This window comes from Lichenibacterium minor (assembly GCF_004137685.1).
Classification (GTDB): Bacteria; Pseudomonadota; Alphaproteobacteria; order Rhizobiales; family Beijerinckiaceae; genus Lichenihabitans; species Lichenihabitans minor.
Genome location: NZ_QYBB01000016.1, coordinates 1 through 56,184 on the forward strand (window position 1 = coordinate 1; position 56,184 = coordinate 56,184).

At 71.3% G+C, this 56,184-nt stretch carries 52 protein-coding genes, 1 tRNA gene and 1 pseudogene (1 of these 54 only partly in view); 33 read left to right on the forward strand and 21 right to left on the reverse strand.

Annotation, left to right across the window (positions count from 1 at the left end; translation table 11 throughout):
* The coding region (locus D3273_RS14705) for an alpha/beta fold hydrolase (RefSeq protein WP_165359503.1) at positions 1-627 on the forward strand (627 nt) is incomplete at its 5' end.
* An 851-nt stretch (positions 628-1,478) separates the two neighbouring features.
* Here the strand turns inward: D3273_RS14705 and D3273_RS14710 are convergent.
* Together D3273_RS14710 and D3273_RS14715 are read right to left on the reverse strand one after the other, a co-directional pair.
* Positions 1,479-3,131: a DUF927 domain-containing protein gene (locus tag D3273_RS14710; RefSeq protein ID WP_129227647.1), complete on the reverse strand. Its 1,653-nt coding sequence runs from the start codon at positions 3,129-3,131 to the stop codon at positions 1,479-1,481.
* A 239-nt stretch (positions 3,132-3,370) separates the two neighbouring features.
* The gene (locus D3273_RS14715) at positions 3,371-4,204 is read right to left on the reverse strand and encodes a hypothetical protein (protein ID WP_129227648.1); all 834 of its coding nucleotides are present in this window, start codon (positions 4,202-4,204) and stop codon (positions 3,371-3,373) included.
* A gap of 494 nt (positions 4,205-4,698) precedes the next feature.
* Here D3273_RS14715 and D3273_RS14725 point away from each other — a divergent pair, with 494 nt between their 5' ends.
* Both D3273_RS14725 and D3273_RS14730 read left to right on the forward strand, forming a co-directional pair.
* Positions 4,699-5,271 carry a winged helix-turn-helix domain-containing protein gene (locus D3273_RS14725; protein ID WP_129227650.1) on the forward strand — a complete coding sequence of 191 codons (573 nt, stop codon included), beginning with the start codon at positions 4,699-4,701 and terminating at the stop codon, positions 5,269-5,271.
* Positions 5,238-5,762, forward strand: coding sequence for an IS630 family transposase (locus D3273_RS14730; protein WP_245501169.1), 525 nt, complete (start codon positions 5,238-5,240; stop codon positions 5,760-5,762). The genes D3273_RS14725 and D3273_RS14730 overlap by 34 nt, the downstream gene beginning before the upstream one ends.
* 37 nt (positions 5,763-5,799) lie before the next feature.
* Here D3273_RS14730 and D3273_RS14735 read toward each other — a convergent pair whose 3' ends face one another.
* The 3 genes and pseudogenes from D3273_RS14735 to D3273_RS14745 all read right to left on the reverse strand — a co-directional run bounded on the left by D3273_RS14735 (position 5,800) and on the right by D3273_RS14745 (position 7,950).
* Positions 5,800-6,384, reverse strand: a complete 585-nt coding sequence (locus tag D3273_RS14735) for a hypothetical protein (RefSeq protein WP_129227652.1) — start codon at positions 6,382-6,384, stop codon at positions 5,800-5,802.
* Between the two features lie 184 nt (positions 6,385-6,568).
* Positions 6,569-7,796 (reverse strand): annotated as a pseudogene (locus D3273_RS14740) (IS256 family transposase).
* 78 nt (positions 7,797-7,874) lie between these two features.
* Positions 7,875-7,950 (reverse strand) — tRNA-Glu (locus D3273_RS14745).
* A 223-nt stretch (positions 7,951-8,173) separates the two neighbouring features.
* On the opposite strand from D3273_RS14745, the gene D3273_RS14750 reads away from it, so the two are divergent.
* On the forward strand, positions 8,174-12,103 hold the full coding sequence (locus D3273_RS14750; RefSeq protein WP_129227653.1) for an AsmA family protein: 3,930 nt from the start codon (positions 8,174-8,176) through the stop codon (positions 12,101-12,103).
* Between the two features lie 228 nt (positions 12,104-12,331).
* The gene (locus D3273_RS14755) at positions 12,332-13,771 is read left to right on the forward strand and encodes a GGDEF domain-containing protein (RefSeq protein WP_129227654.1); all 1,440 of its coding nucleotides are present in this window, start codon (positions 12,332-12,334) and stop codon (positions 13,769-13,771) included.
* Here D3273_RS14755 and D3273_RS14760 read toward each other — a convergent pair.
* The 4 genes from D3273_RS14760 to D3273_RS14770 form a co-directional block, all read right to left on the reverse strand.
* The gene (locus D3273_RS14760; protein ID WP_245501170.1) at positions 13,741-15,516 is read right to left on the reverse strand and encodes an adenylate/guanylate cyclase domain-containing protein; all 1,776 of its coding nucleotides are present in this window, start codon (positions 15,514-15,516) and stop codon (positions 13,741-13,743) included. The two genes, D3273_RS14755 and D3273_RS14760, sit on opposite strands and share 31 nt — an antisense overlap.
* 109 nt (positions 15,517-15,625) lie before the next feature.
* Positions 15,626-16,711 carry an SMP-30/gluconolactonase/LRE family protein gene (locus tag D3273_RS14765; RefSeq protein WP_129227655.1) on the reverse strand — a complete coding sequence of 362 codons (1,086 nt, stop codon included), beginning with the start codon at positions 16,709-16,711 and terminating at the stop codon, positions 15,626-15,628.
* A gap of 137 nt (positions 16,712-16,848) precedes the next feature.
* Complete coding sequence (locus D3273_RS29655) at positions 16,849-16,974, reverse strand: hypothetical protein (RefSeq protein ID WP_281011295.1); 126 nt, start codon at positions 16,972-16,974, stop codon at positions 16,849-16,851.
* A gap of 100 nt (positions 16,975-17,074) precedes the next feature.
* Positions 17,075-17,692: a DsbA family oxidoreductase gene (locus D3273_RS14770; RefSeq protein WP_129227656.1), complete on the reverse strand. Its 618-nt coding sequence runs from the start codon at positions 17,690-17,692 to the stop codon at positions 17,075-17,077.
* 140 nt (positions 17,693-17,832) lie between these two features.
* Between D3273_RS14770 and D3273_RS14775 the strand changes: the two genes are divergently transcribed.
* The 5 genes from D3273_RS14775 (at position 17,833) to D3273_RS14795 (ending at position 20,397) form a co-directional block, all read left to right on the forward strand.
* Positions 17,833-18,189 carry a hypothetical protein gene (locus D3273_RS14775; RefSeq protein WP_129227657.1) on the forward strand — a complete coding sequence of 119 codons (357 nt, stop codon included), beginning with the start codon at positions 17,833-17,835 and terminating at the stop codon, positions 18,187-18,189.
* Positions 18,190-18,358: 169 nt separating this feature from the next.
* Positions 18,359-18,637 (forward strand): hypothetical protein, encoded by a 279-nt coding sequence (locus D3273_RS14780; protein WP_129227658.1) that lies wholly within the window; start codon positions 18,359-18,361, stop codon positions 18,635-18,637.
* A 103-nt stretch (positions 18,638-18,740) separates the two neighbouring features.
* Positions 18,741-19,004 carry a hypothetical protein gene (locus D3273_RS14785; protein ID WP_129227659.1) on the forward strand — a complete coding sequence of 88 codons (264 nt, stop codon included), beginning with the start codon at positions 18,741-18,743 and terminating at the stop codon, positions 19,002-19,004.
* A gap of 73 nt (positions 19,005-19,077) precedes the next feature.
* Positions 19,078-20,088 carry an alpha/beta fold hydrolase gene (locus D3273_RS14790; protein WP_129227660.1) on the forward strand — a complete coding sequence of 337 codons (1,011 nt, stop codon included), beginning with the start codon at positions 19,078-19,080 and terminating at the stop codon, positions 20,086-20,088.
* Between the two features lie 129 nt (positions 20,089-20,217).
* Positions 20,218-20,397 (forward strand): hypothetical protein, encoded by a 180-nt coding sequence (locus tag D3273_RS14795; RefSeq protein WP_129227661.1) that lies wholly within the window; start codon positions 20,218-20,220, stop codon positions 20,395-20,397.
* A 4-nt stretch (positions 20,398-20,401) separates the two neighbouring features.
* Here the strand turns inward: D3273_RS14795 and D3273_RS14800 are convergent, their stop codons facing one another.
* The 6 genes from D3273_RS14800 to D3273_RS14825 form a co-directional block, all read right to left on the reverse strand.
* Positions 20,402-20,599 (reverse strand): hypothetical protein, encoded by a 198-nt coding sequence (locus D3273_RS14800; protein ID WP_129227662.1) that lies wholly within the window; start codon positions 20,597-20,599, stop codon positions 20,402-20,404.
* A gap of 526 nt (positions 20,600-21,125) precedes the next feature.
* Positions 21,126-22,247, reverse strand: a complete 1,122-nt coding sequence (locus tag D3273_RS14805) for an ABC transporter ATP-binding protein (RefSeq protein ID WP_129227663.1) — start codon at positions 22,245-22,247, stop codon at positions 21,126-21,128.
* A 13-nt stretch (positions 22,248-22,260) separates the two neighbouring features.
* Entirely contained in the window at positions 22,261-23,076 is an 816-nt protein-coding gene (locus D3273_RS14810; protein ID WP_129227664.1) for a carbohydrate ABC transporter permease, read from the reverse strand.
* Positions 23,077-23,085: 9 nt separating this feature from the next.
* Positions 23,086-24,003 (reverse strand): carbohydrate ABC transporter permease, encoded by a 918-nt coding sequence (locus D3273_RS14815; RefSeq protein WP_129227665.1) that lies wholly within the window; start codon positions 24,001-24,003, stop codon positions 23,086-23,088.
* Between the two features lie 82 nt (positions 24,004-24,085).
* On the reverse strand, positions 24,086-25,408 hold the full coding sequence (locus D3273_RS14820; RefSeq protein WP_207210783.1) for an ABC transporter substrate-binding protein: 1,323 nt from the start codon (positions 25,406-25,408) through the stop codon (positions 24,086-24,088).
* 120 nt (positions 25,409-25,528) lie between these two features.
* Positions 25,529-26,488, reverse strand: coding sequence for a sugar-binding transcriptional regulator (locus tag D3273_RS14825; RefSeq protein ID WP_129227667.1), 960 nt, complete (start codon positions 26,486-26,488; stop codon positions 25,529-25,531).
* Between the two features lie 244 nt (positions 26,489-26,732).
* On the opposite strand from D3273_RS14825, the gene D3273_RS14830 reads away from it, so the two are divergent.
* The 3 genes from D3273_RS14830 (at position 26,733) to D3273_RS14840 (ending at position 29,271) form a co-directional block, all read left to right on the forward strand.
* Positions 26,733-27,572, forward strand: coding sequence for a PhzF family phenazine biosynthesis protein (locus D3273_RS14830; RefSeq protein ID WP_129227668.1), 840 nt, complete (start codon positions 26,733-26,735; stop codon positions 27,570-27,572).
* Between the two features lie 162 nt (positions 27,573-27,734).
* Positions 27,735-28,769 carry an L-glyceraldehyde 3-phosphate reductase gene (gene mgrA / locus D3273_RS14835; protein ID WP_129227669.1) on the forward strand — a complete coding sequence of 345 codons (1,035 nt, stop codon included), beginning with the start codon at positions 27,735-27,737 and terminating at the stop codon, positions 28,767-28,769.
* Positions 28,770-28,773: 4 nt separating this feature from the next.
* A complete protein-coding gene (locus D3273_RS14840) occupies positions 28,774-29,271 on the forward strand; it encodes a GFA family protein (RefSeq protein WP_129227670.1) in 498 nt (165 codons plus the stop codon).
* 116 nt (positions 29,272-29,387) lie between these two features.
* On the opposite strand, the gene D3273_RS14845 is transcribed toward D3273_RS14840, so the two are convergent.
* Complete coding sequence (locus tag D3273_RS14845) at positions 29,388-29,738, reverse strand: hypothetical protein (protein ID WP_129227671.1); 351 nt, start codon at positions 29,736-29,738, stop codon at positions 29,388-29,390.
* A gap of 236 nt (positions 29,739-29,974) precedes the next feature.
* On the opposite strand from D3273_RS14845, the gene D3273_RS14850 reads away from it, so the two are divergent.
* The 3 genes from D3273_RS14850 to D3273_RS14860 all read left to right on the forward strand — a co-directional run bounded on the left by D3273_RS14850 (position 29,975) and on the right by D3273_RS14860 (position 32,008).
* The gene (locus D3273_RS14850; RefSeq protein ID WP_129227672.1) at positions 29,975-30,256 is read left to right on the forward strand and encodes a helix-turn-helix domain-containing protein; all 282 of its coding nucleotides are present in this window, start codon (positions 29,975-29,977) and stop codon (positions 30,254-30,256) included.
* Between the two features lie 225 nt (positions 30,257-30,481).
* Positions 30,482-31,774: a hypothetical protein gene (locus D3273_RS14855; protein WP_129227673.1), complete on the forward strand. Its 1,293-nt coding sequence runs from the start codon at positions 30,482-30,484 to the stop codon at positions 31,772-31,774.
* A 24-nt stretch (positions 31,775-31,798) separates the two neighbouring features.
* Positions 31,799-32,008: a hypervirulence associated TUDOR domain-containing protein gene (locus D3273_RS14860; protein WP_129227674.1), complete on the forward strand. Its 210-nt coding sequence runs from the start codon at positions 31,799-31,801 to the stop codon at positions 32,006-32,008.
* A gap of 109 nt (positions 32,009-32,117) precedes the next feature.
* On the opposite strand, the gene D3273_RS14865 is transcribed toward D3273_RS14860, so the two are convergent.
* Positions 32,118-34,298, reverse strand: a complete 2,181-nt coding sequence (locus tag D3273_RS14865) for a catalase (protein WP_207210784.1) — start codon at positions 34,296-34,298, stop codon at positions 32,118-32,120.
* Between the two features lie 133 nt (positions 34,299-34,431).
* On the opposite strand from D3273_RS14865, the gene bchI reads away from it, so the two are divergent.
* From bchI to rsgA, 4 genes are all read left to right on the forward strand, one after another.
* Complete coding sequence (gene bchI / locus D3273_RS29165; RefSeq protein ID WP_129227675.1) at positions 34,432-35,475, forward strand: magnesium chelatase ATPase subunit I; 1,044 nt, start codon at positions 34,432-34,434, stop codon at positions 35,473-35,475.
* Positions 35,472-37,259 carry a magnesium chelatase subunit D gene (locus D3273_RS14875; protein WP_245501171.1) on the forward strand — a complete coding sequence of 596 codons (1,788 nt, stop codon included), beginning with the start codon at positions 35,472-35,474 and terminating at the stop codon, positions 37,257-37,259. Before bchI ends, D3273_RS14875 begins: the two co-directional genes overlap by 4 nt.
* Positions 37,256-38,152 carry an alpha/beta fold hydrolase BchO gene (gene bchO / locus D3273_RS14880; RefSeq protein WP_129227677.1) on the forward strand — a complete coding sequence of 299 codons (897 nt, stop codon included), beginning with the start codon at positions 37,256-37,258 and terminating at the stop codon, positions 38,150-38,152. Before D3273_RS14875 ends, bchO begins: the two co-directional genes overlap by 4 nt.
* 85 nt (positions 38,153-38,237) lie before the next feature.
* Positions 38,238-39,287, forward strand: coding sequence for a ribosome small subunit-dependent GTPase A (gene rsgA, locus D3273_RS14885; RefSeq protein WP_428977782.1), 1,050 nt, complete (start codon positions 38,238-38,240; stop codon positions 39,285-39,287).
* A gap of 13 nt (positions 39,288-39,300) precedes the next feature.
* On the opposite strand, the gene D3273_RS14890 is transcribed toward rsgA, so the two are convergent.
* From D3273_RS14890 to crtD, 3 genes are all read right to left on the reverse strand, one after another.
* The gene (locus tag D3273_RS14890) at positions 39,301-40,692 is read right to left on the reverse strand and encodes a phosphatase PAP2 family protein (RefSeq protein ID WP_129227679.1); all 1,392 of its coding nucleotides are present in this window, start codon (positions 40,690-40,692) and stop codon (positions 39,301-39,303) included.
* A 485-nt stretch (positions 40,693-41,177) separates the two neighbouring features.
* Complete coding sequence (locus D3273_RS14895) at positions 41,178-42,077, reverse strand: carotenoid 1,2-hydratase (protein WP_129227731.1); 900 nt, start codon at positions 42,075-42,077, stop codon at positions 41,178-41,180.
* Positions 42,029-43,573, reverse strand: a complete 1,545-nt coding sequence (gene crtD / locus D3273_RS14900) for a 1-hydroxycarotenoid 3,4-desaturase CrtD (RefSeq protein WP_129227680.1) — start codon at positions 43,571-43,573, stop codon at positions 42,029-42,031. The genes D3273_RS14895 and crtD overlap by 49 nt, the downstream gene beginning before the upstream one ends.
* Before the next feature lie 83 nt (positions 43,574-43,656).
* On the opposite strand from crtD, the gene D3273_RS14905 reads away from it, so the two are divergent.
* The 13 genes from D3273_RS14905 (at position 43,657) to D3273_RS14965 (ending at position 55,245) form a co-directional block, all read left to right on the forward strand.
* Positions 43,657-44,847 carry a methyltransferase gene (locus D3273_RS14905; protein WP_129227681.1) on the forward strand — a complete coding sequence of 397 codons (1,191 nt, stop codon included), beginning with the start codon at positions 43,657-43,659 and terminating at the stop codon, positions 44,845-44,847.
* A gap of 90 nt (positions 44,848-44,937) precedes the next feature.
* Entirely contained in the window at positions 44,938-45,870 is a 933-nt protein-coding gene (bchC, locus tag D3273_RS14910) for a chlorophyll synthesis pathway protein BchC (protein ID WP_129227682.1), read from the forward strand.
* Positions 45,867-46,868, forward strand: a complete 1,002-nt coding sequence (locus tag D3273_RS14915) for a chlorophyllide a reductase iron protein subunit X (protein WP_129227683.1) — start codon at positions 45,867-45,869, stop codon at positions 46,866-46,868. Before bchC ends, D3273_RS14915 begins: the two co-directional genes overlap by 4 nt.
* 109 nt (positions 46,869-46,977) lie before the next feature.
* The gene (gene bchY / locus D3273_RS14920; RefSeq protein WP_245501184.1) at positions 46,978-48,471 is read left to right on the forward strand and encodes a chlorophyllide a reductase subunit Y; all 1,494 of its coding nucleotides are present in this window, start codon (positions 46,978-46,980) and stop codon (positions 48,469-48,471) included.
* Positions 48,471-49,973: a chlorophyllide a reductase subunit Z gene (gene bchZ, locus D3273_RS14925; protein WP_129227685.1), complete on the forward strand. Its 1,503-nt coding sequence runs from the start codon at positions 48,471-48,473 to the stop codon at positions 49,971-49,973. The genes bchY and bchZ overlap by 1 nt, the downstream gene beginning before the upstream one ends.
* Positions 49,970-50,182: a hypothetical protein gene (locus D3273_RS14930; protein ID WP_129227686.1), complete on the forward strand. Its 213-nt coding sequence runs from the start codon at positions 49,970-49,972 to the stop codon at positions 50,180-50,182. Before bchZ ends, D3273_RS14930 begins: the two co-directional genes overlap by 4 nt.
* A gap of 73 nt (positions 50,183-50,255) precedes the next feature.
* Positions 50,256-50,492: a light-harvesting antenna LH1, beta subunit gene (pufB, locus tag D3273_RS14935; RefSeq protein WP_129227687.1), complete on the forward strand. Its 237-nt coding sequence runs from the start codon at positions 50,256-50,258 to the stop codon at positions 50,490-50,492.
* Positions 50,493-50,502: 10 nt separating this feature from the next.
* The gene (pufA, locus tag D3273_RS14940) at positions 50,503-50,724 is read left to right on the forward strand and encodes a light-harvesting antenna LH1, alpha subunit (protein ID WP_129227688.1); all 222 of its coding nucleotides are present in this window, start codon (positions 50,503-50,505) and stop codon (positions 50,722-50,724) included.
* Positions 50,725-50,866: 142 nt separating this feature from the next.
* Positions 50,867-51,706 (forward strand): photosynthetic reaction center subunit L, encoded by an 840-nt coding sequence (gene pufL, locus D3273_RS14945; protein WP_129227689.1) that lies wholly within the window; start codon positions 50,867-50,869, stop codon positions 51,704-51,706.
* 10 nt (positions 51,707-51,716) lie between these two features.
* Positions 51,717-52,700: a photosynthetic reaction center subunit M gene (gene pufM / locus D3273_RS14950; protein ID WP_129227690.1), complete on the forward strand. Its 984-nt coding sequence runs from the start codon at positions 51,717-51,719 to the stop codon at positions 52,698-52,700.
* Positions 52,697-54,085, forward strand: coding sequence for a photosynthetic reaction center cytochrome PufC (gene pufC, locus D3273_RS14955; protein WP_129227691.1), 1,389 nt, complete (start codon positions 52,697-52,699; stop codon positions 54,083-54,085). Before pufM ends, pufC begins: the two co-directional genes overlap by 4 nt.
* The gene (locus D3273_RS14960) at positions 54,082-54,489 is read left to right on the forward strand and encodes a hypothetical protein (protein WP_129227692.1); all 408 of its coding nucleotides are present in this window, start codon (positions 54,082-54,084) and stop codon (positions 54,487-54,489) included. Before pufC ends, D3273_RS14960 begins: the two co-directional genes overlap by 4 nt.
* 3 nt (positions 54,490-54,492) lie before the next feature.
* A complete protein-coding gene (locus tag D3273_RS14965; RefSeq protein ID WP_129227693.1) occupies positions 54,493-55,245 on the forward strand; it encodes a class I SAM-dependent methyltransferase in 753 nt (250 codons plus the stop codon).
* Between the two features lie 22 nt (positions 55,246-55,267).
* Here D3273_RS14965 and D3273_RS14970 read toward each other — a convergent pair whose 3' ends face one another.
* Positions 55,268-56,184: the 3' portion of an adenylate/guanylate cyclase domain-containing protein gene (locus D3273_RS14970; RefSeq protein WP_129227694.1), read on the reverse strand. Its footprint extends 292 nt past the window's final position; the window shows 917 of its 1,209 coding nt (coding positions 293-1,209); its start codon lies off the right edge, out of view — the gene reads right to left on this strand; its stop codon occupies positions 55,268-55,270.

Genomic DNA, 56,184 nt, shown 5'->3' on the forward strand with positions numbered 1-56,184 from the left:
ATCGACCTCATGGATGCACTCGGAATCGAACGCTTCGTCGTGGCGGGCCACGACTGGGGCTCCAACACCGCCGAGGCTCTCGCGGTCGGTTGGCCTGACCGTGTGACGCGCATCGCCATGCTGTCGACGCCGTCGCGCCTCGGCGGCGCACCGACGCCGCCGTTCGCGCAGGCGCAGCGGCAATGGTATCACTGGTTCCAGGCGACCCAAAGGGGAGCGGAGGCCGTGCGCCGCGACCCCAAGGGGTTCTCGCGCGTCATGTGGGACAACTGGAGCCCGCCCGGCTGGTACGACGCGGCGACGTTCGACGCCGTTGCGACGTCTTGGGACAACCCCGACTGGGCCGACGTCACGCTGCATTCTTATCGCGCACGATGGGACGAGGCCGCCCCAGACCCACGCTCGGCGGCGCTCGAAGGCCGGATCAAGGCGACGAAACAGCTTTCTCTACCGACTGTCTACGTCCAAGGCGCGGTGGACGGCGTCAACCCACCCGAGGCCAGCCAGGAGGTGCCGTCGAAGTTCAACGGCCCGTTCGCGTTCAAGCTCCTCGACGGCGTCGGCCATTTCCCGACCCGCGAGGTGCCGGCGACGATAGCGGCGATGCTGATCGAGCACTTCTCCTGACCGTTGGGTCATGACGGCGCGATTTGGCGTTCCGGATCAGCGCCGCGGCATCTCCGGCCATGACCCGAGCCTCTCCTTGAGAAGGACAGCCCGCGGGAGTGGGGGCAGAAAGCCGTCGTTCCAGTGCCGAGGTATCTTTTTCGAACCACAAATGGCAGCTTTGGACATGGATTCATCCGTAACCAGCCGTTCCGCTTCCCACCCGTTGTCGCCGTTGGCGGCGCGCCGCGACGCTCACGATGACGCGCGCGCAATCCAGAGGTCAGCAGCAAATTCGGGCACTGTGCCGGTCTCCCGGATGGGTGCAGCGCTCCCAGACATGTCGCATGGGCCGTCCGACGCCGTGTCGCGTGTGCTGTCGCCCGCCGTCAACGCTCGCTCGCTGGCGCTGGATGGCAATCGAAGCGGCCGACAGCAGGCGCGGCGGGACGGTGGCGGGCCTTTGAATGGCTGCGCTGGTCCAGACACGGCACGTCCACTCGGAACGGGAATGGACCACGCCGTGCTGGGTTCATGCAGTGCCCTTCAGGATTAAGGCGCTCGCAGGTGGCTACATCTCAATCGGCTCTCCGCTTCGCACGCGCCGATCCAAGCGACCCACTTGAAGCGAGATCTCAGCCGAAGATTGCTGATCCCATGCTCGAAAGCCCATGGCAGACTCGACGATAATCTCCAGTGCGTGCTCTCGTGACAGAGTGGGTGAGAGCTCGTCGAGCAAACCGCTAATGGCACGACGTACGACCAAACGAGCCTCATGGCGTCGATCGCTGTAGATCATTCCCTTGATGATGTTTTCCGTGGCGACTTATCCCATTTCGTGTTCCTCTTTGTAAGAAGGCCAACGCTGCTGTTTACTGATATAGATTGTTATTGACATCGATCCGAATGCGGTAGACCCGGTCCTTCGTATGAGATAACCGGACGCGCTCTTGCGTTTGCAGCCCCTCACGGGTCCACAGAAGCCCTGCACGCTTTAAGCGGTGCAGCAAACCTGCCGCCTCGGCTCCAAACTCCGTTGCCCAGCGAGCCTTGCGCACGAGCAGCCACGTCGCCCCGGCCTTTTCCGTGACGAACCCCGGGGCGGCGTCGAGTTGGGCGCTCGTCAGCGAGGGATAGCGAGCCCGCCGCAGATCGTGCAGCGCCGCACGGTGCCGCTGGACGTAGGCGGCGACCCGCTCGGAGGCGAATTGGGGGCCGGCGGCGGGCACGGGAAACTGACAACGTCGAGCATAGACGGCCAGCACCGCCTGTTCCACCCCGTTAACGGGCAAAGCGCCCCACCGCTGCGCGAGGCGGCCCGCGGCTGCCACCAGAGCGAATTTGGCGAGCACACGGGCCTCGACTCCAGCCAGCGGCTCACCCTTGTGAGCCTGACGGCGAAAGCGGGACATCCGCCGCTCCACCATCCGCAGCAGCGCTGCTCGCCCTCCGGGAGCGCCCAGGAGGTGCTCCAGCCGGCGCACAAACCGTCGCCCGGCCCAGCCGTGGTCACGGGCGGCGAGAGTGGCCAGGGCTGCCGCGGCGGCGGCCGCACTGTCCACACCCTCGGGGAGGTGGCTGAAGACCCCCAACCCCGCACCCGCGTCGGCCTGGACGGTGACAAGGCGGGCGGCAGTGGCAGCCGCCTCGTCGGGGGCGACTCCCACGAGCAGATCGGTAACGGCGGTGTTGGTGCTGCTGACGAAAACAAACCGATGCGGGAGCCCAGCGGCCTCACCCAGCCGCCGCTTGGGGCTGCCTTCAGCCAGGCGCATGATGGCGTTGCGGTAGTCGCGAGCCCCGTTGCGATCACCAGACGAGACGAAAAGCCCCACCTCATCGAGTAAGAGCGCGCCCCCGCAGCGGGCGGCGGCGTCTTCCAAGGCGTTGGCAGTGGTGAGCCAGGTACGCAAAGCCTCGGGCCCGCCATACACACTGGCCATCAAACGCAACAGGGTGGTCTTGCCGTTGCTGGACGGCCCGCAGATCTCGAACCCGGGGTTTTCGACTGTTCCAGGGACAAGGGGCAGCAGCAGGCCTGCAAAGGCGCAGCTCAGGGCGAAAATGGGCAGGCTCTGCCCCTCGATCAACCCGCGCACCCCCAGTTCCCAATCAGCGAAACAGCCTGACAGAGGGGGGGCGGCGTCCAGCCCCGCACGAGCGTCGACGGCAGGATCACCACCAAGGCGAGGGGGAACGGTATCACCGGGCCAGAAGTAGCGACCACCGACCCAGCCATAGCGATCGACAGCGAGTAGGGGACGGGTGAAAGACGCTCGCTCAGCCTCGCGAAGGATGCTGGCTCGCGTGGCGGAGGTGATGACCGTCACACCTTGGTGGGTGAGATCACCAGCCCAGGCATAGCGAGTGTCGCCTAGATCTTGGAGGCGGACGTAGCCACGACAACTCTGGCCGTGAACGCCTACCCACCGCTCATTAAACTGGTCTGTGTAGCCACGCACTCGTAGTGTTAAGGGTGCTCCTGGTTGAGAAGATACCGATGGCCCTGGAAGATGTTGCACCATGATGAGCCTCGAAAGACCTTGTGGGGAACCCGGGAAGGGGCGGGAATAAGCAGGTAACAAAAACGTACACGAGATCAGGGCACGATCCTAATCAGGAGCCGGGGTGATAAGCAGATATTCGCCCATCCTGCCCTAAACTGTCAGATGAAAATGAACAACACTCCATCTCTGCCACATGGTCTACCTACGAGAGGAGGAGGGAGAGCCGGGAAAACCGGGAATACCGGGATTCATTCAGATCACTCGCCCTGCGGGTATTCGCGTCTGGTCCTGACAATCGATTGTCCGCACCCCCTGCATCCGTAGAACAAGTTTAGAGTTTCCTGCGTTTGAGAGTCGAGCCAAACAAGGAACTCTGCCAATCGAACACTCGGCAACCGGCGACGCTCAGCTGCCCGTCGCAACACGCCATCCCGATAATAGGAAGGCTTCGAAGGCCAAAACGACATGCCAAGATGGTAGGAGAGCTGGCGCTTCAGGTCTCGCAGTGGCTGTCTGAATATCGGTTTCTTGACGAAAGCGCACCGCATATCCTTCGGTCGACGGTATACCGGTAGCCTCCTCAGTCTTTCCACGACTGCGACGGTATCTCCTGCTGCGAGCATATGCACGTGTAGCTGATAGACGTCTCGTGTAGGATCGTACTCGCCATGCAGCCGAGCTATAATAATGCCGGTGCAGCTTGAAAGGCCAACTCTGATGAGTTGTTGGCGAAGCCTCTCCAGGTAAGATGCTGCTTTTATCCCGCTTAGCTGCTGACCTGCAATTTCCCATCGCGCGTTTGGCACAATCGTGAAAAATGCTATTTGATCGTTCGGAAACACTGACAGAATTTCTCTCACGCTTTCGCCGAGCCTGATTTTCCAGCGTCTAGCGCATCGCGAAGAGGCGAGAGTCTCAAAGCCGATTTTTTTTCGCGTATTCTTTTCGATGCGTGAAGCCAACCTCGACATAGCCTTTGCTGCATCAGTCGAGGAGCTTTCGGGGAGGATCAGTTTTGCCTGCCTCCTGAGGATCGATACCCTGAGTTGATCCTCGAGTACGGCTGCAGAAATCGGCTCAAGCTTCCACATCGAGATGATCGCTCCCGTGCTCAACCGATTGGACATAGGTGGTGGTGCTCAGAGCCGAGAGAGGGCAGCAGACTTCGTCACGCCGCTTAGCAGTTGCTGCGTTTGCTCCCGTTTCAGGAGCTGACATTCTACCGCCATTGATGACGTCCTGGATGTCTTCAGAGCGCCAGCATGTGATCCGTGAGCCGATCTTGATTGGCTGAGGGAAGCGCCCTGCTTTGACGCCTGCCCACCATGTCGATTTGCTCACAGGAACAGGCCCACTCGGCCTAACAATCTGTGAGAGACGCATGAGCGCACCCTGCTTAAACCAGCTTTCAGCCATCTCTCACTCCTACAGAAGATGTCGGACTGACCTACAGCGCAAAATCTGAGAAGGACTGAAAATCAAGTTTGGAAATGTGATACGAGATCCGGGACACTGATTCGCAGGGAGCGGACTCCCGTTGCGTCAAGATGCGCCTAGGCTAGAGGCTCTGCTGGAGGGCTGTGGCATGGGGCGCGTCGCGGATCACCTAGACATCCCGGAACTGGAGCGACGTTTCAGGACCTGCCCCGATCCGGTCGAGGCCCGCCACGTGCAGGTGATCTGGCTGTTGGCGCAGGGCCATACGGTCGGAGCGACGTCGAAGGTGACGGCCTTCGGGGCGCGCTGGATCGAGCTGTTGCTGGCACGCTACAACGCGTCCGGGCCCGACGCCCTGGCCAACGGGCGGCGGCGCAACGGCCTCAAGCCGAGCCTTCTGACCGCGGAGGTGCTGGAGGCGGTGCGACTGCGGCTGGCCGAGCCGCCGCCCGACGGCGGGCTGTGGTCGAGCCGCAAGGTGGCCGACGTGATGGCGGCGCATCTCGGCCTCGAGCGCGTCCTGCCCCAGCGCGGCTGGGAGGCGCTGAAGGCGCTCGGCTACACGCTGCAGCGGCCGCGGCCGAAGAACCCGAAGTCCGCCACGGCCGAAGAGGCCGCGGCGTTTAAAAAAAGCTGGCGGACGTCGTCGCCGAGGAGGCGGCTGCCCACCCCGGCACGCCAGTCGAGGTGTTCTGCACCGACGAGCACCGCCTCGGCCTGAAGCCGGTGCTGCGCTCGGTGTGGGCCCCCAAGGGGCAGCGTCCGACAGCCCTCGGCCACCACCGCTTCCACTGCCTCTATGTCACCGCCTTCGTGGGCCCGTCCACGGGGGAGACGGTGTGGTACCTGACCGACACCGTGTCCAAACCGCTGTTCGCCGGCCTGCTCGCCGCTTTTGCCGAGGCGGTCGGAGCCGGTCCCAAGAAGCGCGTCGTGCTGCTGCTCGACAATGCCGGCTGGCACACCCTGCCCAACCTCGCCGTGCCCGATGGGCTCAGGCTCGTCCACCTGCCGCCCTATAGCCCCGAACTGCAGCCCGCCGAGACGCTCTGGACGCTGGTGGACGAGCCCATCGTCAACACGTTCGTCCCCAACCTGGACAAGCTCATCGACACCATCACCGAGCGGTGCAGCAACCTCACCACCCGCCAACCCGAGATCAGCTCCCGCACCAACTTCGCTTGGTGGCCCAAAAATCAGGCCCCGGTCTAATCTCGGGGATCTGGTATGACATAAAAATGTCATCGTTCTACTCAACCTCATCCGCGGCTAGTTTCAACCAGTTCGCTACGACCTGAGGTGTTGGAAAGTTCTCTAGGCCTCTTTTCGTAGCAGCGTGGCAGATGTTGGCTGCGGCTGGACTGTAATTCCGCTTGAAATTGTACTTTTCAACTGCCATTATATAAATAAGATTAGATAGGGAATTTCTCGATTTAGCATTTTCATTGAAGGCTTTTTCCAGTTTGGAGTTCTTTTGCTTTCTCGATCTGTATAGCTTTTTATACTTTTCCGCTTTGGTTTTCCAATCAATGATGGGGCTACCGGCATAGATTAACTCCTTGAGTGCTTCTGGAACTGGAAGACCGGCAGAGAGTGCCCATTCTACGCGTTCTTTGGGTGTATCCGGACTCTGGATTATTCCCATGCTACGAGCTCTAAACATCAGTCTTCGGAGCCTAAAAAAAGGCTCGCTTTTGTTGAGCTCTTCCTTAGCATCAGGATCGAGGCCCAAAAGAAGAGCCGCAGTCTCACTGATATTCCATCCCGGGATTTTAGCCCAATAGCTGAGCCAATTATCTGCTGCATTTCCTAAAAAATCGTAATTATCAGGCATGAATTTCTCCGATAGGCAAGTTTTTGAACTAGGAAGCGCAGTCAGTCCATTGTGTCTATCATTGCAAATCGCCAAGCGTTTTGTCATTCCTGAATATGGTGGGCCAAATATGCGGAGCTTGTTGCGCGCTTCATGTGTGATGGAGTGCCGATGAGCTATGATGGAAACTGGGTAACGGCTGTTATCAGGCGGCGCGGTCTGCAAGGACATCGATGACTTCAGTCCCATCCTTGAAGGTGACACCGGCGATGATCTTCGGCAACAGGGTTTCTCCTCTCAGCCTGCGCCAAGTCTTGTCGGCAGCCATGACGAGCTTGAATACTATCAGTCTGGCGGTGGTGGCGACAGGGCGCCCTTGGTGGGGACGGTCCGGTGTCGGACCGTGGCGGAGACGGACTCGATGGGGTTCGTGGTCCGCAGGTGATCCCAGTGCTCGGCGGAGAAGTCGAAGAAGGCCAGCAGGGCGTCACGGTTTCGGGTCAGGCACTCGGTCGCCTTGGGAGACTTCGCCCCGTATTTCTCGACGAACACCGCAATCGCCGCCTCGGCCGCCGCTCGCGTCGGCGCCGCTGAAATCTCGCGGATGTCGGCCTTCCTGGCGCCCTGAACGGACTTCGGCACCTTGTTGAGCAGGTTTGCGGCCTTGTGCAGCCAGCACCGTTGGTGGCGGGTGGTGGGCAGGGCTTCGTCGAGCGCCTTCCAGAAGCCGAGCGCGCCGTCGCCCACCGCGATCTCGGGTGCGATGGCGAGGCCGCGACGCTTCACGTCGACCAGCAGCTCCCGCCGGCTCTGGGCGCTTTCCCGCACGCCGATCTGAAACCCGACCAGTTCCTTTCGGCCTTCCGGTGTGGCTCCGATGAGGACCAGCATGCACTCGGACTGCTCCTCCATCCTGGCCTGGAGGTAGACCCCATCTGCCCAGACGTAGACGTAACGCCGGGCCGACAGGTCCCGCTCCTGCCAGCGATTATGCTCGGCCTGCCAATCAGCCGTGAGGCGCCCGATGACCGAGGGCGACAGGTTCGGAGCGTCCTTGCCCAGCAGCGCCGACAGAGCCTCCTGGAAGTCGCCCTCGAGATGCCGCGCAGGTACAGCGTCGGCAGCAGGGCGTCGAGGCTGAGCGTCCGCCGAGCCCACCGCGGCAGGATCGCCGAGGTGAACCGGATGCGCTTAGAGCCTTCGCCCGCCCCGCGATCCCGGACCTTCGGGCGAAACACCGGGACGGCGCCGATCCCGGTCTGGACCTCGCGCTCGGGACCATGCCCGTGCCGGACAAGACGCACCCGACCATCGAGGAGCTTCAGATCCGCTCGCTCGGTCAGGAAGGCCTCGGCTTCAAGTTCCACAGCCTGACCCTAAAGCTGGCGGGCACCGGTCCGCAGCACCTCCGTCAGGGGATCGTCCACACCCATCCTACTCGATCCAGCCTCGTCCACCGGACACAGACCGGACACCGAAAAAAGCAAGGCCAGCTAAGTCGCTGAAAACGCTGGCGCGCCCACGGGGAATCGAACCCCGGTTTTCGCCGTGAGAGGGCGACGTCCTGGACCGCTAGACGATGGGCGCGGATCGTGCGGGGCGCTGCACCGCCGATGTCGGGTCTATAGCCAGCCCGGCCCGGGACCGCAAGCGGGAAATGCCAGGGCCGGTTCATTCTCCGGGGGGCTTCGGCGGGGTGGCGGGGGTCTTGCCGCGGCGCCGTGTTCCCACGCTGCCCGTTTCGGGATAGGTTGAGCCCAGCGCCGCCCATGTCGGCCGGTCGCCTCGAACCGCGATCGTCCCGAGCCCCTTGCGCGACAGCCTGACCGTCCTGGCCATCCTGCTGATCGGCGTCCTCACCGCGGCCCTGGTCGGTCCCTACCTCGTCGACTGGGATGGGCACCGCGCCCTGATCGAGCGCAAGCTGTCCGAGGCCGCCGGCATCCCGGTGTCGGTGGCCGGTCCGATCGACCTGAAGCTGATCCCCAAGCCGCTGTTCCGCTTCGGCGATGTCACGGTGGGCGACGGCGCGGGCGGGCGGCCCCGCCTCAGCGCCCGGTCGCTCGACGCCGAGCTGTCGCTCGCGGCCCTGATGCGGGGACAGGTGCAGGTCGTCGACACCACGCTGGTCGGCCCGAAGCTCGACCTCGTGCAGGCGAAGGACGGGGGCCTCGGCCTCGACCTGCCCTCGGGGACCGCCGCCGACCGCGTCGCCGTCGACCATCTCGCGCTCCGCGACGGCACGCTCGGCCTGACCCTCGCCGACGGGCGACGCGCGACGCTGACGGGGCTCGACCTCGACGGCGAGGCCACGAGCCTGCGCGGGCCCTTCAAGGCGGCCGGCCGGATCGGCGGACTGCCGTTCCGGCTCGGCACCGGCGCGCTCGACGGCGGCCGGCTCCGGGTGAAGCTGCATCTCGGCGGCGCCGGCACCCGGCCCGACATCGACCTCGACGGCACCGCGGCGGTCCGCCCGGGCGGGCTCGGGCCCGGCTTCGACGGCACCGCGACCGTCGTCGGGCAGGTGACGCTCGACGGCACGCCCGCCACCGTGCCGTGGCGGGCCACCGGCAGGCTGTCCGTCGACCGCGACGGGGTGCAGGCCACGGCCGTCGAGGTCCGCGCCGGCGCCGACCTGCGCGCCCTCATCGCGTCCGGGGACGGCACCGCCGCCTATGGCGCCGGCCCGGCGCCGCCGCTGGCGAGCCTGCGGCTGCACGGGGCGGGGCTCGACGTGGACGGGCTCGCGGTGTCTCCCGCGGCGTCCGACGTCGCGCCCCCGAAGGGCCTGGACCTCGTTGCCCTGCTGATGCGCGGCGTCGGCGACGGTGCGGGCTTCACGGGCCTGCCCCTGCGCGTCGACCTCGACGCCGCGTTCGACACCGTCACCCTGGCCGGGCGGACCGCGCTCGGAGCGGCGGCGACGCTGGGCTTCGGCCCGGGGCCCGGCGCCGCCCTCGCCTTCACCGTGGACGGGCCTGACGGCGCGCACGTCGCGCTCGACGGGCGCGTCGAACCCGGACCGCCGCCGCCGGTCGCGGGGCCGTTCGGCGCCGTGCCGGTCCCGTCGTCCGCCGCCTTCCGGGGCCGGGCGGAGGTGCGCTCGAAGGATCTGCCGCGCACCGCCGCCTGGCTCCGCCCGGTGTCGCCGGGCGTCGCCGACTGGCTGGCCGCCGTGATCCCCGGACGGGGCCTCGCGGCGCGCGGCACGCTCGACGCGTCCGCCACGGGCGTCGCGGCGCGCGGCCTCGATCTCCGCCTCGACGGCTCGGCCGTCTCGGGCGCGGCCTCGTTCACGCCGGCGGCCGGGTCCGGGCGGGCGCGTGTCGTCGCCGACCTGTCCGCCGACGCCCTCGTCCTCGACGGGATGCCGGACCTGTCCGCCGCCACCGCGGCGTCGCGCGACATCGACCTCGACCTGTCGCTCGCGGCCCGTGCCGTGACGGTCGGCTCGCCTTCGGCGGGAACCGTGGCGGCCGGTCCCGTCTCGCTGCGCGCCACCCGCACGGGCGACCGGGCCCGCCTGGAACGCTTCTCCCTGGAGATCGCCGGTGGCCGGCTCGACGCCACGGCGTCGCGCGACGCCGAAGGAGGGCGCGCCGCGGTCCATGTGTCGGCGCCGCAGGCGGGCCCGGTGGCCGACGCGCTCGCGCCGTTCCTCCCCGCGCCCGCCGCCGCGACCGTGCGGGCGCGGGCCGCCCTGCTGGCGCCGCTGGACGCGACGCTGACCGTGGACGCCGCAGCGGCGGCGGACGGCGAGCTGGCGCCGACGGCCTTATCGCTGGCCGGCGCCGCGACCGGCGCCCATGTCGACGCGACCCTCCGACCCTCCGGGCCCGCCGCCGGCCGCGACGTCTTCCATCGCCCCCTCACGCTGACGCTGACCGCGGATGCCCCGGACGGCGCCGACCTGTTCCGCCGCTTCGGCTTCGCGATGCCGCATCCGGCGGCCGCGCGCGCCACGGGCACCGCGCAGGGTACCCTGGCCGACGGCTTCACCGGCGATCTCGACGCCTCGCTGGGCGACACGGCTTTGTCCTACGCGGGCCGGGCGGGGAGCCTGGGAGGGGCCGGGCGTTTGTCGATCCGCTCGCCCGACCTGCGGCCCGCGATGGCGGGCTTCGGCCTGATGCCGCCCGGGGCGGCCGTCCCGGGCGAGGGCGCCGGCGAGGTCGCGTGGGACGGCACGGCGGTCCGCTGGCGGGGCTTGTCGGCCCGGGTGGCCGAGGTCGCCGTCGCGGGCGACCTGGCGGTCGACCTCGTCCCGCGCCGCGCCGTCGGTGGCGAGCCGCTCCCCGTGCTGACCGGCCGGCTCGCGGTGGACCGCCTGCCGGCGGATGCCCTGCTCGGGCTGGCGCTCGGGCCCGCGGCCGAGGCGCCCGGCGACACGGGGTGGTCGACGCGGCCCTTCGCACCGGCCGCCGCCCTGCCGCGGGCCGAGCTGGCCTTGACGGTGGCCGACCTGCCGCTGCGGGGAACGCTGGACGCGCGGGACGTGTCGACGACGCTGCGCACCTCGCCCGGCGGCGTCGTGCTATCCGACCTCGCCGGCGGCCTCCGGGGCGGCGCGGTCGGCGGCGGGATGGCGATCCGCCGCGACGGGCCCGGGGCGACCCTGTCCGGGCACCTGTCCTGGCACGACGTGGCCTTCGACGAGGGTGGCTTGTCGGGGCGCTTCGGCGGGGACGAGGAGGTCGCGGCATCGGGGACCAGCCGCGCCGCGCTGGTGGCGTCCCTGTCCGGGACCGGCACCGTGTCGCTGTCCGGCGCGGCGCTCGCCCGCACGGATCCCGCCGCCCCGGCCCGCGTGCTCGCGGCCGTGACGGCGCGCGACGCCGCCGCGGAGCGGGGCGGTTCCGCGCTGCCGACGCCGCCCGACCCCGACGCCCTGCGCCGCGACGTCGCGGCGGCGCTCGACGCGGCACCGCTCGACCTCGGCGGCGCGGCAGCGCCGGCGACCCTGGCCGGGGGAGTGTTGCGCGTCGGGCCGGTGCGGCGGACGGGGACTTCGCCGCTTCCGGGCAATTCGGCCGCTGCAGGCTGGACCGCCGCGACGGAGGTCGCCTCCGACCTGCGCGCCCTGACGATGACGACGCGCGTCGCCCTCGGGGCGGTGCCGGCCGAGGGGGAGGTGGTGGTGACGCGCTCCGGCCCCTTCGGCGTCGACCCGCCGCGCGGGATCGACGTGGCCGGCCTGGTCGCGGCCGTTCAGGCCCGGTCGATCGCGCGGGCGCAGGACCGCATCGACGTCATGGAGCAGGACATCCGCGAGCGCGCGGCCTTCAACCGGCAGCTCAAGGCCGCCGCGCAGCGGCGGCAGGCCGAGCGGGAGCAGGCCGAAGCGGCACGGCAGGCGGAAGCGGCCCGCGCCGCCGCAGAGGCACAGGCCGCGGCCGACCTCCGGCGGGCGGCCGCAGAAGCGCAGAAGCAGGCCCTCGAGGCGCGCCGGGCCGAGGCGGCGCGGCAGAAGGCCGAGGACGCCCGCATGCAGGCGCAGGTGGAGTCGGCGGCCCGCGACCAGGCCATCCGCGACCGGGCCGCCCGCGACGAGGCGGACAAGCAGCGCTTCATCGATCGCGCCCTCCAGGCCACCGACCCGCCGCTCGACCTCGGCGCCGAGGGCGGCCCGCTCGGTCGTCTGCGCTCCCGGCCGGGTCGGGCCCCCACCCCCAAGGGCCGCAACCCGTTCGATCCCCCGCCGCCGCCCAGCATCGTCCGGGAACGCGGCACCGACCCGTGACGGCCGGGCATCGCCGGCACGGTCCGGTGCTTCCGGCGACAATTGCATGCTTCCATCCCGTCGATGGCGCGGACTTAACGCGATCGTAGGGGGGAGGTGGCTTCCTGGCGGCCGCAGGAACGCACCCCAGCCCCATGATCCTTCCGTTCACCGCTGCCATCCGCCTCCTGACGCTCGGCGCCGCGCCGGGGCCTGTTCCTCCTGATCAGTTCGGCGGTCGCCGCCATCGTGGTGGTGTTCGCAGTCGTGCTGGCCGACTCGCGGGCCGATGCCCGGCGCGCCGCCGAGGCTGCCGAAGGCAACCTCACGACCGCGCTGGCGCGCGACCTGGACCGCAACGTCGAGCTGCTGGACCTGTCGATCCAGGCGGCGCGCGATGCCTGGTCGGACCCGCGCATCCGGGCCCTGGACCCGGAGCTGCGCCAGCTGGTGGTCTTCGACCATTCCGCCACGGCCAGCTTCATAGACGCCATCCTGGTGGTGGACCGCACCGGCGCCGTGGTGGCCGATTCGCATTCCGCGACGCCGCCCACGCGTGAGTTCCGCGAGGCGGATTTCTTCAAGGCCCAGGCGTCCCGCGACGTCGGCCTCTACATCGGCCGGCCCATGCACGTCCCCGGCAAGCCGGATTGGCACGTCGCCTTCAGCCGCCGCATCACGGCCGACGACGGCAGCTTCGGCGGGGTGGCGGTCGGCTTCCTCAACCTCGGCTACCTCACCGAAACCTACCAGCACCTGCCGCTCGGGCCGGGCGGGGTCCTGCTGCTGCTCAATGCCGACGGCACGCTGCTGGTGCGCGAACCCGAGCTGCGCGGCGCCATCGGCCGGTCCCTCAAGGGGAACCCCGTCTTCGACCGGATGATCGGGCCCGACACCGGCGCCTTCGAGGGCGTGTCGAGCCTCGACGGGCAGTCCCGCCTCTTCGCCTTCCGCCGCGTCGGCATCCTGCCGTTGATCCAGGCCGTCGCGGCCACGACGGATGCCGTCTACGCCGGCTGGCGCATCAAGGCGACCGTGCTGGGCGCCGTGATGGCCGCGCTGTGCTCGGGCATCCTGGCGCTGCTGTTCGGCTTGAAGGGGGAACTGCAGCATCGCGTGGCGGCCGAGCGGGCGCTCGACGTGCTGGCGTCGACGGATCCGCTGACCGGGCTGGCCAACCGGAGGCGCTTCTTCGAGCGGGCCGCGGCGCGCTGCGACGCGGCGGCCCGGGACGGCGTCCCCCTGTCGGTGCTGATGATCGACGCCGACCACTTCAAGAGCTTCAACGACCTCTATGGCCATGTCGCCGGCGACCGCGTGCTCGTCGCCCTCGCGCGCGCCATCGAGGGCGAGATGCGGGTCGGGGTCGACGTCGCGGCGCGCTACGGCGGGGAAGAGTTCATCGTGCTGCTGCCGGGGCTGGGTCGCCGCGAGGCCTTCGCGGTGGCGGAAGCCATCCGCGGCGCGGTGGCCCGCATGGCCGAGCCGCACGAGCGCGCCACGGCCGGCATCGTCACCGTCAGCACCGGCCTCGCCTCGGCCGAGGCCGGCACCCCGCCCGACCTCCGGATCCTGGTGGAAGCGGCGGATGCCGAGCTGTACCGGTCCAAGCGCGACGGCCGCAACAGGTCGAGCGGCGGGGAGCGCGTCGCCGCCCGCTACCCGCGTCCCGAGCCGCAGCCGGCCTGAGGGCCGCTGCGCCCCGGCACTGCGGCCTCCGGCGGGACGCCGAGCTCCTCGGCCGCGGCGAACAGCAGGGCGTCGACGGCCGCCACGCGGCCCCGCACCGCGATGGCGCGGACCCTCCCGGGCGGCACGTCGCGGCCGGCGCGCACCAGCACGGCCGCCGACACCACGGCCTCGACGTCGCGCTCCTTGGCCTCGCTTTCGAGACGGCTCGCCACGTTGATGCCGTCCCCCACGGCCGTCAGCCCCACGGCGTTGCCGTAGCCCATGTCGCCGACGATGGCCGGGCCGAAGTGGAGGCCCATGGCGATGCGCAGCGGTTCGCCGAGTTCGGCCGCGTAGGCGTCGTTCATCGCCCGCAGGCCGCGCGCCACGCCGGCCGCGGCGGTGAGCGCCTGCCGGCAGGCGAGATCGGGGGCGGCATCGAGGCCGAACAGCGCCAGGGCCCCGTCTCCGATGAACTTGTCGAGGTAGCCGCCCGCCGCCTCGACGGCTTCGCCGACGATCTCGAAATAGCGGTTGAGCAGGAACACCGTGTCGAAGGGCAGCCAGTGCTCCGCGCGGCGGGTGAAGCCCCGCAGGTCGCAGAACAGCACCGCCAGCTCGCGTTCCCGGCTCGCCGAGGCGAGCCGTGGCGCGGGCAGGCCGGGGTTTCGCGGCCGCGGCGGCGCGAAGACGGGCATCACTGCGAGGTCGCCGGTCGGGCGGAGCTGGCAGGCGAGGCGGATCCCGGGCGGGGCGTTGGAGCGCAGCAGCGTGGCGCGCTCCTGGGCGCTCGGGGCTGGGAGGCCGTCCCGCCCGTCCGTCACCCGAACGCGGCAGGTGGAGCAGCGGCCCCGTCCCCCGCAGAGCGACACGTGCGGGACGCCGCCGATGCGGCTCGCCTCGAGCACGGTCGAGCCGCGGGGCGCCGACACGGTGCGGCCGTCCGGGTAGCTCACGCGGATGCGGCGGTGGCGGCCGCGCCAGACGCGCGCGCCCCGCGCCAGCAGCACGCCCGCGATCGGCGCCGCGAAGGCGAGGGTGAGCCAGTTCTTCAGCGCTTCCGGGCTCACCGCCGCGGCGCCCGCGTGCGGGCGCGGGTGCCAGGGCAGGGCGGCGAGCTCGCGCCCCGCTTCCGCGAAGCCGAGCAGCGCCAGCACGGGCACCAGCAGCGCCGCGGCCGACAGGGCGCCGGTCCAGCGGGCGAACCACGGCCGGGCGCGCAGGGCGAACCAGAAGCCGAGGCAGCCGTGCGCCCAGGCGACCACGAGGGCCAGCGCCTGCCGGGCACCCCCCCCCGGGCTGACGATCCAGAAGGTGCGGACCTGGTCGGCGTAGGTCGAGGGCACGCCGGTCAGCGCCGGCACGATCCTGGCGCCGACGACGTGGGACAGGATGAGAAAGGGCAGCAGGAGTCCCAGGCCGAGCTGCGACGCTTCGCGAAGAGTCATGCGCAGCGTGCGCCGGAGGTACAGCGCCCTCAGCGACAGGCCGAAATGGACGAGGAGGGCCGCCACCAGCAGCGCGGAGCCGGGTGGGGCGTGCCAGAACCCGCCGAGCCACGGCCCGGCCGCCTCCATGGCGCGCACCGATACGAGGCCCAGCGCCACGTTGATGAAATGGTCCAGGAGGTAGAGGCCCAGCACCCCGCCGGACCAGATCCGCAGGCTGCGCGACCGCAGCGCGTCGGGCCAAGCGGGCAGGGCGATGGGCGTGGACTCCGGCGGGAAGCGGCCGGCGGTGCGCCGGATGTCGATGGGGACCACGGTAACACATTCGTCCCGCCCTGCCGAAGGCGCGCCCGGGTCGGCACCCGGGCCTGCGCCCACGGGCCGCGCGGGCAGGCAGGCTCCGGCCGGCTTGTCCGCGCCGCGGTCAGCGCCGGACCGGCGTTGCCCCGATCGGCAGCTTGTACACCACCGTCGGCAGCTTCACGGCGTCGACGCCGTGGTTCTGCGCCGGCGTGCGGTTCAACTGGGCGGCGGGCATGAGCAGGTTGCCGGCGTCGTCGATCCACATGGCGTCGACCCAATCGAGCTCCGGGCTCGCCACCAGCGTCGAGATCGCCCCGTCCGGCGCGATCTTCAGGATGCGGAGGTGCTCGGTGTCGCTCGAATAGATGGTCCCGGCGGCGTCGATCGCCGTGCCGCCGGTCGAGGGCGTGTCGGCGAAGAAGGCGACGTGCTGGCGCCGCTCGGCGTCGGCGGTGTCGGGATCGTCGAGGAAGCGGGTCTCGATGCGGTACATCGGACCCGAACAGGGCTGGAAATACAGGGTCTTGCCGTCGGGCGAGACTTCCAGCTGGTCGGCGTGGATGACCACCGGCTTGCCCTGCGGGTCCACCAGCGGCTTGCCGTCGGCCATCAGGGTCCGCTCGGCCGTCACCGACCTGTCGCCGTCGAGCGCGCGCCACATCCGGTTCGTCTTGAGGTCGACCACGATCAGGCCCGGCTGGCCCGCGTCGGTCAGGTAGGCGCGATCGCCGTTGAAGCAGATGTCGTCGACGAAGCTTTTCCGGCCCGTCACGGCGTCGAGGGGAATGGTCCGGCTGACCTTGCCGGTGGACAGGTCCACCACCACCACCTTGGCGCCGCCGGGCAGCACGTCCTGGCCCGGGCCGGGCGCGCCCTTGTCGACGATCCAGAGCTGGCCGTCGGGGCCGATGCGCAGCGCGTTCACCCCCACGAAGGCGTGGGCTGCGTCGCCCCGCGCCGGGAAGTCGTTCCAAAGCGCGTCCGGGAAGGGCTTCGGTCCTCCGTCGACCCATTCGCCCACCTCGATGCCCTCGCCGGGCGTCTGCCGCTGGAACGGCAGAAAGGTGCGGCCGTCTTTCGTCGTCGCGATGCCGTTGAAGATCAGCCGCGATTGCAGCACGGGGGCGAGCCTGCCGGGATCGTCCGCGGCCCGGGCGACGGGCGACAGGGCGAGGAGGAGGGCCGTGGCGGCGAGCAGGGAACGCATGCGGAAGCTTTCGGACCGAGTGTGGCGGCCCAACGCTTCGTCGCCTTCGAAGGTGCCGGAGAAAGCGCGCGGGGAGGGCGTCCCCGCGGCAGGGGATCGATCCGGCCGGCCCCCTGGGCCCTGGCCGGATCCCGGCGTCAGCCCCGGTTCCGATCCAGGCCCTTGGGGGTCTTGAACAGCTCCCAGAGCGCGAAGAGCATGGGGATCACCACGATGGCGAAGAAGATCCAGTCGAACGTCATGGAACCGTCACCCTTGTTCATCGCCGATCTCCCTGTCCCTGACTCATGACCGTTCAACGATCGACACCGGCGGTTGGGTTCAATCAGCGGTCAAGATCGTCGTGGGTCGGCGGGTGCGCCGTCACGCGTCGGACTGTCCGGCCCGGGCCTGCTCGACGGCGTGCTGGAGCACGTCGAAGGGCTGGGCGCCGCTCAGCAGGTAGTGGCGGTCCGCCGAGCGGATCACCATGGCGGGGACGCCCGTGATGCCGACGCGCGCGGCGAGCTGCTCCTCGGCCACCACCCGGGCGGTCAGCGTCTCGTCGTCGAGGGCGCGGTGCAGGGCGGCGCTGTCGAGGCCGCACAGCGTCGCGATGTCGAGCAGCACCGAGCGGTCGCCGATGTCGAGCCCGTCCTCGAAGAAGCCGCGGAACAGCGCCTCGTGCACGGCGTCGAAGGCGCCCGCGTCGCGTGCGAAGGCCGCCGCGACGGCGGCGAGCCGCGAGCGCGGCTGCACGGGCGGAAGCCGCAGCGTCATGCCGCGCTGCGCCGCCATGGGATAGACGGCGGTTTCCCACACGTTGTGGAGGTACTCACCGTCCGGATCCAGCGTCGGCTGCGGCTCGGGCCTCAGCTCGAAGGCGCGCCACTGCACGGCGACGCCGAGCTCGGACCGCGCGCGGGCCAGCACCGGCAGGGCGAGGTAGCAGAAGGGGCACACGTAGTCGCTCCACACCAGGATGGTCGTTTCGCTGGCCATGCGGATCTCCCAGGGTTCGGTTCGGCGTCGTCGGGACGCAACGCCCGCCGCCGGGGTGGGTTGCGCGGCGCGCTTCGCGCCTTGCGCCGGGGGCAGGGCGGGCCATCTCGGTCGGGACGGCAGCGCGAAGGACGGATCGGGTGAGCAAGGACAAGGGGTGGAAGGAGGTCAGGGCCGAGTGGCGCGAGGTCGTGCTGGTGTGCCGCAAGTGCTCCAGGAAGCTCGACGGCGGCTTCGGCCCGGACGGCGACGACACGTTCGCCAAGGCCCTGCGCCGCTCCCTCGACGAGGGCGAACTGCGCAAGGTCAAGGCGCTCCGGCGCGAGGTCGCCGTGGTGGAGGTCGGCTGCCTCGACGTCTGCCCGAAGCGCGCCGTGGCGGTCGTGCTGGGTAGCACCCCGGGGCGCATGACGTTGGTCCCGGAAGGGGCGGCGATGGATGAGGTGGTGGGCCGGCTCGGCCTGGGCCGGCCCGCGCCGCCCGACGCGGCGCGATAGCGCTCCGGCGGCGGGCGGCGCTTCCATCCCGTGCGATCCCCGCTATGGTCGCGCCGAGCCGGCCCAGCCGGCTCGGATGGCCGCGGCCCTTTTCCCTCAGAGCGATCTGCGCCGCGGCCGTCTCGCCCCTATCGCGCTGGCGCGGGCGCCCCAACACGAGGGCTCAGAAGTGCAGGACAGGACCAAGCAGCGGGATCACTCCTTCATCGATCCCAACAACGAGCCCATCCGGGTCGTCGATGTAGCGTCGTTCCATCGACCGGTCGGCGGCAAGCTGGACGTCACGCTCTGCGCGGCCGTGCATCGCGAACTGAACGGCGACCGGACGTCGATGGCCAACGTCGTGACGGCGCGTCTCCGCCTCGATCTCGGCATGGCCCGCGCGATCATCGACGGGCTGACGAAGCAGATCGCCATGGCGGAGGCGGCCGAGGCGACCCAGAACTGACCTCCGCTCCGCGCCGCCGCGAACCCTTTCGCCCAGCCGGCGTTTCCGGCGACACCCGAGGCGCGACGGAGCGCGGCGGGACCGCAGCGGAGATCCACGCACCATGAACAAGCGCATCGCCCTCCTCGCCGGCCTCGCGGCCCTGCTGTGCGCCCCCGTGGCCGCCGAAGCCCAGGGCATCCTCGGCGGCGCCCGCTCGGGGTCCGCCACGGGCGAGCGGGCCGCGGGGCCCGTCGGGGGCGTCGTGGGCGGCGTGGTGGGGGGAGCGGTCGGCGGCGTCGTGGGCGGGGTCCGCGGCGTGCTGGGCCTGCCGCGCCGGCCCGCCCACCGCGTCGTCCTGCGCCACCGCCGCCATCGCCGCCCTTGATCGGCGGACGGGCTTCGGCCATCTGCATGCAATCCGCCGGGGCAGACGCCCCGGCTTCGCGATAGGAGCGACGATGGCCAGAGCCAAGGTGCTGGTGGCAGGCCTGGGCCTGCTCGCAGCCGCGATGGCGGGCACGCCGTCCCGCGCGGCGGAGGCCGCGCCGCCGCTCGGCATCGGCATCGAGGGGTGGCCCTACCCGTATCCCGTCCATTTCTTCGACGTCGTGAACGGCGGCCAGCCGCTGCGCATGGCCTACATGGACGTGGCCCCGACGGCGCCGCCCAACGGCCGCACGGCCGTGCTGCTGCACGGCAAGAACTTTTCCAGCGACTATTGGGCGAACGTCATCTCCGACCTGACCGGCCTCGGCACCCGCGTCGTGGTGCCGGATCAGGTCGGCTTCAACAAGTCGTCCAAGCCCGACCTGGATTACTCGTTCGACGAACTGTCGACCAATACGGCCGCGCTGCTCGACCGCCTCGGCGTGGCGGGCCCGGTCGACCTCGTCGGCCATTCCACGGGCGGAATGCTGGCGGTGCGCTTCGCGCTCCTGCACCCGGGGCGCGTCCGCCGGCTCGTGCTGGAAGATCCGATCGGCCTCGAGGACTACAGGGTGAACATCCCGCCGCAGACCACGGCGACGCTGACCGCCGCGGAGCTGAAGCAGACGCCGGAGTCCTACCGCGCCTTCATCGCCCGCTACTTCGTGGTCTACCCGAAGGAGGAGCAGGAGCCCTTCGTCGCGCAGCGCATGGGCATCGCCGCCTCGGCCGAATACGACCGCTGGGCCAAGTCCTCGGCGGAAGCCTACCAGATGATCTACCGCCAGCCGGTCCGCTCCGAATACCGGGATCTCGCCATGCCGGTGCTGATCGCCGTCGGCGCCGAGGACCGCACGGTGGTGATGAAGGCCTATGGCGACCCGGCGAGGACGGCCGCGATGGGGAACTTCCCCGTCCTGGCCCGGGCGGCCTGCGCCGAGGTGAAGGACTGCAGCGTTTCGGTGATCGAGAACAGCGGCCACGTCCCGCACCTCGAACAGCCGGGCGCTTTCCTTCCCGCCCTCAACGCCTTCTTAAAGTAAAGATCGCAAATGCCGCGCAACCCGGCCATGCCGGGCGGCCACGGGCGGGAGCCCGCCGCGCTCCCGCCCCAATCCGAAGGCGTTTGTACGCCGGACAGACACACTTCCTTTCGCCTTCCAGGACGCTCGATGACCCTCCCGATCCACGCCCTCCGCGTGAAGCTCACCGCCGTCGCCGTCGGCGCCATCGTGCTCACCGCCGGGCACGCCGTCGCCAAGAACCACGATTGCCAGAGCTTCAAGGTGCGCTCGACCGTCCTGGCGCTGCACGACCGCGCCCCCGGGCCGTCCTTCCGCATCCCGAACTGACCCGTCAGTGCAGGACCTTGCCGAGGTCCTGCAGGCTGTCGGGTTCGGCGAGGGCGAGCCGAGCCATGCGCACGAGTTCGGCACAGACAGGCTCGACGTCCCTCACGCGCTCCTCGATGTAGACGAGGAACTCCTCGATGGCCCCGCGTTCCTTGCCGCTCAGGCCTGTGGCGCGGTCGTTCTGGCCCTGTCGTTCTCGCATGGGTGCTATCCCTTCTCGGCATGCGAGGGGATACGGCTGAAATGCGATGGGGTTGCAGGGCTGCCGTCGCAAATTTTTCATATCCGGTCGTCGCGCCCCGCTTCGGGGCCGAGGTCGTCGCCGGACGGCGGCTCGCGCCGCCGCTGAGCCCCTATCGGCCTCCGCCGCATTCGGGCCGCAGCCCGGCGACCGGCGGCCGAGAAGCCGTCGTGAACGGTGGGCGACGGTTGTCTCGCTGCGGGACCAGCCGAAAGGCAGGAGCCGCCTGCAGCCGGCCCGTCCGTCCCGGCGAAAGCTTCGATGGACCGGGCGGACGTCGCACCGCGATGCCTGAGAGGCTGGGCACTCTTCGTCGCTCGGGGTGTCGATCCGCGCGGCCGCTCTTTCCGCGAGTCTCCCGTCGACCCCACGAGGATGGCTCCAGCGGAGCCATCCTCCACGGTTCACGACGACAGCCTTCAGCTGACGACGCGGCCCGTCCGCGCCGGCGGAGGGAGACGCCCGGGCCGCGCGGTGGCGGCCCGGATCACTGCGCCGCGACCGACATCCCGGCGATGGCGCGGCGGTGCATCGGCGTCATCGCCATGCCGTCCTTGTCGAACAGCCGCGCTTCCTCGGTGTTGACGGCGAGGCGCACGACGTCGCCGATGCGCGCCGACGTGCTGCCGGCCGCCTTCACCGTCACGAGATGGCCGTCGCCCACGTCGACGTAGACCAGCGTTTCGCCGCCGAGGTGTTCCACCACCGCCACCTTGCCGCCGAGCGGCCCCTCGGCCCCGATGGACAGGCTTTCGGGCCGGAAGCCCACCGTGCACGCGGCACCGGGCGTGGCGTTGCGGGGCTCGACGGGGATGGACGCCACGCCGCCGCCGGGCAGGACCACGTCGACCCCGTTCGCGTGAGACGCCTTCACGGTGGCGGGCGTGAGGTTCATCTTCGGCGAGCCGATGAAGCCGGCCACGAAGGTGTTGGCGGGATAGTGGTAGAGTTCCAGCGGCGAGCCGACCTGCTCGATCCTGCCGGCCCGCAGCACCACGATGCGGTCGGCCATGGTCATGGCCTCGATCTGGTCGTGGGTGACGTAGATCATCGTCGCGTTCAGCTCCGCGTGCAGGCGCGCGATCTCGATGCGCATCTGCACGCGGAGCGAAGCGTCCAGGTTGGACAGGGGCTCGTCGAACAGGAACACCTTGGGCTGGCGCACGATGGCGCGGCCGATGGCGACGCGCTGCCGCTGGCCGCCCGACAGCTGGCCGGGCCGCCGGTCGAGCAGCTTCTCGAGCTGGAGGATCTTGGCGGCGCCCATCACCTTGGCGTCGCGCTCGGCCTTGGGGACGTTGGCGAGCCTCAGCGCGAAGGCCATGTTGTCCGCCACCGTCATGTGCGGGTAGAGCGCGTAGCTTTGGAACACCATGGCGAGGCCGCGCGCGTCGGGCGGCACGTCGTTGACCACGGCGCCGTCGATCATGAGGTCGCCCGAGGTGATCTCCTCCAGGCCCGCGATCATGCGGAGCAGGGTGGATTTGCCGCAGCCCGACGGGCCGACGAAGACCACGAACTCGCGGTCCTGGATGGCGAGGTCCACGCCCTGGATGATGTTGACGGCGCCGTAGCTCTTGCGCACGTCCTTCAATGTGACGGTTGCCATGGCGGTGAGCCCTTTACTTGACGGCGCCGAAGGTCAGGCCGCGCACGAGTTGACGTTGGGTGAGCCATCCGAACACCAGGATCGGCGCGATGGCGAGAAGCGAGGCGGCGGACAGCTTCGACCAGAACAGGCCTTCGGGGCTGGAAAAGCTGACGATGAGCTGCGTGAGCGGCGCCGCCTTCACGCTCGTCAGGTTGATGCTCCAGAACGCCTCGTTCCAGCACAGGATGACCGACAGCAGCGCCGTCGACATCACGCCCGGCAGGGACAGCGGCAGCAGCAGCAGCCGCATCTGTTGCAGGGGCGTCGCGCCGTCCATGCGCGACGCTTCCAGGATCTCCTTCGGCACCTCGCGGAAGAAGGAATACAGCATCCACACCACGATTGGCAGGTTCATCAGCGTGAACATCGCGATGATGCCGGTCCAGGTGTCGAGCAGGCCGAACTGCTGGAACAGGATGTAGATGGGCACCAGGACGCCGACGGCCGGCATCATCTTGGTGGACATCATCCACATCAGCAGGTCCTTGGTCTTCCGGCCCGGGTAGAACGCCATGGCGTAGGCGGCCGGGACCGCGAAGGCGAGGCACACGATCGTGGCGCCGACGGACTCCACGACGCTGTTGATGACCGCGCCGAAGTAGTTCACCCGCTCGTTGACCGTGGCGTAGCTTTCGAACGTCGGATGGAAGACGAGCGACGGCGTGATGGCGTCGATCTCGGATTTGAACGAGGTGATGGCCATCCACAGGATGGGGAAGAACACCAGGAAGGCGACGCCCCAGCCGAGGAACGTCATCAGGATCTTGTTGCGCTGCTTGGCCTTCATGGCGAGCCCTCAGCTGTCGAGGTTGCGGGCGACGGTGCGCACGAGGAAGATGGCGACCACGTTGGCCAGCACGACCGCCACGATGCCGCCCGCCGAACCGCCGCCGATGTCGAACTGCAGCAGCGCCGTCTTGTAGACGAGGTAGACGAGGTTGGTGGACGCGTCGCCCGGGCCGCCGCTGGTGGTGACGAGGATCTCGGCAAAGATGCCGAGCAGGAAGATCGTCTCGATCATAACCACGACCGTGACGGGGCGGGCGAGGTGCGGCACGATGATGTGGCGGAAGCGGGCGACCGCCTTGGCGCCGTCCATGCGGGCCGCCTCGATCTGCTCGCGGTCGAGCGACTGCATGGCGGTGAGCAGGATCAGCGTCGCGAAGGGCACCCACTGCCACGCCACGATGATGCCAATGGAGAACAGCGGCGCCGTGCTGAAGAAGGCGATGGGATCGAGCCCCACGGCGCGCGCCATATAGGCGAAGAGGCCGTTGACGGGGTCCATCAGCAGGTTCTTCCACACCAGCGCCGCCACGGTCGGCATGACGAAGAAGGGCGCGATGACGAAGAGCCGCGAGATCCCCTGGCCGTAGAAGTCCTGGTCGAACAGCACGGCGAACAGGGTGCCGAACACCACCGTGGTGATCAGCACGCCCCCGACCAGCAACACGGTGTTGACGATCGACGTGATGAAGGACGGGTCGGTCAGCAGGTAGGTGTAGTTGCTCACGCCCGCCCAGCCCTGCACCGTCGGATCGGTGAGGTTGTAGTTGCGGAACGAGAAATACAGCGTCAGGGCGAGCGGGACGATCATCCACACCAGCAGCGCCGCGATGCTCGGCCACACGAGCGGCCGCGTGTCGACGCCGCGCTTGGAGCGTCCGGCCCTGGGGGCCGCGACCGCATCGCGCGGCAGGGCTGAAGTCGACATGGCGGCCTCCCGTCTCGGTCTTGCGGTCATCCTGAACCGAAACCGCCGGGGCGTGAAGCCCCGGCGGTCGCGTCTTGCGGCGTTACTTGGGATAACCGGCCTGCTTCATGGTGCGCTCGGTGGTCGACTGCCCCTTCTTGAGGGCGGCCTCGGCCGAATCCTGGCCCGCGAGGGCCGCCGAGATGTCCTGGCCGACGTTGGTGCCGATGGCCTGGAACTCGGGGATGGCGACGAACTGCACGCCGGTGTAGGGCACCGGGTCCACGGTCGGGTGCTTCGGATCGGTGGTCTCGATGGCCTTCAGCACGGTGGCGGCGAAGGGCGCCGCCTTCTGGTAGTCGGCGTTGCTGTAGGTCGACAGGCGGGTGCCGGGAGGTGCCGCCACCCAGCCCTCGGACTTGCCCACCAGGCCGACGTAGGTCTTGGAGGTCGCCCAGGCGATGAACTTCTTCGCCGCGTCGCCCTGCTTGGTCGAAGCCGGCACGGCGAGGTTCCACGACCAGAACCAGCCGGACGCCTTCGGGTCCTTGTCGGTCACGGGCGAGGCCGTGAAGGCGGTCTTGTCGGCGACCTGGCTCTGCTTCGGGTCGTAGATGCGGCCGGCGCCCGAGGTGGCATCGATCCACATGCCGCACTTGCCGTTGGCGAAGAGGGCCTGGTTCTCGTTGAAGCCGTTGGCGGTCGGGCCGGGGGGGCCGTCCTTCTTCATCACGTCGAGGTACCAGTCGATGGCGCTCTTCCACGGCTGGGTGGTGAGCTGCGGCTCCCACTTCATGTTGAACCACTCGCCGCCGAAGGCGTTTACGGCCGTGCTCAGGAAGGCCATGTTCTCGCCCCAGCCCGGCTTGCCGCGCAGGCAGATGCCGTAGATGCCGTTCTTCTTGTCGGACACCTTGTCGGCGTATTCGGCGATCTGCGCGTAGGTCGGCTTCTCCGGCATGGTGATGCCGGCCTTGTCGAACAGGTCCTTGCGGTAATAGGTGAAGGAGGACTCGGCGTAGAACGGCGCGGCATACATCTTGCCGTCGACCGTGGTGGCCTCCTTCACCTGCGGGATCAGGTCCTTGTAGTCGTAGCCGTCGCCGAGGTCGTCGAGCGGCAGCAGCCAGCCCTGCTTGGCCCAGATCGGCGCCTCGTAGGCCCCGATGGTCATCACGTCGAACTGGCCGCCCTTGGTGGCGATGTCGGTGGTGAGGCGCTGGCGGAGCACGTTCTCCTCGAGCACGACCCAGTTCAGCTTGATGCCCGTCTCCTTTTCGAACTGCGGAGACAGCTTCTGCATGACGATCATGTCGCCGTTGTTCACGGTGGCGATCGTCAGCGTGGCATTGTCGGCCCTGGCGGCGATGGTCGAAGCCAGCAGCGCGGCGACGAGCCCGCCCAAACGAGCAGAACGCATTCCCATTCCTCCCTCAAGCGGCCGTTCGTCGACCGCGAACTTTGCTCAGCGTGAGAGCAAATGCTCGAACTTGCGGGCCTCGCTGTCAAGCGCGATTGTGGGTCGTCCACGCGAACGCGCCGGCGGTCAGGGGCGGCCGTCGAGAAGGCGCACCGCCGTGGGCTCGTCGATGACGAGGCCGGTGGCGTAGCCTCCCGCCAGCGCCGCCGCCAGCGCGGTCAGCTTGGAGCGGCCCGCCGCCACCAGGATGGTGGGCCGCCGCGGCCTGCTCACGGGCGGCACGGCGGTGAGGCGACGCGTCACGGCGTCGTCGATGAGGGTTCCGGCGGCGTCGATCGGGTGCGAGCGCAGTTCGCCCACCGCGCCCGCGGCTTCCAGCTGGTGCAGCTCGTCGGGCGTGACGAAGCCGTCGATGAGCAGGGGCGCCGTCGCGCCGATCGATCCCACGCCCAGCACTTCGGCGTCGGCGTCGCGCACCAGGGCGTCGACGATGCCGTAGCCCCGCTGCGCCTTCAGGAACTCGCATTCTTCGCGCGTGTCGGTGAGCACCGGCAGGGGCAGGGGATAGCATTGCGCGCCGACGCGGTCGGCCAGGCGGATCGCGACGTCGTAGGGGCTGGCGCGGCCGTCGCGGGTGAGGTTGCCGACGGCGGACACGACCTTGTGGTCGGGCCGATCCATGGACGTCACCTCGCGCACCGTGGCGAGCAGGGTGCGGCCGGTGCCGAGCGCCAGGATCTGCGGGGTCGGCGAGGCGAGCAGCGTTTCGATGAACTGCGCGGCCAGCAACGCCACGCCGGCGCGCTCGCTTTGGCCGTCGCCCGACGGTGCGACCTCGCAGGTGTCGAGGCCGTAGCGCTCCCGCATGCGCTCGCCGAGTTCCATGCTCTTCAGCAGCGGGTGGTCGAGCCGGAACTTGATCAGCCCTTCCGAGATGGCGAGGGCCACGAGGCGCTGCGCGTTGGGGCGCGACACGCCGAGGTCGGCGGCGATCTCGTCCTGGGTGTGCCGCTTGATGTAGTACAGCCAAGCGGCGCGGGCCGCGAGGTCGAGCCGCCTCGTCCGGGCGTCAGCCTTCTCGTTCACCCGCGGGCTCCCACGCCTTCTGGTCAGCCCCGCGGCGCCGGACGAAGCGAGACGGGGATCGTGGCGGCAGGGTGGCGCGGATCGCCGTGCGGGGTCAAGCCGCCGCCCGCCCGCGCCGAACCGGCCGAAAGCGGACCGCTCGGGCGACCCGGACAGTCCGGCGGGATCGGCGGCGACTGTCCCTGTCGCGGCCGGTCCCGCGGTGCCAGCGTCGCCGCCTCGCCTGCATCGGGAGCCCGCCGCCATGTCACGCCCCTTCAGCCTCGTCGACGTCTTCGGCACCGTCCCGTTCTCCGGCAACCCGCTGGCGGTGGTGGCCGCGGCGGACGGGTTGTCCGGCGACGAGATGCAGCGCATCGCGAACTGGCTCGACCTGTCCGAAACGACCTTCCTGCTGCCGCCCACCGATCCCGGCGCCGACTACCGCGTCCGCATCTTCACGAGCGTGCGGGAACTGCCCTTCGCGGGCCACCCGACGCTGGGCTCCTGCCACGCCTGGCTGGCGGGGGGCGGCCGCCCGCGCGACCCGGCCCTCGTGGTGCAGCAATGCGGCGCGGGGCTGATCCCGATCCGGGCGGCGGGCGAACACCTCGCCTTCGCGGCACCGCCGCTGCTCCGCGACGGGCCGCCCGACGCCGCCGCGCTCGACGAGGCGCTGGCGGTGATGCGGCTCGACCCGTCGGCCGTGGTCGAGGCGCGCTGGGTCGACAACGGTCCGGGCTGGCTCGGGCTGATGCTGCGCTCGGCCGAGGCGGTGCTGGCGGTGGAGCCCGCGCGCCACCATCCGCGACCCATCGACGTCGGCCTCGTCGGCCCGCACGCGCCGGGCAGCGAGGCCGCCTTCGAACTCCGCGCCTTCTTCACCGGCCCGGCCGGGGGCATCGTCGAGGATCCCGTGACGGGCAGCCTCAACGCGTCCGTGGCGCAGTGGCTGTTCGCGAGCGGCCGCGCGCGGGACCGCTACGTGGCGGCGCAGGGCGCCCGGCTCGGGCGCACCGGCCGCGTCCATGCCGAGCGGGACGGGGACGGCCGCGTGTGGATCGGCGGGCGGACCGCGACGCTGTTCTCGGGGCTGGCGTCCTGAAGGCCGCCATCGCAGGCTCCGAGGGGGCAACCGGGCGCAGCGTCCCGGCAACTCCGACGGGCATTCGGATGAGAACGCGACCCATCCGCGGATCCCGAGCGGCCCGGCGTGGAACCTTTCCCGCGCGTCCGCATAAAGTCGGACAAAACCGAGGGACGCGCGATGACCTACCTGCCTGCCGACGACCGCTACGAGGCGGCGCGGTTCCGCCGCACCGGCCGCTCCGGCCTCGACCTGCCGGCGGTGTCGCTGGGGCTGTGGCAGAACTTCGGCGGGGCCGACGTGTTCGAGACGGGCCGGGCCGTGCTGCGCCGCGCCTTCGACCGCGGCGTCACCCACTTCGACCTCGCCAACAACTACGGTCCGCCCTACGGATCGGCGGAAAGCAACTTCGGCCGCTGGATGGACCTCGACTTCCGCCCGCACCGCGACGAGCTGGTGATCTCGTCGAAGGCCGGCTGGGACATGTGGCCGGGGCCCTACGGCAACTTCGGCTCGCGCAAGTACCTCGTCGCGAGCTGCGAAGCGTCGCTGAAGCGCATGGGCCTCGACTACGTCGACATCTTCTACCACCACCGGCCGGACCCCAAGACCCCGCTGGAGGAGACGATGGGGGCCCTCGATCACCTCGTGCGTTCGGGCAAGGCGCTCTATGTCGGCATCTCCTCCTATTCGCCCGAGCTGACGCGCCGCGCCCACGCCATCCTGAAGGGGCTCGGCACGCCGCTGCTGATCCACCAGCCGTCCTATTCCATGCTGAACCGCTGGGTGGAGGACGGGCTGCTGGACGTGCTGGAGGAGATCGGCACCGGCTGCATCGCCTTCTCGCCCCTCGCCCAGGGCCTGCTGACGTCGAAATACATCGGCGGGGTGCCTGACGGGTCGCGGGCCGCCAAGGGCGGCTCGTTCTCGGCGGACCTCGTCACGGAGGAGAACCTCGCGCGCATCCGGGCGCTCGACGCCATCGCGCGGTCGCGTGGGCAGACCCTGGCCCAGATGGCCATCGCCTGGGTGCTGCGCGACCCGCGCGTCACGTCCGCGCTGATCGGCGCTCGCTCCGTGGCGCAGCTCGACGACTCGCTCGACGCCCTGAACACGCTCGGCTTCTCGGCCGACGAGCTCGCCGCCATCGACCGTCACGCCACCGAGGGCGGCATCGACCTGTGGCGGAGCCAGTCGTCGATCCGGCCGGAGTGAGGCCGTGCCGATACGGCTCGACGGGTCCTGTCACTGCGGCGCGGTGCGCTTCTCCTGCGACAGCCACACGCCGCAGCCCTACCAGCGCTGCTATTGCACCGTGTGCCGCAAGACGGCGGGCGGGGGCGGCTACGCGGTCAACATCATGGCCGTGGCGTCGTCGATGCGGGTCGAGGACCCCGACGGCGCGCGCCGCGTCTACCGCGCGGAGTTCGTTGACGCGGAGGGCGGGCCCTTCACCTCGTCGGCGGAGCGGAGCTTCTGTTCGCGCTGCGCTTCGGCGCTGTGGCTGTGGGACCCGCGCTGGCCGGAACTGATCCACCCCTTCGCGTCGGCGGTCGACTCGGACCTGCCCGTGCCGCCGGAGAACGCGCACATCCTGCTGGAGTCGCGGGCCGCCTGGGTGGCGCCGCAGCGCGGCGCCGCCGACGGCTGCTTCGACAGCTACCCGGCGCAGTCGATCGAGGACTGGCACAGGGCGCGGGGGCTGTGGATCGACTGATACGGCACCCGGCTGAACAGGCCGGGGCCGCATCGCAGGCCCGCGCGGCGCTCGAGCGAAGCCGGCTTCCGCGCCGCGAAGCCATCTCGCGGAAGCCGCATGATGGCGCCGGCGGCTCACCTCCTCCGCAGCAACCCGCTCACCGGGCTGCCCGGGCCGAAGGAGGCCCAGGCCTGGTCGCAGGCCGCCGCGGTGTCGTTCGCGTAGCGCGCGTCGTCGGCCGCCATGTCCTCCTGCAGGAGGGGCGAGAAAGGCCCCGAGGACAGGCTCGCCCGCGTCAGCCCCTTGCGGGACAGGAAGCTCTGCAGCCGCCGCTCGTCGAGCTGGAAGGGGCAGTGCTGAGCGGCCAGCACCGCCGAATGGGCGGTGAGCAGCACCAGCTCCTGCCCCTTGGCGAACTCGGCCCGGGCCGGCCCCGCCGCCAGCACGCCGCCCACCACCGCCATCGTCAGGACCCGTCGTCGCATCGTCGCTCTCCGTTCGGCGGCAGGGAACCACGGCGGCCCGCCCTTGGGAAGGGCGCGGGTCCGGCCGCGAAGGGTCGTCCCGGCAGGGGCGCGGCGCCGTGCCGGGGCAGGTCGTCTGCGATCTCGGACCGGGACGCCGTCGCGCCGGCGACAGCCGCCGTCGGCCGGACGTCCGGCGCGTGGCGGCCGAGCGACGCCGGTGAAACCTCGCGGGAAACGCTGCGTAGCTGACGGACGTGCCGCGTGCGGTCCTGCCCGAGGAGGCCGTCGGCCGCATGATCACCGGCAAGCAGATCCGCGAAGCCCGCGCCCTGATGGGCCTGCAACGGTCGAAGTTCGCCGAAAAGGCCGGCGTGCCCCACGCCATCCTGAAGCTGGCGGAGATGACCGACGGCGAATGTCCGGTGCAGCTCGATCGCGTGCGCCAGATCCGCCGCGCCATCGAGGCCGCCGGCTTCGAACTCTTCGGCGAAGGCAGCGAAGCGGGAGTGAGGCGACGCGCGGCGCCGACCGAGTGAAGCGCCCGACCGCGGTGGCGCACCGCCGGCCCTGCCGCAGGGGCCGGGGGCGTCCTCGCCGGATCCGCGCGACGGCCGCAGGAGAGTCCGGCGGCATGCCTTGTGGGCGCCCGGTGCATCCGTTATCGCCGAAACACCGGCCCTGGCGCGTCCGCCCTGCAAGCACGTCCGCAGGGCGTGTTCGGGGCGAGCCCGACACGGCCGCGCACGGGATGAGAGGCCGCGATGTTCGAAGCCGAGGGGCCCGCCCCGTTCGCCCGCCGCGGCGGGAGCGCCCGGCGGGCGCCCGTCGCCCAGGGTGCCGGGCTGCTTCCGGAGCGCGCCGGGCCGGGTCTCGTCGCCCTGGCGACCGCGGTCGCGGTGGCGCTCCACCTGTGGCGCAGCGGCGAATCCGCGACCCATCCGCAGTTCGTGGCCGAGGACGGACGGGTCTTCTTCACAGAAGCCAAGCTCATGGGGCTCGGCGCCATAGTCACACCCTATTCGGGCTACCTCCACCTCCTGCCCAGGCTCGCCGCCCTGGCGGCTTCGGCCTTCCCGTCTCGCCTGGCGCCCGATCTGTTCCTCGTCTTCGCCACCCTCGTGGTCGGGTGGGCGTCCGCCACGGTGGCGTCGGCGGGGCAGCGCCACGCCTGGGCCCTGGCGCCGCTGGCCTTTCTGGTCCCGACGGACGGCGAAGTCTTCGGCACGCTGACCAACGTGCAATGGGTGACCGGGCCGGCGCTCGCGCTGGTGGTGGCGACCGCGACGCCGCTCGGCCGCCTCGCCCGTTCCAATCAGCTCGCCTTCGCGGCGCTGGCGAGCCTCACGGGCCCGTTCTCGATCTTCGTCGCCCCGTTGGCGCTGTGGCGCCTCCGGGACGATCGGACGGACCGCTTCGCCCGGCTGCTCTGCGGGCTCGTGCTGGCCGGCGCGGCGGTGCAGCTCGCCCATATCGCCGTCGAGCCCAAACCCGCCGCCGCGCCCGACGCCGAAGCACCGCTCCACTTCGCCCTCACGCTGCTCGACCGCTGGATCGGCCAGGCTGCGCATGCCGGGATGACGCTCCGGCCGGCCCACGCGCGCGACGTCGCCGCGCTGGTGGTCGCCGCGGCTGTCGCGGCCGCTGCGCTTCCCCGGCTGGCCGCCAAGCTCTACCTGTTTGCGGGCCTGGAGCTGCTCGCCACGTTCTCGCGCTTCATGGGCGACAACCGCTACTTCGACATGCCCTTCGCGGCGGAGCGCTACTTCTACGGCCCGCGCCTCGTGGTGTTGTGGACCTTGGCCTTGTGCCTGTTGCGGCTGCGCCCGTCCTCCGTGGCGGGTCTGGTCGGCCTGGTGCTGATGCTCGCCGCCGTCGATCCCTGGATCAAGGCGCCGTATCCCTCGATCCCCTGGGCGTCGGCCGGGGACGAGATCGACCGGGGCTCAGCCGTGCGGATCGTCACGAACCCGTCGCCGGCCGACGACGAAACCCCCGACGCCTGGACGGTCACGCTTCCGGGGCGCCCGGGATCCACCGCGGGTCCGCGGCGTTGACGGCGAAACGGAGGATGGGGCGTCATGACGAAGCTGCCGAAGAAGGGCGACGAGGTGATCTGGGGGACGTCGGGCGGCGAAACGCATGGCACCGTCGAGAAGATCGTCACCTCGACCACCAAGATCAAAGGCCACACCGCCAAGGCTACGGAGGAGGAGCCGCAGGTCCTGGTGAAGAGCGCCAAATCCGGCAAGGAAGCCGTGCACAAGCCCGAGGACGTGAAGAAGGCCTGACCTCTTTCGCCCGGGCCGCCCGACAGGCCGGTTCCCCGGACATCCGATCGAAAAAAGGGCCGCGCTCCCGTCGGAGCGCGGCCCTTTCCGTTCCGTCAGGCCGGGGCGGTCAGGCCGCCACGGCCTCGATGTCGCGGTTGTGGTAGCGGTGCTTCTCCAGCCCCGTCACCAGCGCGGCGACGGCCGCCGGGGCGGTTCCCGCCGTCACGCCCTGCTCGGGCGCACCCGCGGCCGGCACCGGCAGGTGCGCCTTGGCGATGAGCGCCTGGCCCTCGCCCATGAACACCAGCGGCTTGCCGTGCTTGAAAGCTTCGGCCACGAAGGCCAGCGCCAAGCCGGTCTTCGCCAGCTTCTCGGCCGACTTGCCCCCCGGCACCGCGACGGCGTCGTAGATCACCGACGGTGCGTTCACGGCCGGGCGGTCCACCTTGACGCTCTTGCCGAGCGAGCAGGTGATGGTGCCGCCGCGATCCGCGATGACCTCGATCACGGCGCCCTGCGCTTCGAGCGCGGAGCGCAGCGCGCCGAGCTGCTCGCCATCCACGCCTTCGCCCGCCAGCACCGCGATCTTGCGGCCCTTGATGCCCTTGGTCACCTTGTCCATCGACAGGGCCGGGGACCGCTCGACCTTGAGCCGCCCGCTCGGCATCTCCTTCGGCGCGGCGACCTCCGTCACCACGGGCTTCGGGGCGACGCGCTTGCACTCCTCGATGTCGAGGCCGGTCTGTTCCGCCACGCCGGCCGCGAGCTCGGGGTGGATGTTGACCAGCAGGTTTGCCATCACGGCCTTCGGCACCGCCTTGGTTTCGCACTGGTTCAGCTCGAACGCGATCGCTTCGATCAGGTGCTTCTTTTCCCAGTCGGCGAGGGAGTTGAAGAACATCGTCGCCTGGGTGAAATAGTCGGTGAAGCTCGTCGACCGGGCGCGGATCTTGTGGCCGTCGACCTTCTCGGCATAGGAGCGGAAGGCGTCCACGGCCTGCGGCTGGTGCATCGGGTGCACGCCGCCGAGCGCGCTCGGGAAGTAGGCGACCCGCCCCTTGTTGATGGTGTTCTTGGCGAACCCGTCGCGCCGGTTGTTGGAAACCGGGTTCAGAGGCCGGTTGATCGGCAGCTCGGCGAAGTTGGGGCCGATCCGGCGCAGCTGCGTGTCGAGGTAGGAGTGCAGCCGGCCCTGCAGCATCGGGTCGTTGGTGAAATCGATGCCCGGCACCACGTGGCTGACGCAGAACGCGACCTGCTCGGTTTCGGCGAAGTAGTTGTCCGGGTTGCGGTTCAGGACCATCTTGCCGACGATGCGGACCGGGACCAGCTCTTCGGGGATCAGCTTCGTGTCGTCGAGCAGGTCGAAGTCGAAGGCGAACTCGTCCTTTTCCTCGACGACCTGGATGCCGAGATCCCATTCGAGGAAGTCGCCGCGCTCGATCGACTCGAACATGTCGCGGCGCTGGTAGTCGGCATCCTTGCCGGCCGTCTTCTGCGCCTCGTCCCACACCTGGGACTGCACGCCCTTGACGGGCTTCCAGTGGAACTTGACGAAGCGGCTGCCGCCCTTGGCGTCGACCAGGCGCCAGGTGTGGACGCCGAAGCCCTCCATGTTGGCGAAGGACCGCGGCAGGCCGCGGTCGCTCATCACCCACATGATCATGTGGCTGACCTCCGGGCTCAGCGACGCGAAGTCCCAGAACGTGTCGTGGGCCGAGGCCGCCTGCGGGATCTCGACGTGGGGCTCGGGCTTCACGGCGTGGATCAGGTCGGGGAACTTGATCGCGTCGTTGATGAAGAACACCGGGATGTGGTTGCCGACGAGGTCCCACACGCCGGCATCGGTGTAGAACTTCACCGCGAAGCCGCGCACGTCGCGCGGCGTGTCGGCCGAGCCGCGCGAGCCCGCCACGGTCGAGAAGCGGGTGAACACGGGCGTGCGCTTGCCCTTCTCCGAGAAGGGCGCCGCCATGGTGAGCGCGCTCAGGTCCTCGTAGGCTTCGAAATAGCCGTGGGCGCCGGCGCCGCGCGCGTGGACGACGCGCTCGGGGATGCGCTCGTGGTCGAAGGCGGTGATCTTTTCGCGCAGGAGGAAGTCTTCGAGCAGCGACCCGCCCCGCACGCCGGCCTTCTCGGAGTTCTGGTCGTCCGAGATCTTGAGGCCCTGGTTCGAGGTCATGACCTCTCGCGGCTCGACCGTGTCGTGCTTCAGCGCCACGGTCTTGGCGGTCTCGACCGCATCGTGGGTCGCGGTGTCGTGCGCTCCGCCGCCCTGGGGTGGGGCGTAGCCATTGTCGTGGGTCATGGAATCATTCCGAACTGAACGCTGTCGGAAGGCCCAACGGGCGAAAGGCGGAAAGGTGGCACGCGTCCCGCCGTCGGGGCGTGGGCCCGTCCGCGCCCTGGCGCTCCCCCGGGCGAGCCCCTAAGGTCGGCCCATGAGCGCTCCGTTTCCCTTCTCCGCCATCGTCGGCCAGGACGAGATGAAGCTCGCCCTGGCCCTCGCGGCGATCGACCCGAGCCTCGGCGGCGTGCTGGTGCTGGGCGACCGCGGCACCGGCAAGTCGACGGCGGTGCGGGCCCTGGCGGCGGTGCTGCCCCGCATCGCGGTGTCGGCCGAGTGCCCCTACGGCTGCGACCCCGCCGACGGTGCCCCCCACTGCGACATCTGCGCCGAAGCCGCGCGTCTCGGCCCGCTCCGGGCGCGCGACGCCGCCGTGCCGGTGGTGGACCTCCCGCTCGGCGCCACCGAAGACCGCGTCGCCGGCGCGCTCGACCTCGAACGCGCGCTGGTGGCCGGTGAAGCGCGCTTCCAGCCCGGCCTCCTGGCCCGCGCCAACCGCGGCTTCCTATACGTCGACGAGGTCAACCTGCTGGAGGACCACATCGTCGACCTGCTGCTCGACGTTGCGGCCTCGGGCGAGAACGTCGTCGAGCGCGAAGGGCTCAGCATCCGCCACCCCGCCCGCTTCGTGCTCGTCGGCTCCTGCAACCCCGAGGAGGGGGAGCTCCGCCCGCAGCTCCTCGACCGCTTCGGCCTGTCGGTCGAGATCCGCACCCCGACCGACATCGCCACCCGCGTCGAGATCGTCCTGCGCCGCGACCGCTTCGACGCCGACCGCGCCGGCTTCACGCGCGACTGGGCCGGGCGCGACGCGGACCTCCGCGCCGGCCTCGCCGAGGCGCGGGCGCGGCTCGCCGCCGTCGAGGTGCCGCGGGGCGTCCTAGAAGCCTCGGCCCGGCTCTGCGTGGCGCTGGGCACGGACGGGCTGCGCGGCGAACTGACGATGCTGCGGGCCGCCCGGGCGCTCGCGGCGCACGACGGCGACCGGAGCGTGACGGAGGGCCACCTGCGCCGTGTCGCCCCCTTCGCGCTGCGCCATCGCCTGCGGCGGGACCCGCTGGATTCCGTCGGCTCGACGGCACGCGTCGCCCGCGCGGTCGACGAGGTGCTGACGGCCGCCGGGCTCGTGCCCGCGTGACGGACGGCGCCGCGCCGCGCGACCGCTGGGCCGACGCCTGCCTGACGGCGCGGCTCGTCGCCCTCGACCCCGCCCTCGGCATCGCGCTGCGCGGGTCCCCCGGCCCGGCGCTCGACGGCTGGCTGGCGGGCCTGCGCGGCCACCTTTCGCCCGCGACGCCCTGGCGCCGCTGGCCGGCCGGCACGCCGGACGCGCGCCTGCTCGGCGGGCTCGACCTCGCCGCCACCCTGGCGACGGGACGCCTCGTGGCGTCGCGCGGCCTGCTCGCCGAGTCGGACGGCGGCGTGCTGGTGGTCGCCTCGGCGGAGCGGCTCGACGCCGGGGCGGCATCGCACCTGTGCGCCGCCCTCGACACCGGCCTCGTCCGGATCGAGCGGGACGGCATCGCGGCGGCCGCCGAAGCCCGGCTCGGCCCCGTGCTGATCGACGACGGCCGGGGGCCCGACGAGGGCGTGACTGCGGCGCTGCTCGACCGCGTCGCACTGCGGCTCGACCTGTCCGGCGTCGGGCACCGCGACTGCGGGCCGATGCCGCCCGAGCCCGAGGCGGTCGCGGCGGCGCGCGCGCGCCTGCCCGGCGTCGCGGCCGGCGCCGACGTCGTCGAGGCCTTCTGCGCCGCCGCGGACGCGCTGGGCGTGGCCGGCCTGCGCGCGCCGCTGCTGGCCCTCAAGGTCGCCCGCGGCTGCGCGGCCCTGGCCGGGCGGGACCACGTCGGGCCGGACGAGGTGTCGGCGGCGGCGCGCCTCGTGCTCGGCCCGCGCGCCACGCGAACGCCCGTCCCGCCCGAAGCCGCGGCGCCCGGCGACCCTCAGCCTGCCGACGGCGGAGCCGATGCGGCCGACGGCGCGCCGGCGCCGGGATCGGACGAGGGGGAGCGGCTGGCCGAGTCGGGCGGGCACCTCCGCGAGGTCGCCGTGGCGGCGGCCGCGGCGGCGCTGCCGACCGACGTGCTGGCGTCGCTCCTGTCCGGCGCCGCGGCCCCGCCCCGCCCCGGCGCATCGGGTGCCCGGCAGGGCCCCGCCGCACGCGCCGGGCAGCGGGGCCGGCCGGTCGGGTCGCGCCGCGGCGAGCCCGGCCGCGGCGCGCGGATCGACGTGCTGGCGACGTTGCGCGCCGCCGCGCCCTGGCAGGGCCTGCGCGGGGGGGACGCGCGCGGCCCCGTCCGCATCCGGCGCGACGACATCCGCGTGAAGCGGCACCGCGACCGGCAGCGCACCACCACCATCTTTGCCGTCGACGCTTCGGGCTCGGCGGCGCTGGGGCGCCTCGCGGAAGCCAAGGGCGCCGTCGAGCTGCTGCTCGCCGAATGCTACATCCGCCGCGACGACGTCGCCCTCGTGGCCTTCCGGGGGACGGCCGCCGACGTCCTGCTGCCGCCGACGCGCTCGCCGGCCCGGGCCAAGCGCGAGCTGGCGAGCCTGCCGGGCGGCGGCGCGACGCCGTTGGCGGCCGGCATCGCGGCGGCCCTCGACCTCGCCGCCGCCGCGGCGCGGGGCGGGCGCCGCCCGGTGGTGGCGCTGCTGACGGACGGCCGCGGCAACGTCGCGCGCGACGGCGCGGCGGACCGCGCCCGCGCGGCCGAGGACGCCCACGCGGCGGCGCGCGGCCTGCGCGCCGCCGGCGTCGCCGCCCTGGTGATCGACGTGTCGCCGCGCCCCGGCGCCGCTGCGGCGCGGCTGGCCGCCGAGATGGGCGCCGCCTACCTCCCGCTGCCCGCCGCGGACGCGCGCGGCATCGCCGGCGCGGTGCGGGCCGCCGCCACACGACCGGGGACGCGCGCATGAACGGCAGGCTGGACTGGACGAGCGACGGGCGCGCCTGGCCGAACCGGGAGCACAGCCGCTTCCTGCGCGCCGGCGGCATCTCCTGGCACGTCCAGGAGATGGGACAGGGCCCCCGCCTGCTCCTCCTGCACGGCACCGCGGCCTCCACCCACTCGTTCCGCGGCCTGGCGCCGCTGCTGGCCCCCCATTTCACGCTGCTGATCCCCGACCTGCCGGGCCACGCCTTCACGGAGATGCCCCCCGGCGGGCGGCTGTCGCTGCCGGTGATGCGCGACCTCCTGCGCGCGCTGCTCGGCGCCACCGGCTTCGCGCCCGAGATGGCGGCGGGCCATTCGGCGGGCGCGGCGGTGCTGTGCCGCGCCGCGCTCGACGCCCCGGACTTCCGGCCGAAGCGCATCGTCAGCCTCAACGGCGCGCTCCTGCCCTTCGACGGCCTCACCGGCAAGGTGGCGCCGGGCCTCGCCCGCGCGCTCTACGCCAACCCGATCGCGCCCCGCGTCTTCGCCTTCTTCGCCGGGGAGGACGCGGTGAAGCGCCTCGTCGGCAACATGGGCTCCCGCATCGACCGCGACGGCGTCCGCCAGTACCGCACCCTGATGGGCAACCCCGGCCACGTCGCGGCGGCGCTCGGCATGATGACCCATTGGGACCTCGACGGCCTCGCCGGCGACCTGCCGCGCCTTCCCGTGCCGCTGACCCTGGTCACGGCCGCGACCGACCGCGCCGTGCCCCCCGCCACGGCGGCGTCGGTCAGAAAGATCCTGCCGTCGGCCGACATCGTGGCGCTGAAGGGCGTCGGCCACCTCGCCCACGAGGAGAAGCCGGCCCTGGTGGCGGACGTCCTGCTCGATCTCGCCCGGCGGGACGGGCTGCTGCCCGCGCCCGCCCCATGACGGTGCCGATGCCCCGCACCGTCCCCGTGACGACGTTTCCATGACGGTGTTTCCATGACGGTGCTTCCATGACGGTCTTGCCATGATGGAGCTTCCCGACGGGCCGGCCCCGGCGGTCGCGCGGCCCTCGTCCCTGGCCGACCTCGGCTGGTCCGCCTTCTTCGCGGACCAGCGCCGGCCCGACGAGGCCGACCTCGTGCCGATGCGCGTCGCCAAGGTCCACCGCACGCGCATGGCCGGCCTCGGCGCGGACGGTCCGGCGAAGCTGGTGCTGCCGCCGCTCGCCGACACCGGCGCCTTCGCGGTCGGCGACTGGGTGCTGGTGGAACCTGCGACGCGGGCGCTGGCCCGTCGCCTCGATCGCCGCACCGTGCTGGCCCGCCACACGGAGGGATCCACCGTCCCGCAGCTCGCCGCCGCCAACGTCGACACGCTGTTCATCGTCACGTCGCACAACGCCGACTTCAACCCCGACCGCCTGGAGCGCTATCTCGCGATGGCCAACGAGGGCGGGGTCGACCCCGTGATCCTGCTGACGAAGGCGGATGGGGCGGCCGACGCGGCCGAATGCGAGCGCCGCGCCGCGGCGCTGCAGCGCGGGCTCCCCGTGCTGACGCTCGACCCCCGCTCGCCCGACGCGGCCGGCCGGCTGGCGCCCTGGTGCGGCGCCGGGCGGACCGTGGCGCTGGTGGGGTCCTCCGGGGTCGGCAAGTCGACGCTGGTCAACACGCTGGTCGGCGCCGGGGACGCGCCGCCGCAGCTCACCGGCGCCATCCGGGAGCGCGACGCCAAGGGGCGCCACACCACGACGGCCCGCTCCCTCCACCGCATCGCGGCGGGCGGCTGGGTCATCGACACGCCCGGCATGCGGACGCTGAACATCGGCGACGCGGCCTTCGGCCTCGACACCCTCTTCGCCGAGATCGTGGAACTCGCCCCCGCGTGCCGCTTCAGCGACTGCACCCACCTCCACGAGCCGGGATGCGCGGTCCGGGCCGCCGTCGCGGACGGGCGCCTCGATGCCGACCGCGTCGCCCGCTGGCGCCGCCTGACCGAGGAGAACCGCGCCAACACGCCGGCCGCCACGGGCCCGCGCGGCAACCGCGTCCCAGCGGGCCGTCCCCGCCGGCGGTGAGCGCCGCCCCGCCTCACTTCCGGTCGGCGGGCGCCGCCCGGGCCGCCGCGGCGGAGAGGTCGAGCCTCGAATAGACGCCGAAGGCGGAGCCGTCGTCGAGGAACCCGCCGCCCGGTCCCTCCGTCTCGGTCAGGATGCGGTCGGCCTCCTCCAGCGTGAGAGCCGGGAAGGCGGCCGTGAGCAGATACCCGGCCTCCGGCGCCAGCGCGCCGACGTCCTCCAGCCGGCCGGCCGTCTCGGGATAGACCACGGGAAGGCCGTAGGTCTGGGTCGAGGCGATGAAGGCCCGGTTCGCCGTCGGGTCGCTGAACCGCCCGATGTCCTGGCGCGCGCAGCTGTCCACCGCGTCACCGCAGCCCGCCGCGAGCGCCGCCGCCATGTCGGCCTGCGCCGCCTTCACGGCGGCCCGGTAGTCAGTGAGGACGGGGGCGTCACGGCGGGGCTGGCCCGGCGTGAAGGGCGCCGCATAGTCCTTGAGCGTCTGCCCGACGTAGGCGGGATCGTTGGCGAGGAGGTGGGCGAGGTCGTAGGTTGCGAGGGTGCGGCCGCCGAGCACGTCCATCGCGTAATGGGCGCCCATCAGGATGCGGTCGTGGCCGTATTCGGCCGCCCTGGCGATGCTCTGCCGATAGCGCGACGGCACCAGCACCGCCAGCAGGATCCCGCCCATGTAACCGTAGGTGGTGTGGCCGCTCGGGAAGGAGGGACTGTCGATCAGGTTGGAGATCGGCCCGCGGTTGTAGACGTCGTTGTTCGCCGGCACGCCGAAATAGTCGGGCCCGGTGATCTGCAGCACGTTGGGCTCGGTCTGGAAAGGGCGGGAGTCGCCGAAGGCGTCGGCGCCGGGGCTGCCGCCGGGGCGGCCGTAGGCCCGGCCGAACGGGTCGGTCGCGCCGCCGCTCGCCTTCAGGATCGCCGCCGCGTCGTCCGACACGGGCGCCTTGCCGTCCCTGGTGGCGTTGGCGAAGAAATATTTGCCGGATTGGGAGCCGCCACCCGTGACGGCGTTGGTATAGGCGATCAGGTCGGCCACGGCCGGCGACAGGGACGTGAAGTGTTCGCGGTCGAGATAGTGGGCGCGGGCCTGGTAAGCCGCGCCGAGCGTCGTGCCGAGCCCATCGGCGAGCTCCGACAGGTCGCCGTCGGTGATGAAAGCGTCGCGCAGCGCCTGCTGCTGCTGTTCGGCGAAGGGCAGGGGCGTCGACGGGCGCAGCGTGCCGGTCTGGATGCCGCCGGTGACGGCGAAGTTTGCCCCCAGCGCGGCCCGCCCGGCCGCCGTCCTCGCCAGCACCGTCACGGGCGCCAGCCCCTTCAACACCGCGAGGTTGGTGGCGGTCTGCGCCTGTGCGCCCAGCGGCGCCAGCGTGCAGGCGACAGCGAGGCCGAGTTTCAGTCCGTCGTTCATGCGAATCGCGTCCCCGGCGCCGCGGGATGGGGCCTCCCGGTCCGGCAGAGTCGGCCGTCCGGGGGGGACTGTCCACCGGCCTGCCATGATCGACTGCGGAAAGGGCTGGAGGCGACCGACGGCTTTGGATCGGGAGTGGGAGGCCGGGTCTCAGCACGGAACAGGGCGACAGCGGACGACCCCGGAGCCTTACAGGCTCGTGTGTGCGGGTGTGTCTCGCATCTGCCTTCGCTTCGCTTTGGGTGTACCCTAAACGAACCGTCCAGGCTGGTTCGCTTTGAGTCTCATGACGGGGTATCCAAAGCGAGGTTTTTCAACCGACCCATCCATAACGAAGCGATTCTCGGATGCTGGCAGAAGCTACGGTGGCGCTGCTTGTTCGCCCCCTCCCGGGCGCCTTTCCGATCGCGGTGCGTCAGGGTCGGGCCGGACGGCGGTCGATCGCTCCTCGGCCGGCCGTCCCTGCCGGCGGTGAGCGCCTCGCTTCACCACCCCTTGCGCGGCATCCGCCACGGCAGGAAGGTCTTGATGATCGGGTTCCGGAACCGATCGAGCGACAGGCTCTCGTGGATCGCCTCGGAGCGGTGGCCGAGCAGCGTGGTGTCGAGGATCGAGCGCGCGTAGAAGGGCCCGTCCTCCAGCGTCTTCACCACCCTGGCGCCCCCCGCCTCGGCCCGCGTGCCGCGCCCCACCCCCCACAGCGTGCGCGGGAGCTTCGCTTCGGGCGGCGGCGCGAAGTCGACCACGCCGCGCTCGGGGTCGAACAGGATGGCGAGCGAGCAGGTGTCGCCGCCGCGCGTTTCCAGGTCGTAGAGCACCGCCGTGCCGTCCGGCGTGGACGCGCGCGACCAGTCCCAGCGCCGGAAGGTCGATTCGAGCGACGCGTCGCCGCGGTTGTGGTCGAAGTAGCCGGTGCCGGACCAGCTCAGGCCCGGCTTCTCCATCTCGACCTCGACCCGCGCGCAGGGGGCGATGGGCCACCAGCGGTGGTTGCCCACCTCGTCGAGGACGATCGGGTGGTTCACCACCGCCTGCGGGTAGAGCCGCACTTGGCCGCGGATGCGCCGCGGGATCGGCGCCGTCACCTCGTCGATCGCCACGGTCAGGCAGGTGCCGTCCCAGTGCAGCGCGCTCGGGCCGATGGCGAGGTTCGTCCGGTCGCGACGGAGCGCGCCGCTGTTCCGCTCCGTCATGGCCCACCGGCGGTGCGTGCCGTAGAGGGCGACGTTCAGCGCGCAATGGTCGGCGGGGTCGCGCCGGCCCGTCCAGGCGTAATAGGGCGAGAACACGCTGCCGATGAAGGCGATGAGCGTCAGGCCCTCGCGGCCGTCCTCGCTCAGCGCGTCGACGTACCACCACGCATAGCCGTTCGGGTCGACCTGGATGTCGAAGCGAAGTCCTGCATGAGGCTCGACGCCGCCAGCCGGCCCGACAGCGCGGCCATCGGCACGCCCGAGCCCGGATGCACGCTCCCGCCCGCGAGGAAGAGCCCGGGCAGCCGGCTGCGCGATCCGGGGCGACGGAACGAAGCCATCCACCCATGCGAGGCCGGCCCGTAGAGCGCTCCGCCCGTGCCCGGGAACAGGTCCGAAAAATCGCTCGGCGCCGTCGGCAGCGTCGAGCCGGGACGCCGCTCCACCGTGAGCCCGCAGCGCTCCAGCTGGCGGAAAGTCCGCTCCTCGCATGATCGGGTCTCCTCTGGAGTGTAGCGGTGGCGGTCGCCGTCCGCGGGCGCGTTGACGATGGTGAGGGCGCGCTCGACGGCGTCCGCCGGCAGGGGGGCCGAGCCGTCGCCCCGGTCCTGCGCGCACAGGTACACGGTGGGCCGCTCGGGCACCCGGCCCTGGCGGATCGCTTCGAACTCGGCCGGGTAGTCGTCCGAGAAGAACACGTTGTGGCGGACCAGGTCCGGCCCGCGCATCCGCGCCGCGACCGCGACCGTGAAGGCCGACAGCGAGCGCGCGTCGGGCGCCGTGGCGGGCACGGCCGACATCGCGGCGCGCCCGGCCCGGCCGGCCGCCAGCGCCGCCGCGTCGCCGTTCCACACCACGGCGTCGGCGGAAACGCGCTCGCCGCCGCGCAGCAGGAGGCCCGCCGCGCGGCCGCCCGACACCAGCACCTCGGCGACGTCGGCGTGGAAGCGGAACCGCACGCCGCGCGCTTCGGCGAGCGCGGCGAGCGCGCGCGCCAGGGCGCCAAGCCCGCCCTCGACCGACCACACGCCCCGCGCTTCCACGTGGGCGACGAGCATCAGCGTCGCGGGCGCCTGGAAGGGGGAGGAACCGCAATAGGTTGCGTACCGGCCGAAGAGCTGGCGCAGCCGCGGGTCGGGGAACAGCTCCCCCAGCGCCCGCCACAGCAGCGTGTAGGGCTGGATGCGCAGCATGCCGCCGAAGCCGGACACGCCCGCCCGGCCCATCAGCGCCATGGGGTTGGCGGGCCGCTCGGCGCGGATGAACGGCCGCTCGAGCGCGGCGTACACGTCGGCCGCCTGCCGGGAAAAGTCGCGGTACGCGCGGGCCGCGTCGGCGCCCGCGAAGCGCCCGATGGCGTCGGCCGAGCGGGCGGGGTCGTCGTGGAGGTCGAGGCTGGTGCCGTCCGGCCAATGGTGGCGCGCGAGCAGGCTTTGGCGCGTCAGGGTCAGGTGGTCGTCGAGCCGCTCGCCCGCGGCTTCGAACACACCGTCGAACACGTCGCGCAACGTGAAGACCGTCGGGCCGGCGTCGACCAGCCGGTCCCCGACCTTCACCTGCCGCAGCTTGCCGCCGGGCCCGGCCCCGCGCTCCACGACGGTGACGCGGACGCCGCGGCGAGCGAGTTCGAGCGCCGCCACGAGGCCCCCGATGCCCGCGCCCACCACGGCGACGTGAAGATCCGACATGAGGCGGTCCGCCCGGAACTCGGCCGCGAGGAGCCGCCGATGTGTCCAGTTTACATGACACTTTTCGGGTGTCAAAACCTGACATGCCCTTTCCGTCTCGCCCCTTCGCCACGATCCTGCCGCATCGGCCCCGGGCGGCGGTCGGCCGGCTTTGGCGCGGGATCCGCGACCGCGTCGACGCCGCCTGCGACCGCGCCGGGCTCGACCCGGGGCTCGTCGCCTTCGCGGTGCGCTTTCCCCTCAGCCGGCCGATCGCGAGGGCGCGCGCCGGCGCGGTCTTCGACCTCTGTGCCGGCTTCGTCTACTCGCAGGTGCTGGTCGCCTGCGTCCGGCTCGACCTGTTCGGCCACCTCCGGGGCGGCCCGCGCGCCACGCCCGACCTCGCCGCGGCGCTCGGCCTGCCGGAAGCCGGAGCCCGCCGCCTGCTCGAGGCCGCCGCGTCGCTGCGCCTCGTCGCTCGGGCGGGGCGCGACCGCTACCGCCTCGGCCCGCTCGGCCGCGCCGTGCTGCTCGACCCGGGCATCGCCGCCATGGTGGAGCACCACGCGATGCTCTACCGCGACCTCGCCGACCCAGTGGCGCTGCTGAAGGGCGGAGGGGCCGGGCGCGCGCTCGAAGCCTTCTGGTCCTACAGCGGGACGGAGGCGGCTTCGGGCCACGGCCGCGAGCGCACCCTCGCCTACACGCGCCTGATGTCGGCCTCCCAGGCGATGGTGTCGCGCGAAGTGGTGCGGGCCTATCCCTTCGCCCGCCACCGCCGCATGGTGGACGTCGCGGGCGGTGACGGGACGTTCCTGCAGGCCGTCGCCGCCGTGGCGCCGGCCCTCGACCTCACGCTGTTCGACCTGCCGTCGGTCGCCGCCGAAGCGGAAGCGCGCTTCGCCGCCGCCGGCCTGTCGGCGCGCGCGCGGGCGGTCGGCGGGGACTTCCGCCACGACGCGATCCCGGCGGGCGCCGACCTCGTGTCCCTCGTCCGCGTGCTGCACGACCACGACGACGAGGCCGTGGCGTCGCTCCTCGCGGCGGTCCGCCGCGCGCTGCCGCCGGGCGGCACGCTGCTGGTGGCCGAGCCCCTGGCCGAAACGGCCGGGGCCGAGCGCGTCGGCGGGGCCTATTTCGGCTTCTACCTGCTGGCGATGGGGCAGGGCCGCGCCCGCAGCTTCGCGGAACTGTCGCGCATGCTGGGCGAGGCGGGCTTCGTGGGCGTCGAGCGCCGGCCGACGTCGCTGCCCATCGTCACCGGCGTGATCCTCGCCCGGGTGCCCTCACCCTAGAGCGAGTGTAAATCTGTCTTGACACTTTCGAGCGTCCAATCTCCTATACAGCTTCGGCTCAGTCGGGGCGGGAACGGACGGGAGGGGCGGATGCGGACCGATGCAGTGCTCCTCGAGCGCCCCGGCGCCCTCAGGGTTGCTTCCCTCGCGCTGATCCCCCCCGCGGCGGGCGACGTCGTCGTCGACGTCGAGGTTTCGGGGGTGTCGACCGGCACGGAGCGCCTGCTCTGGTCGGGCGAGATGCCGCCCTTTCCCGGCCTGGGCTACCCGCTGGTGCCCGGCTACGAGGCCTGCGGGCGCGTGGTCGCGTCCCACGACGAAACGCTCGCCGTCGGCACCCGCGTCTTCGTGCCGGGCGCATCCTGCTACCGGGATGCCCGCGGGCTCTTCGGCGCTTCGGCGGCCCGGCTGGTGGTGCCGGCGCGCCGCGCCGTGCCGGTCGGCGAGCTTCCCGCCGCGGCGGCGACGCTGCTGGCCCTCGCCGCCACCGCCCAGCACGCCATCGCGGGCGGCACCCCGCCCGACCTCATCGTCGGCCACGGCGTGCTCGGCCGCCTCCTGGCCCGGCTGACGCTGGCGGCAGGGGCCCCGGCGCCGACCGTGTGGGAGCGCGAGCCCGGCCGCCGGGCCGGCGCCGCCGGCTACCCGGCGATCGACGCCGCCGACGACGATCGCCGCCACTACCGCAGCGCCTACGACGCCAGCGGCGACGCGTCCCTGGTCGACGGGCTCGTGCAACGGCTGGCGCCGGGCGGCGAGGTCGTCCTGGCGGGCTTCTACAAGGACCGGGTGTCCTTCGCGTTCCCGCCGGCCTTCATGCGCGAAGCGCGGTTCCGCGTCGCCGCCGAATGGAAGCCCGCCGACATGGCGGCCGTGCTCGACCACATCGCGGCCGGGCGCCTGTCGCTCGACGGCCTCGTCACGCATCGCGAGCCCGCCGCGGCCGCCGACGCGGCCTGCCGTACGGCCTTCGGCGATGCCCTCTGCCTCAAGATGATCCTCGACTGGAGCGACATGCGATGAACGACCTCAGCCTCGCGGCGCCCGGCCAGTTCTCCGACCTGCGCGCCGAAGCCGCCATCGAGCCCGACGCCGTCGCGACGGGCCCGGTGAAGAAGGAAACCCAGATCATCGCCATCTACGGCAAGGGCGGCATCGGCAAGAGCTTCACGCTCGCCAACCTCAGCTACTCGATGGCGCAGAACGGCAAGCGCGTGCTGCTGATCGGCTGCGACCCCAAGAGCGACACGACCTCGCTCCTGTTCGGCGGCAAGGCCTGCCCGACCATCATCCAGACGTCCTCGGCGAAGAAGCTCGCCGGCGAGGAGGTCGCCATCGGCGACGTGTGCTTCGTGCGCGACGGCGTCTTCGCCATGGAACTCGGCGGCCCGGAGGTCGGGCGCGGCTGCGGGGGGCGCGGCATCATCCACGGCTTCGAGCTTCTGGAGAAGCTCGGCTTCCACGACTGGGGCTTCGACTACGTCCTGCTTGACTTCCTCGGCGACGTGGTGTGCGGCGGCTTCGGCCTGCCGATCGCCCGCGACATGTGCCAGAAGGTCATCGTGGTCGGCTCCAACGACCTCCAGTCGCTCTACGTCGCCAACAACGTGTGCTCGGCGGTCGAGTATTTCCGCAAGCTCGGCGGCAACGTCGGGGTGGCGGGCCTCGTGATTAACAAGGACGACGGCACCGGCGAAGCCCAGGCCTTCGCCGAGGCCGCCGGCATCCCGGTGCTGGCCGCCATCCCGGCCGACGAGGACATCCGCAAGAAGAGCGCCAACTACGAAATCGTCGGCCGCCCCGGCGGGCGCTGGGCTCCGCTGTTCGAAGCGCTGTCGGAGGCCGTCGGCTCGGCCCCGCCGGTGCAGCCGAGGCCCCTGTCGCAGGACGGGCTCCTGGGCCTGTTCGACGGCGACACGGTCGGCCGCGACGTGGCCCTGGTCCCCGCCACCATGGCGGACATGCGGGGCGTCGCCCACGTCGAGCGCCCGTCGCTCGAAATCGTCTACGACGCCGCCTGAGGCCGCCCCGATGACGGACCGCATCGGCGACGACTTTCCGGACCGCGACGCGACGCTGCGCGACGCTTCGGACGGCTTCGTGCAGGACATCGGCCAAGATCGTGCGGGGATGGCCCCCGAAACGGAAACCTCCTCCTGCCACGCGGGCCGGGACGAGATGCGCCGGGCCGCGGCGGCGGCCGGGTCCTCGGACGTGATGGACCGGCTCGCCGCCGACTACCCGCTCGGCCCGCACGACCAGCCGCAGAGCATGTGCCCGGCCTTCGGGAGCCTGCGGGTCGGGCTGCGCATGCGCCGCACCGCCACCATCCTGTCGGGCTCGGCCTGCTGCGTCTACGGCCTGACCTTCACGTCGCACTTCTACGGCGCGCGGCGCTCGGTCGGCTACGTGCCGTTCAACTCGGAATCCCTCGTCACCGGCAAGCTGTTCGAGGACATCCGCGAAGCGGTCTTCGCCATGGCGGACCCCGCCCTCTACGACACGATCGTGGTGACGAACCTGTGCGTCCCCACCGCGTCGGGCGTGCCGCTGCGCCTGCTGCCGCCCGAGATCGACGGCGTCCGCATCATCGGCATCGATGTGCCGGGCTTCGGCGTCCCGACCCACGCCGAAGCCAAGGACGTGCTCGCCGGCGCCATGCTGGCCTATGCGCGCCGCGAAGCCGAGGCCGGCCCCGTGCAGGCGCCGCGCGCCGGCCGCCAAGATCCCGCCGACCGGCGCCCCACCGTGGCGCTGCTCGGCGAAGTGTTCCCGGCCGACCCCGTCGTGATCGGCCGCATGCTGGAGCCGATGGGCCTCGCCGCCGGGCCGACGGTGCCGACGCGCGAATGGCGCGAGCTTTACGCCGCGCTCGACTGCGCCGTCGCGGCCGCCATCCACCCCTTCTACACGGCGTCGATGCGCGAGTTCGCGGCGGCCGGGCGGCCCATCGTGGGCTCGGCCCCGGTGGGCCACGACGGCACGGCGGCATGGCTCGGCGCGGTCGGCGACGCGGCCGGCGCGTCGGCGGCCGACATCGCCAAGGCGCGCGACGCGGTGCTGCCCGCGATCCGCGGCGCGCTCGCGGCGTCGCGCATCTCCGGGCGCATCACCCTCAGCGGCTACGAGGGATCGGAGCTGATCGTGGCGCGGCTGCTCGTCGAATGCGGCGCGGACCTGCGCTACGTCGGCACCGCGTGCCCGCGCACAGCGCAATCGGACGCCGACCGCGACTGGCTCGAAGCCCGCGGCGTGCTGGTGCGCTACCGCGCGTCGCTGGAGCACGACCTCGCGGCCTTCCGCGAGTTCAAGCCCGACCTCGCCATCGGGACCACGCCGGTGGTGCAGCACGCGAAGAGCGCCGGCACCCCGGCGCTGTATTTCACCAACCTCATCTCGGCCCGCCCCCTGATGGGCCCGGCCGGCCCGGGCTCGCTGGCCGCCGTGGTCAACGCCGCGCTGGCGTCGAAGCCGCGCTTCGACGCCATGAGGAGCTTCTTCGAGGGCGTGGGGGAGGGGGCGTCCGCGGGCATCTGGCCCGAAGCGCCGCGGCCGCGCCGCTCGGCGCCGCCGCGCGTCGCCGTGAAGGCGGTGGCGGGCAAGATCGAGCGGGGGGCCGCCTGATGCTCGTCCTCGACCACGACCGCGCGGGCGGATATTGGGGCGCCGTCTACTGCTTCTGCGCCGTGAAGGGGCTGCAGGTGGTCATCGACGGCCCCGTCGGCTGCGAGAACCTGCCCGTCACCTCGGTGCTCCATTATTCGGACGGCCTGCCGCCCCACGAGCTGCCGATCGTCGTGACGGGCCTCGCCGAGGAGAACCTCGGCCAGACCGGCACCGAGGGCGCCATGAAGCGCGCCGCGGCGGTGCTCGACCCGAAGCGCCCCGCCGTGGTGGTGACGGGCTCCATCGCCGAGATGATCGGCGGCGGCGTCACGCCGGAGGGGACGAAGCTCAGGCGGTTCCTGCCCCGCACCATCGACGAGGACCAGTGGCAGGCGGCGGACCGCTCGCTGGTGTGGCTGTGGCGCGAGTTCGGCCCGAAGAAGGGGTCGACCGACAGGCCGCCGCGCCCGGACGGCGCCAAGCCCCGGGTCAACATCGTCGGCCCGAGCTACGGCATGTTCAACATGCCATCCGATCTCGCCGAGGTGCGGCGCCTGATCGAGGGCATCGGCGCCGAGGTCAACCTCAGCTTCCCGCTGGGCTCGACGCTCGACGACGTGCCGTTCCTCGCGGATGCCGACGCCAACGTGTGCCTGTACCGCGAGTTCGGCCGCGGCCTCTGCGAGGCGCTGGACCGCCCCTACCTGCAGGCGCCGATCGGGCTTCACGCCACCACGGCCTTCCTTCGCGCGCTCGGGGGCGTGCTGGGCCTCGACCCCGAGCCCTTCATCGCCCGGGAAAAGCACACCACCATCAAGCCGCTGTGGGACCTGTGGCGCTCGGTGACGCAGGATTTCTTCACCACCGCGTCCTTCGCCGTCGTGGCCAACGAAACCTACACCCGCGGCATCCGCGCCTTCCTCGAAGGCGACATGGGCCTGCCCTGCACCCTGGCGGTGCCGCGCCGCGCCGGCGCGAAAACCGACAACGCCGCCATCAAGGCGGCGCTGACCGCCGCGCCGCCGCTGGTGGTGTTCGGCTCGGTCAACGAGCGCATGTATCTCGCGGAAGGCGGCGGGCGGGCGATGTTCATCCCGGCGTCCTTCCCCGGCACGGCGATCCGCCGCCACACGGGCACGCCCTACATGGGCTATTCGGGCGCCACCTACCTCGTGCAGGAGGTGTGCAACGCCCTGTTCGACGCGCTGTTCCACATCATCCCGCTGGCCGGGCAGATGGACGCCGTCGAGGCGACTCCGGCGGCGCGGCCCGCGGGCGGGCGCGATGCGGAAACGGTTCGCGCCGAGCTTCCCTGGGACGACGACGCCCGCGCGGGCCTCGACCACACGGTCGAGGCGCAGCCCGTCATCGTCCGCATCTCCGCCGCCAAGCGCCTGCGCGACGCGGCCGAACGCGAAGCCAGGCGCGGGAACTCCCCCCGCGTCGGCCTCGACCACCTGCTGCGGGCCGGCGGTCGCGCCGCGCCCCTCCACCACCGCGAACCGGAGACCGTGTCATGAGCGCCATCACGTCCAACATCGCCGCGTCCCGCTCCTCCGCCCACCGCGACTACCGCGTGCTCCTCGGCCTGACCTACCCCCTCTTCGTCGCCGGCGTGGCGCTGCGCCGGGTCGGGCTGCTGCCGGCCGATCCCGTCCGCCCCGCCTCCTTCATCGCCGCCGTGCGGACCCGCGCCGCCGCCGTGATCCCGTTTGCCTTCATGGGCTGAACCCGCCGCGACCCGCTGCGCGCTGACCTTCGGACGCGGCACCGTTTCCCCGAACGATGAGGACTCCAGGACGATGCCCGAACAACCCGTCGACTATGTCGACCGCGACAGGATTTCCCTGTCCGGCCTGACCCGGCCCGAAGCCGCCGAGTTCAACAAGTTCTTCCTCACCAGCTTCCTGGTGTTCACGCTGATCGCCGTCATCGCCCACGTGCTCGTGTGGATGTGGCGCCCCTGGGCGCAGGGCGGCGCGCCGGTGAACACGTCGATGATCGACGCCGTTCGCCCCCTCCTGTCGATGCTGGGCTGAGGAAAGCGCGATGTATCAGGTCTGGCTTCTCTTCGATCCCCGCCGCGCGCTGATCGGCCTCTTCACCTTCCTGCTGGTGCTGGCGCTGCTGATCCACTTCATCCTGCTCTCGACGAGCCGGTACAACTGGATCGACGGCCCGGCGCCGTCGATCATCGGCACCAAGATGACGGCCCCGCCCGCCGTGCCGACGACGACGACCAACACGGCCCCGGCCGGCGCCACCAAGTGACGCATCCGGAGCCGCGCCCCGGCGCGGCTCCCCACGCGACGGCGGCAGGCCGCGCCCGCGCGGCCTCCGCACTCCCTTCCGCGCCCGCAGCGCGGCGTCCAGAACCCTTCGCGCGCCCGATCGCGATCAAAGGCTGAGCCCCATGGCCCTGTTGTCATTCGAGCGGAAATACCGCATCGCCGGCGGGACGCTGATCGGCGGCGACCTGTTCGACTTCTGGGTCGGCCCGTTCTACGTCGGGTTCTTCGGCGTCACGACGATCTTCTTTTCCCTGCTCGGCACGCTGCTGATCTTCTGGACGGCCGCGATCGGCCCGTCCTGGGAACCCTTCCAGATCACCGTCGACCCGCCGCCGCTGAAATACGGGCTCGGCTTCGCGCCGCTGCGCGAAGGCGGGCTGTGGCAGCTCGTCACCATCTGCGCGCTGGGCGCCTTCGTGTCCTGGGTGCTGCGCGAGATCGAGATCTGCCGCAAGCTCGCCATCGGCTGGCACACGCCCATCGCCTTCTCGACCGCGGTCTTCGCCTACGTGTCGCTGGTGGTGATCCGCCCGATCCTGCTCGGCGCCTGGGGTTTCGGCTTCCCCTACGGCATCACCAGCCATCTCGATTGGGTGTCGAACGTCGGCTACCAGTTCCTGCACTTCCACTACAACCCGGCCCACATGCTGGCCGTGACGTTCTTCTTCACGACCACGATGTTCCTCGGCCTCCACGCCGGCCTGATCCTGTCGACCGTCAATCCGGCGCAGAAGGGCGAACCCGTGAAGGCCACCGAACACGAGAACGCGTATTTCCGCGACTACATCTATTATTCGGTGGGCGCCTACGGCCTGCATCGCCTCGGCGCCTTCTTCGCGCTCAGCGCCGGCTTCTGGAGCGCCATCTGCATCATCCTGAGCGGGCCGTTTTGGACCGAGGGTTGGCCGTTCTGGTACAACTGGTTCCTGAGCCTCAACATCCGCAACGCCGCCGGCTTTTGAGGACCGCGCCATGGCCAACTTCGAGACCATCTACACCAAGGTGCAGGTGCGCGGCCCCTTCGACCCCGGCGTGTCGCCCGTGCGCCCGACCGAGGGCCGCGTCGGCTCCAAGTTCTTCTCCTATTGGCTCGGCGCCATCGGCGACCCGCAGGTCGGGCCCTTCTACCTCGGGTGGGAAGGGCTGATCTCCATCGTGCTCGGCATCACCGCCATCGAGGTGATCGGGCTCAACATGTTCGCCCAGGTCAACTGGGACCCGATCCAGTTCGTTCGCCTGCTGCCCTTCCTGACGCTCGACCCGCCGGCGGCCAAATACGGCCGCTCGCCCATCGTGCCCCTCCAGGACGGGGGCTGGTGGTTCATCGCGGGGTTCTGCCTCACGGCCTCGATCCTGCTCTGGTGGCTGCGCAGCTTCCGGCGCGCCCGGGCGCTCGGCATGGGCATGCATGTGTCCTACGCCTTCGCGTCCGCGATCTTCCTGTACCTGTCGCTGGGCTACATCCGGCCGATGATCCTCGGCAACTTCGGCGAAGCGCCGCCCTTTGGCATCATCACGCACCTGAACTGGACCGCCACGATCTCGGTGCTCTACGGCAACTGGTACTACAACCCGTTCCACATGCTTTCGATCGTGTTCCTGTACGGCTCGACCATGTTGTTCGCCATGCACGGCTCCACCATCCTGGCGGTGGCGCGCTTCGGCGGCGAGCGGGAAGCGGAGGAGATCGTCGACCGCGGCACCGCGGCCGAGCGCGCCGGCCTGTTCTGGCGCTGGACCATGGGGTTCAACGCCACCTACGAATCGATCCACCGCTGGGCCTGGTGGTTCGCCATCCTGACCACCCTGTGCGGCGGCATCGGCGTGCTGCTCACCGGCACCGTCGTCGACAACTGGTACCTGTGGGGCGTCAAGCACGGCATCGCCCGCCAGTATCCCGCCGCCTATCCCGCCTACCAGCTGCCGCCCAGCGCCTTCAAGGACGGTGTCCAATGAGATATCTGCCGTATGTCGCGGTCGGCGGTGCTCTCGCGGTCGGGGCTTTCCTGGTCCTGTTCCCCGAATGGGACCGGCCCCCGCTGGTGGCCGAGAACTTCGGCCCCGCCGGCCAGGAGCTCGTGGCCCTGAAGGACCCGCGGCGCGTGATCCCCTACAACGTGATCCCCGCCGCGCTGCCCGCCGCGCCCGCCGGCGGCCCGCTGGCCAAGGACGTGTACAGGAACGTCCAGGTGTTGGGGGACGTCCCCGCCGCGGAGTTCGACCGGCTGATGGTCGCCATCACCCAATGGGTGGCGCCCAAGCAGGGCTGCGGCTTCTGCCACAACCTGAAGCCCGGCGCCGACGGCGCCGTGAACTACGCCGACGACGCCATGTACACCGACAAGGTGGCGCGCCGCATGATCCAGATGACGATGAAGATCAACACGGATTGGGGCAATCACGTCGCCCCGTCCGGCGTCGTCTGCTACACCTGCCACCGCGGCGAGAACGTGCCGCCGCGCGTCTGGTACAAGCAGCCCACGCCCGAGCATTCCGGCATCCTGGGCAAGCCGCGCGACTGGCAGACCAACGCGCGCATGATCCGCGACTTCTTCCCCACGGCCGGCAACCAGCAATGGCTCGTGGACGACGAGGACGCCAACCTCGCCTCCAACGCCGCCATGGTGGGCGAGCGCGGCAGCGGCGTCGCGGCGGAACAGACGGCCGAAAGCCTCTACGTGATGATGATGCAATGGTCGCAGGCGCTCGACGCCAACTGCGACCTGTGCCACGCGTCCCGCGCGCTGCAAAGCTGGCACGAATCGACCCCCTACCGGATGGACGGTCTGTGGGGCCAGTACATGACTCAGGACATCAACAAGAACTTCCTGATCCCGGCCACCAACCTGTTCCCTCGAAACATGCTCGGGCAGGTCGGCGATATCGGCAAGGTCGACTGTTACACCTGCCACCTGCAGCACCAGAAGCCGCTCGGCGGCTACAACGTCATCGAGCACTACGGCATCCTGGCGCCGAAGGGCGTGTCCGCCGGCCCGGACCAGGGATTGCGCGACATCATGCGGCCGACGGAGGTCATCGGCCCGGCCTACGACCCGACCGCCAAGGTGGTGGAGGTGTCGATCCCCGCCTGGCCGGCGCCCGCGCCGGTGGCGTCGGGTGCGGTGCCCACCGTCAAGGGCGTGCAGGTCGGCCCGGCCGTGGTGACGCCCACGGGCGAGCAGACCGGCGTGACGCCGGCCAGGATCGGCGCCCCCGTGTCGACCTCGACCGAGGGGACGCCGGGCCCAGTGGTCCAGCCTCCCGTCGACAGGGATGCGACGCCGGACGACGGCAAGCCGCCGATGAAGCCGATCGACCCCAGCACCGGGAAGGCGCCATGAGCACCCGGACCCTCGACGCGGCGCGGGGCGGCTCGCGCTTCCCCGGCCTGCTCGCCGCCGTTCTGGGATTCGGCTTCGCCGGCGCGGCGGCGGCCGCCCAGCCGATCCCGCTCCAGGCCGGCACCTATTGCGGGCCGGGCGACGCGCGCATCGTGGTCGACGTCGCCCGCGACCGGGTCGAGATCGACCACCTCGTGTGCTCGTTCCCCATCATCGCCGCCGACCACCTGCAGTCGGAACTGTGTTCCAATCCGGCCGGCACCAGCGACAAGCGGATCTTCGACTTCCGCGTGGTCGGGCGCGAGTTCATCCACGATCGCGCCTGGTACCGCCTGTGCGGCCCCGTGCCGGCGAATTCCGCCGACCCGGACGCCGCGGCCCCCCCGGCGAAATCGGGCGGCTGAACGATGCCCGATACGTCCGGCCGGGATCTGCTGTCGCGGCACGCGGCCTCGTTCGACGCGGCGGCCGACGCCTACGAGCGCGGGCGTCCCTCCTATCCGGAGGCGGCGCTCGACTGGCTGCTGCCGCCCGGCGCGCGCCGCGTGCTCGACCTCGGCGCCGGCACCGGCAAGCTCACGCGCCAGGTGGCGGCGCGCGGCCTCGACGTCGTCGCCGTGGACCCGTCCGAAGCGATGCTGGACCGGCTCCGCCTGGCCGTGCCCGGGGTGACGGCCCTGCGCGGCACCGCCGAAGCGATCCCCCTGCCGTCCGGCTCGGTCGACGTCGCGCTGGTCGCGCAGGCGTGGCACTGGGTCGACCCGGCCGTCGCCGTCCCGGAGGTCGCCCGCGTGCTGAAGCCCGGCGGCCGGCTTGGCCTGCTGTGGAACCACCGCGACGAGAGCGAAGGCTGGACGCGAAAGCTCGGCGCCCTCCTGGCGCGGCTCGGCTCCATGGAGGACGGCAGCCGCGCCCCCCGGGTCGGGCTCCCTTTCGGCCCGGTCGAGCGACGCGACATGCGCTGGTCCCAGCCGATCGATGCGGCGGAGCTGCTCGACCTCGTCGCGTCGCGCAGCTATTTCATTGTCCTGCCGGATGCCGAGAAGGCGCCCGTGCTCGACGACGTCCGCGCGCTGATTGCCCGTGAGCCGGGCTTCGACGGGGGCGGCTTCGTCCCGATGCCCTACGTCACGCGTTGTTCGCGGGCGGACCTCGCCTGAACGACCCGGGGTGCGCCCCGGCTCACGCGGTCTCGTCGAGCGTGAACAGTTCCTGCGCGCGGCCGACGCCGCGCAGCGCGTAGCGGCCAACCGACACGATATGCGCCCGCGCGTCCCCGGGCGCGGCGTCGTGGAAGGCCGAGGACAGCAGCACGCCGCGGTCGGCCGAGCGGCACATCGCGGCGATGCGGCTCACCTCGTTCACCGCCGGCCCCACCACGGTGAAGTCGAGTCGGCTTTCGGCGCCGATGTTGCCGTAGAACACCGCCCCGATGTGCAGCCCGAGGGACAAGGTGGTGACGGGCCGCCCCGCCGCGGCGCGTCGCGCGTTCAGCGCCGCGAGCCGGGCGCGCAGGTCGGCCTCCGCCGCCAGGGCGCATCGGCAGGCTTCGGCCGGGTCGTCGGCCTTGAAGATCGCCAGGATGCCGTCGCCGATGAGCTTCAGCACGTCCCCGCCCGCGGCGTCGACCGCCGAGATCGCGGCCTCGGCATAGTCGTTCAGCAGCGGGATGATCTCGCCCGGGGCCGCGGTGTCGGAGATGGTGGTGTAGCCGCGCAGGTCCGAGAACCACAGCACGGCGTCGATCTCGTCGGCGACCCCGCGCGAGATGCGCCCGCTCAGCACCCGCTCGCCCGCGTCGCGCCCGAGGTAGACCTCGACGAGCGTGCGGGCGATGCGGGCCAGCGACGGTCCCTTCAAGGCCAGCGCCAGCACGGGCACGAGGCGGCGCAGCGCCGCGATGTGGGCGTCGGAGAAGCCGTCCGGCATCCGCGTCAGCCATTGCGAGTACACGCAATCCATGAGGCCGAACGCGTCCTCGTCCGAATACGGGGTCACGAGAGCGAAGAAGTCGTGGTGCCCCTCGTCGCGCAGCCCGACGAGGCGGTGGAAGTCGCAAGGGTCGCCGCGCCCGAAATGCCGCCGGAGCTCGCCGCAGC

Coding starts and splice junctions, on each gene's coding strand:
- D3273_RS14710 (WP_129227647.1), bottom strand. CDS start 3,131: ATGGTGCAACATCTTCCAGGGCCATCGGTATCTTCTCAACCAGGAGCA.
- D3273_RS14715 (WP_129227648.1), bottom strand. CDS start 4,204: ATGTGGAAGCTTGAGCCGATTTCTGCAGCCGTACTCGAGGATCAACTC.
- D3273_RS14725 (WP_129227650.1), top strand. CDS start 4,699: ATGGGGCGCGTCGCGGATCACCTAGACATCCCGGAACTGGAGCGACGT.
- D3273_RS14735 (WP_129227652.1), bottom strand. CDS start 6,384: ATGCCTGATAATTACGATTTTTTAGGAAATGCAGCAGATAATTGGCTC.
- D3273_RS14765 (WP_129227655.1), bottom strand. CDS start 16,711: ATGCGTTCCCTGCTCGCCGCCACGGCCCTCCTCCTCGCCCTGTCGCCC.
- D3273_RS29655 (WP_281011295.1), bottom strand. CDS start 16,974: ATGAACAAGGGTGACGGTTCCATGACGTTCGACTGGATCTTCTTCGCC.
- D3273_RS14770 (WP_129227656.1), bottom strand. CDS start 17,692: ATGGCCAGCGAAACGACCATCCTGGTGTGGAGCGACTACGTGTGCCCC.
- D3273_RS14785 (WP_129227659.1), top strand. CDS start 18,741: ATGAACAAGCGCATCGCCCTCCTCGCCGGCCTCGCGGCCCTGCTGTGC.
- D3273_RS14790 (WP_129227660.1), top strand. CDS start 19,078: ATGGCCAGAGCCAAGGTGCTGGTGGCAGGCCTGGGCCTGCTCGCAGCC.
- D3273_RS14795 (WP_129227661.1), top strand. CDS start 20,218: ATGACCCTCCCGATCCACGCCCTCCGCGTGAAGCTCACCGCCGTCGCC.
- D3273_RS14800 (WP_129227662.1), bottom strand. CDS start 20,599: ATGCGAGAACGACAGGGCCAGAACGACCGCGCCACAGGCCTGAGCGGC.
- D3273_RS14805 (WP_129227663.1), bottom strand. CDS start 22,247: ATGGCAACCGTCACATTGAAGGACGTGCGCAAGAGCTACGGCGCCGTC.
- D3273_RS14810 (WP_129227664.1), bottom strand. CDS start 23,076: ATGAAGGCCAAGCAGCGCAACAAGATCCTGATGACGTTCCTCGGCTGG.
- D3273_RS14815 (WP_129227665.1), bottom strand. CDS start 24,003: ATGTCGACTTCAGCCCTGCCGCGCGATGCGGTCGCGGCCCCCAGGGCC.
- D3273_RS14820 (WP_207210783.1), bottom strand. CDS start 25,408: ATGGGAATGCGTTCTGCTCGTTTGGGCGGGCTCGTCGCCGCGCTGCTG.
- D3273_RS14830 (WP_129227668.1), top strand. CDS start 26,733: ATGTCACGCCCCTTCAGCCTCGTCGACGTCTTCGGCACCGTCCCGTTC.
- mgrA (WP_129227669.1), top strand. CDS start 27,735: ATGACCTACCTGCCTGCCGACGACCGCTACGAGGCGGCGCGGTTCCGC.
- D3273_RS14845 (WP_129227671.1), bottom strand. CDS start 29,738: ATGCGACGACGGGTCCTGACGATGGCGGTGGTGGGCGGCGTGCTGGCG.
- D3273_RS14855 (WP_129227673.1), top strand. CDS start 30,482: ATGTTCGAAGCCGAGGGGCCCGCCCCGTTCGCCCGCCGCGGCGGGAGC.
- D3273_RS14860 (WP_129227674.1), top strand. CDS start 31,799: ATGACGAAGCTGCCGAAGAAGGGCGACGAGGTGATCTGGGGGACGTCG.
- D3273_RS14865 (WP_207210784.1), bottom strand. CDS start 34,298: ATGACCCACGACAATGGCTACGCCCCACCCCAGGGCGGCGGAGCGCAC.
- bchI (WP_129227675.1), top strand. CDS start 34,432: ATGAGCGCTCCGTTTCCCTTCTCCGCCATCGTCGGCCAGGACGAGATG.
- bchO (WP_129227677.1), top strand. CDS start 37,256: ATGAACGGCAGGCTGGACTGGACGAGCGACGGGCGCGCCTGGCCGAAC.
- rsgA (WP_428977782.1), top strand. CDS start 38,238: ATGGAGCTTCCCGACGGGCCGGCCCCGGCGGTCGCGCGGCCCTCGTCC.
- D3273_RS14890 (WP_129227679.1), bottom strand. CDS start 40,692: ATGAACGACGGACTGAAACTCGGCCTCGCTGTCGCCTGCACGCTGGCG.
- crtD (WP_129227680.1), bottom strand. CDS start 43,573: ATGTCGGATCTTCACGTCGCCGTGGTGGGCGCGGGCATCGGGGGCCTC.
- D3273_RS14905 (WP_129227681.1), top strand. CDS start 43,657: ATGCCCTTTCCGTCTCGCCCCTTCGCCACGATCCTGCCGCATCGGCCC.
- bchC (WP_129227682.1), top strand. CDS start 44,938: ATGCGGACCGATGCAGTGCTCCTCGAGCGCCCCGGCGCCCTCAGGGTT.
- D3273_RS14915 (WP_129227683.1), top strand. CDS start 45,867: ATGAACGACCTCAGCCTCGCGGCGCCCGGCCAGTTCTCCGACCTGCGC.
- bchY (WP_245501184.1), top strand. CDS start 46,978: ATGGCCCCCGAAACGGAAACCTCCTCCTGCCACGCGGGCCGGGACGAG.
- bchZ (WP_129227685.1), top strand. CDS start 48,471: ATGCTCGTCCTCGACCACGACCGCGCGGGCGGATATTGGGGCGCCGTC.
- D3273_RS14930 (WP_129227686.1), top strand. CDS start 49,970: ATGAGCGCCATCACGTCCAACATCGCCGCGTCCCGCTCCTCCGCCCAC.
- pufB (WP_129227687.1), top strand. CDS start 50,256: ATGCCCGAACAACCCGTCGACTATGTCGACCGCGACAGGATTTCCCTG.
- pufA (WP_129227688.1), top strand. CDS start 50,503: ATGTATCAGGTCTGGCTTCTCTTCGATCCCCGCCGCGCGCTGATCGGC.
- pufL (WP_129227689.1), top strand. CDS start 50,867: ATGGCCCTGTTGTCATTCGAGCGGAAATACCGCATCGCCGGCGGGACG.
- pufM (WP_129227690.1), top strand. CDS start 51,717: ATGGCCAACTTCGAGACCATCTACACCAAGGTGCAGGTGCGCGGCCCC.
- pufC (WP_129227691.1), top strand. CDS start 52,697: ATGAGATATCTGCCGTATGTCGCGGTCGGCGGTGCTCTCGCGGTCGGG.
- D3273_RS14960 (WP_129227692.1), top strand. CDS start 54,082: ATGAGCACCCGGACCCTCGACGCGGCGCGGGGCGGCTCGCGCTTCCCC.
- D3273_RS14965 (WP_129227693.1), top strand. CDS start 54,493: ATGCCCGATACGTCCGGCCGGGATCTGCTGTCGCGGCACGCGGCCTCG.